Annotated in this window: 56 protein-coding genes (1 of these 56 only partly in view); 44 read left to right on the plus strand and 12 right to left on the minus strand. The window is 55.8% G+C overall.

All coding sequences use genetic code 11. From position 1 onward, the window contains the following. The first annotated feature begins 962 nt into the window (after positions 1–962). The 5 genes from CU041_RS00005 to CU041_RS00025 all read left to right on the plus strand — a co-directional run bounded on the left by CU041_RS00005 (position 963) and on the right by CU041_RS00025 (position 5,859). Positions 963–1,427, plus strand: a complete 465-nt coding sequence (locus CU041_RS00005) for a PaaI family thioesterase (RefSeq protein WP_101245233.1) — start codon at positions 963–965, stop codon at positions 1,425–1,427. Positions 1,428–1,485: 58 nt separating this feature from the next. Beyond that, complete coding sequence (locus CU041_RS00010; RefSeq protein WP_101245234.1) at positions 1,486–2,658, plus strand: isovaleryl-CoA dehydrogenase; 1,173 nt, start codon at positions 1,486–1,488, stop codon at positions 2,656–2,658. Between the two features lie 51 nt (positions 2,659–2,709). Beyond that, complete coding sequence (locus CU041_RS00015) at positions 2,710–3,897, plus strand: acetyl-CoA C-acyltransferase (protein ID WP_101245235.1); 1,188 nt, start codon at positions 2,710–2,712, stop codon at positions 3,895–3,897. A gap of 119 nt (positions 3,898–4,016) precedes the next feature. Continuing rightward, the gene (locus tag CU041_RS00020) at positions 4,017–4,637 is read left to right on the plus strand and encodes a carbonic anhydrase (RefSeq protein ID WP_101245236.1); all 621 of its coding nucleotides are present in this window, start codon (positions 4,017–4,019) and stop codon (positions 4,635–4,637) included. An 88-nt stretch (positions 4,638–4,725) separates the two neighbouring features. Further along, positions 4,726–5,859, plus strand: a complete 1,134-nt coding sequence (locus CU041_RS00025) for an acyl-CoA dehydrogenase (protein WP_101245237.1) — start codon at positions 4,726–4,728, stop codon at positions 5,857–5,859. Positions 5,860–5,865: 6 nt separating this feature from the next. Here CU041_RS00025 and CU041_RS00030 read toward each other — a convergent pair whose 3' ends face one another. From CU041_RS00030 to pspF, 4 genes are all read right to left on the minus strand, one after another. Beyond that, positions 5,866–7,026 carry a 2-methylaconitate cis-trans isomerase PrpF family protein gene (locus CU041_RS00030; RefSeq protein ID WP_101245238.1) on the minus strand — a complete coding sequence of 387 codons (1,161 nt, stop codon included), beginning with the start codon at positions 7,024–7,026 and terminating at the stop codon, positions 5,866–5,868. Further along, positions 7,023–7,499, minus strand: a complete 477-nt coding sequence (locus tag CU041_RS00035; RefSeq protein ID WP_233432955.1) for a hypothetical protein — start codon at positions 7,497–7,499, stop codon at positions 7,023–7,025. The genes CU041_RS00030 and CU041_RS00035 overlap by 4 nt, the downstream gene beginning before the upstream one ends. Before the next feature lie 146 nt (positions 7,500–7,645). After that, positions 7,646–8,413 (minus strand): outer membrane protein, encoded by a 768-nt coding sequence (locus tag CU041_RS00040; protein WP_101245240.1) that lies wholly within the window; start codon positions 8,411–8,413, stop codon positions 7,646–7,648. A gap of 118 nt (positions 8,414–8,531) precedes the next feature. Then, complete coding sequence (gene pspF / locus CU041_RS00045; protein ID WP_101245241.1) at positions 8,532–9,533, minus strand: phage shock protein operon transcriptional activator; 1,002 nt, start codon at positions 9,531–9,533, stop codon at positions 8,532–8,534. A 169-nt stretch (positions 9,534–9,702) separates the two neighbouring features. Between pspF and pspA the strand changes: the two genes are divergently transcribed. The 7 genes from pspA to CU041_RS00080 all read left to right on the plus strand — a co-directional run bounded on the left by pspA (position 9,703) and on the right by CU041_RS00080 (position 15,121). Next, entirely contained in the window at positions 9,703–10,368 is a 666-nt protein-coding gene (gene pspA, locus CU041_RS00050; protein ID WP_101245242.1) for a phage shock protein PspA, read from the plus strand. A gap of 55 nt (positions 10,369–10,423) precedes the next feature. Then, positions 10,424–10,672, plus strand: a complete 249-nt coding sequence (gene pspB, locus CU041_RS00055; RefSeq protein WP_101245243.1) for an envelope stress response membrane protein PspB — start codon at positions 10,424–10,426, stop codon at positions 10,670–10,672. Then, positions 10,669–11,253: a hypothetical protein gene (locus CU041_RS00060; RefSeq protein ID WP_101245846.1), complete on the plus strand. Its 585-nt coding sequence runs from the start codon at positions 10,669–10,671 to the stop codon at positions 11,251–11,253. Before pspB ends, CU041_RS00060 begins: the two co-directional genes overlap by 4 nt. Before the next feature lie 252 nt (positions 11,254–11,505). After that, positions 11,506–12,882 (plus strand): ATP-binding protein, encoded by a 1,377-nt coding sequence (locus tag CU041_RS00065; protein ID WP_101245244.1) that lies wholly within the window; start codon positions 11,506–11,508, stop codon positions 12,880–12,882. 45 nt (positions 12,883–12,927) lie between these two features. Further along, positions 12,928–13,518 carry an EndoU domain-containing protein gene (locus CU041_RS00070; RefSeq protein ID WP_212733746.1) on the plus strand — a complete coding sequence of 197 codons (591 nt, stop codon included), beginning with the start codon at positions 12,928–12,930 and terminating at the stop codon, positions 13,516–13,518. A 42-nt stretch (positions 13,519–13,560) separates the two neighbouring features. Further along, positions 13,561–13,902, plus strand: a complete 342-nt coding sequence (locus tag CU041_RS00075; protein WP_101245246.1) for a hypothetical protein — start codon at positions 13,561–13,563, stop codon at positions 13,900–13,902. 52 nt (positions 13,903–13,954) lie between these two features. Next, on the plus strand, positions 13,955–15,121 hold the full coding sequence (locus CU041_RS00080; protein ID WP_233432956.1) for a serine hydrolase domain-containing protein: 1,167 nt from the start codon (positions 13,955–13,957) through the stop codon (positions 15,119–15,121). A 51-nt stretch (positions 15,122–15,172) separates the two neighbouring features. Here CU041_RS00080 and CU041_RS00085 read toward each other — a convergent pair whose 3' ends face one another. After that, positions 15,173–16,216: a substrate-binding domain-containing protein gene (locus tag CU041_RS00085; RefSeq protein WP_101245247.1), complete on the minus strand. Its 1,044-nt coding sequence runs from the start codon at positions 16,214–16,216 to the stop codon at positions 15,173–15,175. 229 nt (positions 16,217–16,445) lie between these two features. Between CU041_RS00085 and CU041_RS00090 the strand changes: the two genes are divergently transcribed. The 12 genes from CU041_RS00090 to CU041_RS00145 all read left to right on the plus strand — a co-directional run bounded on the left by CU041_RS00090 (position 16,446) and on the right by CU041_RS00145 (position 27,803). Next, entirely contained in the window at positions 16,446–16,904 is a 459-nt protein-coding gene (locus CU041_RS00090; protein WP_101245248.1) for a MarR family winged helix-turn-helix transcriptional regulator, read from the plus strand. Between the two features lie 11 nt (positions 16,905–16,915). Beyond that, positions 16,916–19,012 (plus strand): FUSC family protein, encoded by a 2,097-nt coding sequence (locus tag CU041_RS00095; protein ID WP_101245249.1) that lies wholly within the window; start codon positions 16,916–16,918, stop codon positions 19,010–19,012. Continuing rightward, on the plus strand, positions 19,009–19,212 hold the full coding sequence (locus tag CU041_RS00100) for a DUF1656 domain-containing protein (protein WP_101245250.1): 204 nt from the start codon (positions 19,009–19,011) through the stop codon (positions 19,210–19,212). Before CU041_RS00095 ends, CU041_RS00100 begins: the two co-directional genes overlap by 4 nt. An 8-nt stretch (positions 19,213–19,220) precedes the next feature. Continuing rightward, positions 19,221–20,132, plus strand: a complete 912-nt coding sequence (locus CU041_RS00105; protein ID WP_101245251.1) for an efflux RND transporter periplasmic adaptor subunit — start codon at positions 19,221–19,223, stop codon at positions 20,130–20,132. Positions 20,133–20,257: 125 nt separating this feature from the next. Next, positions 20,258–21,136, plus strand: coding sequence for an HpcH/HpaI aldolase/citrate lyase family protein (locus CU041_RS00110; protein WP_101245252.1), 879 nt, complete (start codon positions 20,258–20,260; stop codon positions 21,134–21,136). A gap of 109 nt (positions 21,137–21,245) precedes the next feature. Beyond that, a complete protein-coding gene (locus tag CU041_RS00115; protein WP_101245253.1) occupies positions 21,246–22,295 on the plus strand; it encodes a MaoC family dehydratase in 1,050 nt (349 codons plus the stop codon). Positions 22,296–22,744: 449 nt separating this feature from the next. Further along, complete coding sequence (gene sdhC / locus CU041_RS00120; protein WP_101245254.1) at positions 22,745–23,125, plus strand: succinate dehydrogenase, cytochrome b556 subunit; 381 nt, start codon at positions 22,745–22,747, stop codon at positions 23,123–23,125. Between the two features lie 27 nt (positions 23,126–23,152). Beyond that, positions 23,153–23,536 (plus strand): succinate dehydrogenase, hydrophobic membrane anchor protein, encoded by a 384-nt coding sequence (gene sdhD / locus CU041_RS00125; RefSeq protein ID WP_101245255.1) that lies wholly within the window; start codon positions 23,153–23,155, stop codon positions 23,534–23,536. Between the two features lie 4 nt (positions 23,537–23,540). Then, positions 23,541–25,337: a succinate dehydrogenase flavoprotein subunit gene (gene sdhA, locus CU041_RS00130; protein WP_101245256.1), complete on the plus strand. Its 1,797-nt coding sequence runs from the start codon at positions 23,541–23,543 to the stop codon at positions 25,335–25,337. Between the two features lie 25 nt (positions 25,338–25,362). Further along, positions 25,363–26,145, plus strand: coding sequence for a succinate dehydrogenase iron-sulfur subunit (locus CU041_RS00135; protein ID WP_101245257.1), 783 nt, complete (start codon positions 25,363–25,365; stop codon positions 26,143–26,145). A gap of 162 nt (positions 26,146–26,307) precedes the next feature. Further along, positions 26,308–27,114: a tetratricopeptide repeat protein gene (locus CU041_RS00140; protein ID WP_228194685.1), complete on the plus strand. Its 807-nt coding sequence runs from the start codon at positions 26,308–26,310 to the stop codon at positions 27,112–27,114. Beyond that, the gene (locus tag CU041_RS00145) at positions 27,111–27,803 is read left to right on the plus strand and encodes an HAD family hydrolase (protein WP_101245258.1); all 693 of its coding nucleotides are present in this window, start codon (positions 27,111–27,113) and stop codon (positions 27,801–27,803) included. The genes CU041_RS00140 and CU041_RS00145 overlap by 4 nt, the downstream gene beginning before the upstream one ends. Here the strand turns inward: CU041_RS00145 and CU041_RS00150 are convergent. The 4 genes from CU041_RS00150 to puuE all read right to left on the minus strand — a co-directional run bounded on the left by CU041_RS00150 (position 27,800) and on the right by puuE (position 30,888). Beyond that, positions 27,800–28,306: an ureidoglycolate lyase gene (locus CU041_RS00150; RefSeq protein WP_101245259.1), complete on the minus strand. Its 507-nt coding sequence runs from the start codon at positions 28,304–28,306 to the stop codon at positions 27,800–27,802. The genes CU041_RS00145 and CU041_RS00150 overlap by 4 nt on opposite strands. A 30-nt stretch (positions 28,307–28,336) precedes the next feature. Then, positions 28,337–29,356, minus strand: a complete 1,020-nt coding sequence (alc, locus tag CU041_RS00155) for an allantoicase (RefSeq protein ID WP_101245260.1) — start codon at positions 29,354–29,356, stop codon at positions 28,337–28,339. A gap of 65 nt (positions 29,357–29,421) precedes the next feature. Beyond that, on the minus strand, positions 29,422–29,949 hold the full coding sequence (gene uraD, locus CU041_RS00160) for a 2-oxo-4-hydroxy-4-carboxy-5-ureidoimidazoline decarboxylase (RefSeq protein WP_101245261.1): 528 nt from the start codon (positions 29,947–29,949) through the stop codon (positions 29,422–29,424). Between the two features lie 24 nt (positions 29,950–29,973). Beyond that, on the minus strand, positions 29,974–30,888 hold the full coding sequence (gene puuE / locus CU041_RS00165) for an allantoinase PuuE (protein WP_101245262.1): 915 nt from the start codon (positions 30,886–30,888) through the stop codon (positions 29,974–29,976). A 456-nt stretch (positions 30,889–31,344) separates the two neighbouring features. Between puuE and uraH the strand changes: the two genes are divergently transcribed. The 9 genes from uraH to CU041_RS00210 all read left to right on the plus strand — a co-directional run bounded on the left by uraH (position 31,345) and on the right by CU041_RS00210 (position 42,200). Further along, positions 31,345–31,698, plus strand: coding sequence for a hydroxyisourate hydrolase (gene uraH / locus CU041_RS00170; protein ID WP_101245263.1), 354 nt, complete (start codon positions 31,345–31,347; stop codon positions 31,696–31,698). An 8-nt stretch (positions 31,699–31,706) separates the two neighbouring features. After that, entirely contained in the window at positions 31,707–33,200 is a 1,494-nt protein-coding gene (xdhA, locus tag CU041_RS00175; RefSeq protein WP_101245849.1) for a xanthine dehydrogenase small subunit, read from the plus strand. Beyond that, on the plus strand, positions 33,193–35,589 hold the full coding sequence (gene xdhB, locus CU041_RS00180; protein WP_101245264.1) for a xanthine dehydrogenase molybdopterin binding subunit: 2,397 nt from the start codon (positions 33,193–33,195) through the stop codon (positions 35,587–35,589). Before xdhA ends, xdhB begins: the two co-directional genes overlap by 8 nt. Positions 35,590–35,593: 4 nt before the next feature. Beyond that, positions 35,594–36,640, plus strand: coding sequence for a xanthine dehydrogenase accessory protein XdhC (xdhC, locus tag CU041_RS00185; RefSeq protein WP_101245265.1), 1,047 nt, complete (start codon positions 35,594–35,596; stop codon positions 36,638–36,640). Between the two features lie 109 nt (positions 36,641–36,749). Next, entirely contained in the window at positions 36,750–37,223 is a 474-nt protein-coding gene (locus CU041_RS00190) for a nucleoside deaminase (RefSeq protein ID WP_212733747.1), read from the plus strand. 87 nt (positions 37,224–37,310) lie between these two features. Further along, complete coding sequence (locus CU041_RS00195; RefSeq protein ID WP_228195137.1) at positions 37,311–38,918, plus strand: ABC transporter ATP-binding protein; 1,608 nt, start codon at positions 37,311–37,313, stop codon at positions 38,916–38,918. After that, positions 38,905–39,984, plus strand: coding sequence for an ABC transporter permease (locus CU041_RS00200; RefSeq protein ID WP_101245267.1), 1,080 nt, complete (start codon positions 38,905–38,907; stop codon positions 39,982–39,984). Before CU041_RS00195 ends, CU041_RS00200 begins: the two co-directional genes overlap by 14 nt. Beyond that, the gene (locus CU041_RS00205) at positions 39,984–40,904 is read left to right on the plus strand and encodes an ABC transporter permease (protein WP_101245268.1); all 921 of its coding nucleotides are present in this window, start codon (positions 39,984–39,986) and stop codon (positions 40,902–40,904) included. Before CU041_RS00200 ends, CU041_RS00205 begins: the two co-directional genes overlap by 1 nt. Positions 40,905–41,138: 234 nt before the next feature. Then, a complete protein-coding gene (locus CU041_RS00210) occupies positions 41,139–42,200 on the plus strand; it encodes a BMP family ABC transporter substrate-binding protein (RefSeq protein WP_101245851.1) in 1,062 nt (353 codons plus the stop codon). Positions 42,201–42,279: 79 nt separating this feature from the next. Here CU041_RS00210 and CU041_RS00215 read toward each other — a convergent pair whose 3' ends face one another. Then, a complete protein-coding gene (locus tag CU041_RS00215) occupies positions 42,280–42,642 on the minus strand; it encodes a hypothetical protein (protein WP_101245269.1) in 363 nt (120 codons plus the stop codon). Between the two features lie 113 nt (positions 42,643–42,755). Between CU041_RS00215 and CU041_RS00220 the strand changes: the two genes are divergently transcribed. After that, positions 42,756–43,928: a helix-turn-helix transcriptional regulator gene (locus tag CU041_RS00220; protein WP_170310059.1), complete on the plus strand. Its 1,173-nt coding sequence runs from the start codon at positions 42,756–42,758 to the stop codon at positions 43,926–43,928. Positions 43,929–44,043: 115 nt separating this feature from the next. Here the strand turns inward: CU041_RS00220 and CU041_RS00225 are convergent, their stop codons facing one another. Beyond that, positions 44,044–44,655: a hypothetical protein gene (locus tag CU041_RS00225; RefSeq protein WP_101245271.1), complete on the minus strand. Its 612-nt coding sequence runs from the start codon at positions 44,653–44,655 to the stop codon at positions 44,044–44,046. Positions 44,656–45,020: 365 nt separating this feature from the next. Here CU041_RS00225 and CU041_RS00230 point away from each other — a divergent pair, with 365 nt between their 5' ends. From CU041_RS00230 to CU041_RS00240, 3 genes are all read left to right on the plus strand, one after another. After that, positions 45,021–45,554 (plus strand): PAS domain-containing protein, encoded by a 534-nt coding sequence (locus tag CU041_RS00230; RefSeq protein WP_101245272.1) that lies wholly within the window; start codon positions 45,021–45,023, stop codon positions 45,552–45,554. 45 nt (positions 45,555–45,599) lie between these two features. Beyond that, positions 45,600–46,769: a methyl-accepting chemotaxis protein gene (locus CU041_RS00235; RefSeq protein WP_101245273.1), complete on the plus strand. Its 1,170-nt coding sequence runs from the start codon at positions 45,600–45,602 to the stop codon at positions 46,767–46,769. Positions 46,770–46,846: 77 nt separating this feature from the next. Further along, on the plus strand, positions 46,847–47,884 hold the full coding sequence (locus CU041_RS00240; RefSeq protein ID WP_101245274.1) for a histone deacetylase family protein: 1,038 nt from the start codon (positions 46,847–46,849) through the stop codon (positions 47,882–47,884). A 67-nt stretch (positions 47,885–47,951) separates the two neighbouring features. Here the strand turns inward: CU041_RS00240 and CU041_RS00245 are convergent, their stop codons facing one another. Beyond that, positions 47,952–48,866 (minus strand): LysR family transcriptional regulator, encoded by a 915-nt coding sequence (locus tag CU041_RS00245; protein ID WP_101245275.1) that lies wholly within the window; start codon positions 48,864–48,866, stop codon positions 47,952–47,954. Between the two features lie 304 nt (positions 48,867–49,170). Here CU041_RS00245 and CU041_RS00250 point away from each other — a divergent pair, with 304 nt between their 5' ends. The 7 genes from CU041_RS00250 to CU041_RS00280 all read left to right on the plus strand — a co-directional run. Continuing rightward, positions 49,171–50,367: a urate hydroxylase PuuD gene (locus tag CU041_RS00250; RefSeq protein WP_101245276.1), complete on the plus strand. Its 1,197-nt coding sequence runs from the start codon at positions 49,171–49,173 to the stop codon at positions 50,365–50,367. A gap of 462 nt (positions 50,368–50,829) precedes the next feature. Beyond that, positions 50,830–52,104 (plus strand): urea ABC transporter substrate-binding protein, encoded by a 1,275-nt coding sequence (gene urtA, locus CU041_RS00255; RefSeq protein WP_101245277.1) that lies wholly within the window; start codon positions 50,830–50,832, stop codon positions 52,102–52,104. Positions 52,105–52,230: 126 nt separating this feature from the next. Further along, positions 52,231–53,934 (plus strand): urea ABC transporter permease subunit UrtB, encoded by a 1,704-nt coding sequence (urtB, locus tag CU041_RS00260; RefSeq protein ID WP_101245852.1) that lies wholly within the window; start codon positions 52,231–52,233, stop codon positions 53,932–53,934. 3 nt (positions 53,935–53,937) lie between these two features. Continuing rightward, on the plus strand, positions 53,938–55,125 hold the full coding sequence (urtC, locus tag CU041_RS00265; protein WP_101245278.1) for an urea ABC transporter permease subunit UrtC: 1,188 nt from the start codon (positions 53,938–53,940) through the stop codon (positions 55,123–55,125). After that, on the plus strand, positions 55,122–55,922 hold the full coding sequence (gene urtD, locus CU041_RS00270) for an urea ABC transporter ATP-binding protein UrtD (RefSeq protein ID WP_233432957.1): 801 nt from the start codon (positions 55,122–55,124) through the stop codon (positions 55,920–55,922). Before urtC ends, urtD begins: the two co-directional genes overlap by 4 nt. 14 nt (positions 55,923–55,936) lie before the next feature. Further along, positions 55,937–56,632, plus strand: a complete 696-nt coding sequence (urtE, locus tag CU041_RS00275; RefSeq protein ID WP_101245279.1) for an urea ABC transporter ATP-binding subunit UrtE — start codon at positions 55,937–55,939, stop codon at positions 56,630–56,632. A 186-nt stretch (positions 56,633–56,818) separates the two neighbouring features. Next, positions 56,819–57,138: the 5' end (the start) of an urease accessory protein UreD gene (locus CU041_RS00280; protein ID WP_101245280.1), read on the plus strand. It continues 613 nt past the right edge of the window; the window shows 320 of its 933 coding nt (coding positions 1–320); it begins with the start codon at positions 56,819–56,821; the stop codon falls past the right edge of the window.

The raw sequence follows: 57,138 nt of genomic DNA on the forward strand, positions 1-57,138 counted from the left end.
ACGAGCCTGCGACCTCTGACCACCACGCATCTGCGGCCATCAGCCACCTGCGGTCAACGCCCTCTGAGTACCATACACCGTCGGCCAGTGCCCTCCGACCACCACACACCGGCGACCATCGCCATCCGGCCACCAAGCCACCCTCGGTCAACACATTCTGGCCTCTGATCACCGTTCAACGACCCGCGGCCTCGATCCTCTACCCGCGACCCTCGTGCCGCGGCGCAAAAGCCCGCATCACCCGCCTGCCGTCCCCAGCAGCTCTCCGATGCCCACCGCATGAGATGCAGCCCGGAGCGCCTTTCATCGGGCACCCAAACCATCCGTTTCCCCGCGCCACCCAAAACGCCTAACACCATCCAAAACCACGCGGCATCACGCGGCATCACGCGACATCACGCAACACCACGCGGCATCACGCAACATCACGCGGCACCACCCAAAGCCACCCGGCACCAGCCGTCGCCTTGCGGAAATGACGCCTCAGCAAACTGGCGCCAAATCCGTCGCCCCCAAACCCATGGCCACAAACACGCGCCCGCAAACCCATGGCCCCGCACCCACACCCACACCCACACCCACACCCACACCTACGCCGCAAGCCATTACTCCCCAAATCATTGCTCACCCAGCAATTGCTTGTCCCGGAATTGCTTGCCCGGGGAACCGTCTGTCCCACCCCGCCCGATACGACGCCTCGCGCATCAAACCGGATGCATGTTGTCACCGGGATAGCGTGATCGGGTGAGTTGGAGTTTGCGGATCGCGAAAACGGCGCGTTTTCCGGTTGATAGGGGCTCAGGAATGCTGGCAAGGGCGGGTTTTGAGATAAAGTGGTAGAGCTATGCGGATTTGATTTGACGTTAACGTTAACGTCAACTACAAGGGAGTCGCATTCTCCCGCGATACCCGCAACGGGTATCTGCCTTCTTCTCAGGACCGTGACTTCTTAGGACCGCGATATGGCACAGTTCGAACCGCAAAATCCCGATTTTGATGCTGAAGTCCGCAAACGCTTCGCACAACAGCCCTATAATCTGTCGATCGGGGCCGAAGTTGCCGATGTTAAACCGGGCCGGGTTGAAGTCATCGTGCCGTCGCGGGCTGATCTGATCCAGCATAACGGCTATTTCCATGGCGGTCTGATCGCAGGGCTTGCCGATATTGCCGGCGGTTTTGCCGGATGGAGTCTGATTGAAGCCGATCAGGGGATGCTGACGATTGAATACAAGCTCAATATCGTCGCCCCGGGGCAGGGTGATCATTTGCGTGCCGTCGGCGAGGTTGTCTCGCGCGGGCGATCGATCATCGTCACCCGCATCGATATCTTTGGTATGAGGAATAGCGAGCCGGTTCTGTGCGCGACCTCGCTTCAGACGCTCAAGGTCATGAAGCTGCCGCCGGAACTATTAGATAGCGCTGCATAATTCCATCAATTGATAAAATTTACCTAATAATCAAACCCAGTCAGGCAGGAACGTCATCATGGCATTTTTCGAATTTCCCGGATTGAAATTTGATCTTGGCGAAACCGCGGACGCGATCCGCGAAACTGTTTCATCCTTTGCCGAGGCCGAAATCGCCCCGCGCGCGGCAGAAATCGATGAAACCAACCAGTTCCCCAACGATCTGTGGCGCAAATTCGGGGATCTTGGCCTTTTGGGCATGACGGTTCCCGAAGAAGATGGCGGTACGGGTCTTGGCTATCTCGAACATGTGATCGCGATGGAAGAAATCAGCCGGGCTTCGGCTTCGGTTGCGCTTTCATATGGGGCGCATTCCAACCTGTGCGTCAACCAGATCAAACGCAACGCCAATGCTGAGCAAAAGGCAAAATACCTGCCCAAACTGATCAGCGGCGAACATATCGGGGCCCTTGCCATGAGCGAGCCGGGCGCTGGTTCGGACGTGGTATCGATGAAGCTTCGCGCCGAGAAAAAGGGCGATCGTTTCATCCTCAATGGCAACAAGATGTGGATTACCAACGGCCCGGATGCCGATACCTTGGTTGTCTATGCCAAAACCGATATGGATGCCGGACCCAAGGGCATTACGGCCTTTATCATCGAAAAAACCTTCAAGGGGTTCTCGACGGCGCAAAAGCTCGACAAACTGGGGATGCGCGGTTCGAACACCTGTGAGCTGGTATTTGAAGATTGCGAAGTGCCCGAAGAAAACATTCTGGGTCAGCTTAATGGCGGTGTCCGCGTGTTGATGAGCGGCCTTGATTACGAACGTGCGGTTCTGGCAGCTGGCCCCACCGGGATCATGCGGGCCTGCATGGATGTGGTTGTGCCCTATATCCATGAACGCAAACAGTTCGGCAAGGCGATTGGCGAATTCCAGCTGATGCAGGGTAAAATCGCCGATATGTATACGACCATGAATGCCTGCCGTGCCTATGTCTATGAGGTCGCCAAGGCGTGCGATCGCGGTGAAACATCGCGCAAGGATGCGGCCGGTGTGATCCTGTATGCCGCCGAAAAGGCCACCTGGATGGCGCTTGAAGCCATTCAGACCCTCGGTGGCAACGGCTATATTAATGAATATCCGACCGGCCGGTTGCTGCGCGATGCCAAGCTTTACGAAATCGGGGCAGGTACCAGCGAAATCCGCCGTATGCTGATTGGCCGTGAACTGTTTGGTGAAACCGCATAATTGCGGTTTCCCGTTAACTGATCACCCAGAAAGACCACAAGGACCCACATCATGACCAGTTCCGATCCGGTTGTTATCGTATCGTGCGCCCGTACCGCCATGGGCGGTTTGCAGGGCGATTTTGCCACCGTTACTGCGGCCGAGCTTGGCGGTGTTGCCATCAAGGCAGCACTTGAGCGCGGTGGTGTTTCGCCAGATGACATTGACGAAGTCATCATGGGCAATGTTCTTCCCGCCGGTCAGGGACAGGCCCCGGCGCGCCAGGCGGCCTGGAATGCCGGTATCCCGCGTTCGGCCGGGGCGACCACGATCAACAAGATGTGCGGATCAGGCATGAAAGCCGTGATGTTTGCCCATGATACGCTGGTTGCCGGCGGGGCCGATGTCATGGTGGTGGGGGGCATGGAAAGCATGACCAATGCGCCGTTTCTTCTGCCGAAAATGCGGTCTGGCAACAAATATGGTCATGATGTTGTCTATGATCACATGGCGCTTGATGGTCTTGAAGATGCCTATGACAAGGGCCGGGCCATGGGCACCTTTGCCGAGGCAACGGCGGAGAAATACGGTTTTAGCCGCGAGGCACAGGACGACTATGCCATCACGTCCCTGACCCGTGCGCAGAATGCGGCCAGCGCCGGCCATTTCAAGGATGAAATCACCCCGGTAACCTTCACCACCCGCAAGGGCGAGGTCACCATTGATGCCGATGAACAGCCGCCAAAAGCCAAACCGGAAAAAATCCCGACCCTGCGTCCGGCCTTTGCCAAGGATGGCACGGTGACCGCCGCGCATTCGGCATCGATTTCCGATGGGGCGGCTGCCCTTGTGATGATGCGTGCGTCCGAGGCCAAAAAGCGCGGGCTGACGCCGCTTGCCAAGATCGTTGGTCAGGCCACCCACGCGCAGGAACCGTGCTGGTTCACAACCGCCCCGATTGACTCGATCAAAAAGGTTCTGGCCAAGGCCGGCTGGGGCAAGGATGACGTCGATCTTTGGGAAATCAACGAGGCCTTTGCCGTTGTTGCCATGGCCGCCATGCGCGATCTTGAGCTTGATCACGGCAAGGTCAATGTCCATGGCGGTGCCTGTGCGCTGGGCCATCCGATTGGCGCAACCGGTGCGCGTTTGCTGGTGACCCTGATCCATGCGCTTAAAACCCATGGCGGGTCAAAGGGCGTGGCATCACTTTGCATCGGTGGGGGCGAGGCAACGGCGGTTGCGATCGAGCTGATCTGAACGGCGTTGTGATTTAGTTTAAACCGGTTCTAAAAAGTCTGAGATTGGGGGCTACCAACTTGCGCGAATTCACCTTATTTTGTCGCCAGACATAACGATGGAATAGAGGAATTCGCGCGATGACAAAGTCGACTGTGGATCGGATGCTTGCCGGCTTTAAAAGCTTCAAGGCGATGTATTACGAACAGCGCCCTGAACGCGTTGAAGATCTGGTGAATATGGGCCAGAAGCCCGAAGTGCTTCTGATTGCATGTTCGGACTCCCGGGTTGATCCGGCCATCCTGACCAATGCCGAACCGGGCGAAATGTTTGTTATTCGAAATGTGGCAAACCTTGTTCCGCCCTATGAGCCCGATGAAAACTATCACGGCACCTCCTCGGCGATCGAATTTGCGGTCCGCGACCTTAAGGTCAAGGATATCGTGATTCTCGGTCACTCGGCCTGTGGGGGCATGGCGGCACTGGTCGAACATGGCGAGGCCGGCAAAGTGCCGGACCGCGACTTTATCGGTGAATGGGTCAGTATTGCAAAATGCTGCCTGCATCATGGCCCTGATGTCGACAAGGTTTCGCGTCATTCAATTCGCAATTCGTTGCAAAACCTGATGTCGTTCCCGTTCATCAAGGAACGGGTCGAAGCCGGCGATCTTAACCTTCATGGTTGGTGGTACGGCATGAAAGAAGGCATCCTGTGGCGTTTCGACGCCGAACAGGACAAGTTTATCAAGGGCGAAGAATAAGCCCGGTCTGATCTGCGGGTGACCCACGGGGTCACAGCCTGTTTTGATCGCATGGCCGGTGCGTCGCCCAACCGGGAGGGGCACCGCCATGCGGTTGGAAGAACATCAGATCATGGTGCGCGATACCGCGCGCGAGTTCGCCGAAAATGAACTCAAACCCAATGCTGCAAAATGGGATACCCATCACACTTTCCCGGCCGAGGCGATAGCCGGTCTGGGCGAGTTGGGCTTTCTTGGCATGCTGGTGCCCGACGAATATGGCGGGGCGGGCATGGATCATGTCGCATATGCGCTGGCGCTCGAAGAAATTGCTGCGGGTGACGGGGCAACATCGACCATCATGTCGGTGCATAATTCGGTCGGCTGCATGCCGATCCTGAAATTCGGCACCGAAGAACAGAAACAGAAATTCCTGGTCCCGATGGCGCAGGGCGAAAAGATCGGTGCATTCTGCCTGACCGAGCCACAGGCCGGGTCCGATGCCAGCGCGCTTAAAACCCGTGCGGTGCGCGATGGCGATCACTGGATCATCAACGGGGCAAAGCAATTTATTACATCCGGCTCCGAAGGTGACATTGCCATCGTCTTTGCGGTAACCGACCCGGCCGCAGGTAAACGCGGCATTTCAGCCTTTATCGTGCCGACCGATACACCGGGCTATGTGGTGTCGCGGGTTGAGGAAAAGCTGGGTCAGAATGCATCCGATACCTGCCAGATCACCTTTGTCGAATGCCGGGTGCCCGATGAAAATATGCTGGGCGAGGAAGGACAGGGTTATAAAATCGCACTGGCCAATCTGGAAGGCGGGCGCATCGGCATTGCCGCCCAGTCGGTTGGCATGGCACGTGCGGCATTTGAAGCGGCACGTGATTACGCCAATGAGCGCGAAACATTCGGCAAAAAGATCATTGAACATCAGGCCGTGGCCTTCCGCCTTGCCGATATGGCGACCAAGATTGATGCCGCACGGCTTCTGGTTCATCGTGCGGCCGAACTGCGCGATGATCACAAACCCTGTTTGACCGAGGCCTGCATGGCCAAGATGTTCGCATCCGAAATTGCCGAGGAAGTTTGTTCAGCCGCGATCCAGATTCATGGCGGATATGGCTATCTTAAAGACTTCCCGGTCGAGCGCATCTATCGCGATGTCCGGGTCTGCCAGATTTACGAAGGCACATCCGATATCCAGCGCATGGTGATTGCACGATCACTGGCCGACTAGGGGCGATCAGGCGTCACCGGAAATCCGGTGACGCGGCACCATCACTTCACCCTGCATCAGGCGACGGGCGGATCGGAAGACGGTGACGGAATTGACCGTAAAGTCATCGGCCGTGGTGCCGGTGATATCGGCATCAAGCACCAGTGTGCCCGACGGGTGCGCAATGGTCAGCGGCTGATCGGTGACGCTGTTGTGACGTGCTATTTGATGGGCGACCGATCCGGTTAGTCGCATGGTTGCGGCCAGACACATGCCGCCGGTGATCGGGCTTGATGCGTGGGCCTGTCCGGTTGAAATCATCCGCACGACAATATTGATGTTAGCGCTATCATCGTTGGTTGGCGGCGACACGATGGCGATTTGTGGCAGGTTGCGCACGCTGGTTTGGGCTTCTTCACGGCTACAAATCCCCATGCGGACGGCGGCGGAAATGCGAAGGGTCTCGATACGGTCAAGCAATCCGTCAGATGCGGTAATCCCGGCCGGGCTTTCGCGACCTGTCAGACCCAGATCGGATGCGCGCACGCAGGCAATCGGGTTGCTGACATCAATCAGGGATACTTCAATCGCGCCAAATCCGTCGGTTTCCAGAAGCTCCGATGCCTTGCCGGTCGGCAGTGTCTTGCCGGTGCTGGAACCGCCCGGTTCAAGGAAGGAAAGCGCGATCGGCGCATGGGTGCCGCCGACCCCATCAAGGGCGAAATCGCCATCGACCATCGGCAAGCCATCCTGAAGCGCAAAGGTTGCGACGATAATCTTGCCGGTATTGGTGTTGTGGATGCGCACAATGGCCTGATCACCCGTGGTTTTGACCAGACCTTCCTCAACCGCATAGGGGCCGACAGCCGAGGAGATATTGCCGCAATTGCCCTTGTAGCTGATCACCGGTGCATCGATCGAAACCTGCCCGAATGTGTAATCAATATCGGCATCATCGCGCGATGATTTGGCGATGATGGCGATTTTTGACGTCGACGATGTTCCGGCCCCCATGCCATCGAGCTGGCGCTTGTTGGGATCGGGGCTGCCCATGGCTGCCAGAATCATGGAATCGCGCGTCGGTCCGGCTTCCGGCAGGTCTTCGGCCCGGAAAAACAGTGCCCGGCTTGTCCCGCCGCGCATGAAAACGGCACGGAGCGGGATTTGCGGCGAACTGGGTGTTTTCATTTTGGGGCGCTCCGCAGGGAAGTGTTTGGTGGTGGCGCAAAACGATCAAGAAATCGTTCAGCACGGGGTAGGGCGTCGTGAAGGAACTGTTTTGGTTCGCGTAACCATAGGCCATCGATTTGCCGAGATTTTTCTTCAGAAATCAGTACGTCGCGCGGGATTGGCTTAATCTCTGCGTCCCAGCCAACGAAACATTGCCGAGCACGGCGAAAGTAATGATCAATGAAAGTTTGTCGGTGACTGTAGCCATGATAATCAAAAATCCGGTCATTCCAGGCAATAGCGATGTGATTTCCTGCAAAGCCACTGCGCGGGTGAAGCCATAAAGGCGTCATGTCTTCTGTGCCGTAGCGCATGAGAAATGCATGGGCGAGGATGTGGCAAGCACCACAGGCAAAGAACACGCGATCGGGCAACTCCCAGCGCATCGCCGGATCACTCTTTCGGTAACCCGGTGTTCTTGGCTGATACATAGCTCTCCATCCTGTCGCTGGTAGGCGGGGCGTATTTGGCAATCAATATACGAAAGACAAAGCAAAACACCCCGAACCGCGAGAATATCGTGGTCCGGGGTTTCTGCATAGATCAGGTGATTTCAGGATGTCGTCGTTTGGCGTGATCAGAACTGATATTGCAGGCCCAGCATGACTTCGTGCGCATGCAGATCATAGCGTAGTTCCTGCGTTAGTCTGCCGTTTGGGACGGAGCCTGATGTAAAATGTTTGCTGGCGCGCGCTTCGCCCATATTGATATAGCGATAGGAAAAATCGATCTTCCAGTGATCGGTTAGCGCGTAATTGAGGCCAGCGCCTGCTTGCCAGGCGACATCATCATGTTGCGCCCCATCAATTGTATTAGTGGTGCCCCCAATACCCGTCGATTTCGTGCTGTTGTGGGCCCAGCCAATGCCAGCCTGGATGTAGGGCGAAAAGGCCCCGGTATTGATGCCATAAGCTGCAAGCGGATCGATAAATCCAGTCAACATGGTTGTGACATTAGACGTGTTGTGGCGACCTCCGGTAGCCTGGCGCGTTGAACCGGTGTTGTTGTTGAAGGTGAAAGAATCCATATTTGCCATGTTATCGCGATATGAAATCGTCAGATCGGTTCGAAGGTAATTGTTGAGCTTCAATCCGGCGCCAGCTTGATATCGCGTGCCTGTATGTGGGTCGGTGTCCCATGTATCGCGGATCGAATCAGTCGAATCAGCATCATCATCAATCGTGCTTGAATAGCCCAGATCGGCGCGGAGGTAAGGGGTAAGCAGCCATTCTTCGGCGGTTGCTGTTGTGGTTAGTGCGAAAACGCCAAGTGTCGCGAAAACAGGAATCCGAGCAGCTTTCCGACCGGGTTTGTGTGTTTTCGGCAACTGCAAAAACGGCAACATCAAACAAATCTCATATAAGTAGTTGAATTATTTGATATAATTAAACCTATAAGTGTTTTGCTGTGCAATAAAAATCCGAAATTGTCCGATAGCGGTGGAATTGCACAGATTGTGGTGCTTAGCCGCGAGGGGAAAGCCCGTGTTTTTCCAGAAGCCTGCGGAACTGATGGTAATTCAGATTGAGCAGCTTTGCGGCTTCGGTCTGGTTGTTGGCGGTTTGGGCGAGGGCCTGTTCGAGCAGTCTGATCTCGAAGTCTGCGACCTGTGATTTGAAATCAATCGCTTCGTGTATGCTGGGGGTGACCGGTGGGCTTACCTGTTTTTCAGGGGCGCGCGCGGTTTCAGACCAGATGTCCTCAAACGGATCGAGTTTGATGGTGGCAAGCGGTGCGTCTTCATCATCGGCAAGATAGATGCTGCGTTCAACCGCATTGCGTAATTCGCGGATATTGCCTGGCCAGTCATGGTGCAAAAGCTGATGGGTGGCATGGGCGGAAAAGCCCGCAAAAACCGTGCGGCCAAGGCGCTTGGTCATATCAAGCGCGAACTGTTCGGCCAGCAAAAGGATATCATCAGACCTTTGACGGAGTGGTGGTACAGCGATGACGTCAAAGGCGAGGCGATCCAGAAGATCGGCGCGGAACTTCCCGGTTTTGGCCAGGTCGCGCAGGTTTTCATTTGTCACACCAATGATGCGGGTATCAACATCAATGGTGTCCGACCCGCCAACGCGTTCGATTTCACCATATTCGACAACCCGCAGAAGCTTTTCCTGAACCACGGGGCTGGCGGTGGCGATTTCATCAAGAATGATGGTGCCGCCATGGGCACGTTCAAACCGCCCGATATGACGTTTGGTCGCCCCGGTAAAGGCGCCGGCTTCGTGGCCGAACAGTTCGGTATCAAGCAGGGTTTCCGATAGGGCCGCACAATTGACCTTGACCAACGGACCACCCCAGCGGCGTGAGAGGTAATGCAGGCGGGCGGCAATCAGTTCCTTGCCCGATCCGCGTTCGCCAATGACAAGGCACGGCCGATCAATCGGCGCCAGACGCGAAACATGTTCGAGGGCGGCCAGAAATACGGGATCTTCGCCCAATATCGGTTGCAAGCTATCCATTTCGCGAAAAACGTTATCGGAAAACGACAATAATGTCGCGATAAATGTAATGTCCAGAGGTGGGGAATCTGTAAGTCATTGATTTTATTCATTTCCAAAACTGGCACGGCATTTGATATAGAGAATGCAGAAGTTTTACCGTCCCCCGATGAAGTAAGGAGATCAGACAATGGGCGTGTTTTCGCGTTTGTCCGATATCGTAAATGCCAACATCAACGCGCTTCTGGATCGTGCCGAAGATCCGGAAAAAATGGTGCGCCTGATGATCCAGGAAATGGAAGATACGCTGGTTGAAGTCCGGTCCGCTGCCGTCAAGGCGATTGCCGATAAAAAGGAAGTCGAGCGCAAGCTTAAAAAACTGCATGACGGTCAGCTTGAATGGGAAACCAAAGCCGAGTTTGCTGTTTCCAAGGGCCGCGATGATCTGGCCAAGGGGGCGCTAATGGCGCGCCGCCGTCTGGCCGATCAGAGCGTTGTGCTTGAGCGCGAACTTGAAGTGATCGAGGAAACCCTTGGCAAATTTGACGAGGATCTCAACAAGTTGCAGAACAAGCTCAATGAAGCAAAAGGCAAGCAGCGTGCGGTGGAAATCCGTATGCAGACCGCTGAAAAGCGTGTCAAAATGAAAGAAAAGCTTCATTCCGGTCAGATTGACGAAGCGCTTTTGCGTTATGAGCAGATGGAACGCCGGATTGACGAGCTTGAAGCAAATGCGGACTCCTGGGACCTTGGTCGCGGGCAGAGCCTTGAAGAGCAGTTCGAGGATCTTGAAGCCGAGCTCGGGATCGAAGATGATCTCAAAGAGCTTAAGGCGCGCGTAAAGAAAGATAAATAATCATTGGTTTGTGTGTTTCGGCACGTAGGCCAGCACAAGGAAGAAGCTGTCAGATATGTGGGCGATTGCCGTACCCTTGATTGTATTCGTTGCCGTTGTTGGCCCGGTCTGGGTGGTGTTTCATTACATCACCGTCTGGAAACGGATGAAGGCAGAGCAACGCGCACAGAACCCCGAACAAACCGCCCGTGAACAGGAAATGGTGGCGGGGCTCAAAAAGCGGGCAGCGAAGCTTGAATCCCGTGTCGAAACACTTGAACGCCTGTTAGATGCCGAGGTTGCCGAATGGAGGAACAGGATATGACTGCCCAGCAAGCTGCTGCCGGAAACGGATTTGGGCGCGGTCACACGAAAAACGCGCGTCACGGATGCCGGTTTGCCAATCACAGTCACGATGGCAAGAAATGCCACGGGGTGATCGGGCGGACCACGCGGGGAATTTCCCAGGCCTTTGGCATTCCGCGCAAAGGGGTTCTGGTTGCTTTCATTCTGATCCTGATTTTCAGTTTCCCGGTCGGGGTGATGTTGTTTGGTCTTGCATGGGCCTATGTGCATCATCCGGAATGGTTTGACGGATTGCGTGGCAAGTTGCGCGGATCATCGCGCCGTGCCCAGGCCAAAGCCCAGGCCCAGGCCCGTGCGGCCAAAACCGATGACACGCATGACAACCCGACCGTGGGTGTCGATTACGAAGAAAGCTGGATGGAAGAACTGCGCGAGCAGTTTGACGATCTGGAACGCCGCACCGGATCGATGGAAAGCTTTGTGGCGTCCGGCGATTATCAGGTCGCATCCGAACTTGAGAAAATGAAAAAAGACGACGCATCGCAAGCCGCCAAAAAGGACTGTGATGATGCCAATAAACCCGAAGAACCAAAGGCATAAGTCTTTGGCCTGACGGTCCAGAAGATTGACGGCGGTTTCAGCTTTCCCCAATCCCCCCTCGCGTTTTAACGCAATGAGGTCGCCGTCAAACATAAAACCGGATCACATATGTGATCCGGTTTTTCTTTTTGTTCGCAGTTCCTTGCGGAAAAATTCCCAAATAGCGTTTATCACTATACCTAATTTAAAGGTTTTACCGGCAAAGTCGGCGAAAAGGCCCATATATGGGATGCTGCTTTTGGGGAATTATGCATGGCGACCATGATTGAACATCCCGGCGAACAGGATTTCCTGCACCGGTTGCTGTTGGATAATCCGTGGTGGGACGGGGTCACCGATGATGTGGTGCAGGGATTGCCCCAGCGCGCCTTTTTCAAGCGGTTCTGGTCGGCCATTGAAAAGCATGACGGGCAAAAGGCCGTGGTCCTGACCGGCCCGCGCGGGGTTGGCAAAACCGTGATGTTGCGCCAGGCGGTGGCCGAACTTTTGAATGCCGACACGCCAAGACGCCATGTTTGCTATATCTCGCTGGAACATCCGCTGTTTCTGGAAATTGATCTGCCGCGTTTGCCAAAATTACTGCGATCGATGCGCGGTATTTCGGCTGATCATCCGTTATGGCTTTTTATCGACGAGGTTTCCTATCAGCGTGATTGGGAGGACCGGCTTGCACGGTTGATCGTTGCCGATCCGATGCTGCGCGTGGTGGCGGTTAGTGCGCTCGCACCCGGTGCCGACAGTGCCGGGCATATTCAAAGCCTGTTTTTACCCCCCTTCAGCTTTGCCGAATATCTTGAGCAAAAGGGCATTGCCCCAAGTGACGTTTTGCCCGAAACGCCAAATGTCGGGCGTTATACCGCCGATGTGCCGGACGGTCTGGTGGCGCTTAATGATCTGTTTGAAGATTACATCAATGAAGGCGGCTTCCACGATGCCAATGGCGAAGCCGGGGCCATTCACCGATCCCTTCATTCCGATCTGCCGGGGCTGCACGGGATTTCAAGCCCGTCGGACTTGCATCGGTTGTTTGCGCTTCTGGCATATAATACTGGGTCGGAATTCTCGATTGAGACATTGGCGCGCGAACTTGATATCGCCAAAAACACGCTGCGCCGGTATCTGGAATATCTTGAAAGTGCCTGGCTTGTGCGCCGTCTGGAACGTGTTGATCAGGATGCCAAGCCGTTCCAGCGTGCGGTGGCGTTCAAGGTTCATCTGATCCATCCGGGATTGCGCAGTGGTCTGATTGGCGGGCGGGCATCTGATAGTGCGACGATCACGCGACTGGCCGAAACCGCGATCCAGACCCAGTTTCTGACATCGAGTGTCGGGATGGAAAGCCTGTATTATGCGCGCTGGGGCCATTACGAGGTGCCGTTTGTGTTCCTTGATCGTCGGTCGGGCACGCCGTTATTTGCCTATCACTGTCTGTGGCGCGATGAGGCGATCCGCAAGCCCAAGGAAATCCGGGCACTGGTCAATTTCCGGGGCAGTCATGCCTTGCCACTGGGGGCGTTTGTTCTGACCAAGGCGCAATGGCATGGCGGCAAACTGGGTGGTGTGCCGATGCGGTTTGAGCCAGCCAGTGTGCTGGCACTGCGGATCGGGCTTGAATTTTCACAGCTTTAACCTTGCCGATCAGGAGGCGTTCCGTTGGGCATGTTCGGGTCTCGGATGATGGTACGGGTCTCAATGATCTCGCAGATTTTGCAGGTCGGGGCGGTATCGTGCGTTCTGATGCTGTCGGGGATTGCTCGGGCTGATCAGATTTGCCCGGCCAAACCGCATTGGAGCGATACCGAGCCCGCGATCAATCTGGCGCATGTGTTTTGTGGCGAAGTGAAATCCAATGGCCGTGCCGCCGGGTTTCATGCCCGGCCGGACGGGATTAATCCGGGATCGGTCAGATCGGTCGACATCACCCAGCCCGCCAATGCGAACGGGGTGTATGCCGGCATGGTGACTTTCGCCAATCCCCATACCAAGTCGGGCGGATCGGGTGGGCGTGATCCGGTGAAGTTTTCAAGCATCTTTCCCGACAGCTGTGACGATGATCAGATCGTGGCATCGATCCTTTATGCCTATGAAAATCGTACGGACTGTCCGGCGGGATCGCCTGGTTGGTGGCAATGCGGACTGAACCGGCCGATGGAGGCCGCGTCATCTGCCGGGCTTTGTGTGGGTGATGATCCCGACGGGGTTTTCATGATCGCGATCGGGTTGCTGCGTGACGGGCGGATCAACACCGCCTTTCCGCTGCGCTAGGTTCAGGATCAGGGGCAGGATCAGGATCAGGGGGATCGGGTGATGAGCGCAGACAGGACGGGTGACCTTAAGGTTCCCGATTGGCCGGGGCGGCGGGCGGATGATCCGGGCCATGACCGGATTGCCGCGATGCTGGTTCTTGATATTGGCAATGCACCGCAATGGGCAGGCCGGGTCGCGCGCGAGATCGAGGATGTTGTTACAGGGACATCAAGTGGTTGGGAAATGGTAATGAATGCCCATATCCTTACTGTGGGCAAAGACAAATCAGGCATATCATCAGCCGATGACGCGATGGGGGATGATCCGGTCGAGGTTGCGACCGCGGACCTGATGGCGGCATTGGCAGCCTGGATTGAGCGGATTGAACAGGGCGCATCGTAAAATGGCGTGTTTGTCAGGTCGGATCGGACCGGAAAAGGAATGCGGGCGGCAGATGGGGCTGTTTTTCACAAAGGCACAAGGCGGTATCGGGCGACTGGCAACGCGGATCTGTGTTGTCGGGCTGATGGCTGTGATGGTGGTTGGCGCGGGCATCGGGACGGCCAGCGCCCAGGGGAATGGCAAGGATCCGGGCGATCCGCTTGAGATCTTTTTGCATCAATATCTTGAACATGCGGGGCTTCCGGGCGGGGTGATCGGCATCGGATATGGCACGGGACAGGTGCGCTATGCCGCCAGCGGATATGCAACGGTTGGTCCCGATGTCGGCATGACGGCAGATCGGCAGTTTTATATCGGGTCGCTGACCAAAATGATGACGGCGGTTGTGACCCTGCAACTGGCATCGGAAAAACGGATCAATCTGTCCGATCCGATTGCCAAATATCTGCCCGAAGAATTCGAAGGCCGAATTGCCAATGCCCGAAATGCGACCATTCGTGACCTTTTGCGCAACAGTTCAGGTATTCCCGATTATCTTGACGGGGAATTCTTTTTCCAGCTTGTCGGGCGTGATCCGCAGCATGGCTGGCGAAATGTCGAGTTGCTGCCATTGATTGCCGATCGGGACGCCTATTTCGAAGCGGGGAAAAGCTATGCCCCGTCAAACAGCAATTTCATCCTGCTCGGCGTGATGATCGAAGCGGTCGAAGGCGATCATATCGAAAAGGTATTTAACCGCCGCATTTTCGAACCGGCCGAAATGGCCAATACATCCTTTGGCCGCTATCCGCGACCGGATCTTTTGGCCCATGGCTTTGATGATGCGGACGGGGACGGGCAGCTTGAAGATGTCACGGATTTCGATGTCGGCGATCAGCTGGCCGATGGCGGTGTGATTTCAACGGCCGAGGATATGGTAAAGTTCGCCCGTGCCCTGTTTGTTGACGGGGTGTTGCTGGGTCCCAATGCGATCAAGCGTGCGACTTCTGATGCGGCCTTTGCCGGTGAAGGGTCTTATGGTTATGGGCTTATGATCGGGTCAAGTGACTGGGGGCCGGTTTGGGGGCATGACGGGATCTATTTCGGCTATTCCGCCGAATTTTCATGGTTCCCCGATCAGGATACGGTGGTGGTGTTTCTGGCAAATGGCCGCGCCCTTAACGAGGTCCCCAATGTCACGGGGATGCTGATGACCGGGATATTTGGCAAGCCGCAATAGCGATATGTGCGAAATGTGCGAAGGCCATTGCGGTGCCGATCAAATGGATGGTCACATTGGTGGTTGGCTTTCCGGATCAAGAAGCGCGCTGCTTTGGCGGACCTGAAGGGCGGGTTCTTCGGCAATCACGACATTCTGCCCCAGTGCATAATTGCGCAATTGGCGATAAACCAGTTCCCCGATCCGATAAAAATCAATGGCGACATAGCCGTCAATGGTGCCATTGGCAGTCAATTCTTCCTGTTCGTCGGTCGGGCTGCCGGTTGCCATGAACAGTTTGGGTGCGCGCGGGCCCGATGCGGTGATGATTTTGCTCAGCCGTTTGGTGTCGCCGAGAAGCCAGTCACCGACCGGCACAATGAAATCAAGTGTCGGGTTCTGAATTGCCTGGGACAATTGTGCAAGGCCGAGTTCCTCGTCACCGCGATTGAAAAGCGGACAGCGTTCATCTTCGCGCCAGCCATTTTCCCCCTTAAGGGCTGCTGGCGGATGAAGGGGGGCTGGCATGTCATCGGGAACCGGAAGTGTCCCGCGCAAGGTATGGCGAATGCCGGCAATCCGTTCATTGAGATTGGGGTCAAAGCGGCCGCCGCTGATGATGCAGATCCGTGCGCCATCAGGGCGGACAGATTTAAGCAATTCGGCAAGCCGGGTGCCGATTTCAAAATTGTCGGGCCCGATATAGGTCCGGCGCAAATGGCGGTCCGGATTTTCAAGATCGGAATCAAACGTGATGACGGGGATTTTGTTGGCGTGTGCTTTTGGCAGGCCGTCCTGGGCGATGAAGGATGAATTGGTTACCGAAATCGCAATACCGTCGACATTCATGTCGATGGCCTTGTGAATGGCATCGCGCTGTCCGCGGAAATAGCCGATCTGTGTGTCGCCCATATGCAGGCATTCATCACCGTTGCGCAGGGCCGCATCATGGCAGCCGCGCCAGGCGGTGATAAAATTGACATCTTCGATATCCTTGGAAATCAGGCTGAATTTAAGGGGTCTGGCCGATGTCATCTGTGCGTACAGGCACAGCATGAACAGGGTCAGGATCGCGGCTTTCATTCCAGATCGCGTGATGGGTAGTGATGCGAACATTTTGGCTCCGGTGATGGAGCCAGGCTTTTCTCCCACCCGGTGTTTTTACCGGCTTTTTCTGATGATACGGGCATGCGGCGATGCCGGATCGTTTCTGCGCTTATATGTGGTGACGGGGGATCTGTTTGACCACCATTAGTGGTTGCTAAATTTCATTATGCATTCGGCGCATGACTGATAGAATGATAATAGTTAGAATCCTAACTAATTTTCTGGTATCATCAGGGTCATGGAAAACATTGACCTTGAAACCCCTTATTTGACCCTTGGCAGTGCGTTGATGCGCGTCGCCCGCTGCTGGCAGCGCGAAGTCAATCGCACCCTTGCCGCGCATGGTCTTTCACAAACCATGGTGATGCCGTTGATTGTTTTGCATCGCAGCCGCGGTGCGGTCCGGCAAGGCGTGATTGCCGACGAAATCGGTGTTGAAGGCCCGTCACTTGTGCGGGTCATCGATCAGCTTGAACGGGACGGATTGATTTCGCGGGTCTGTGACCCGACGGACCGCCGGGCCAAGATGGTGGCGCTTACCGATGCGGGCAAAGACAAGGCATCCGAGATCGAGGTGTTGCTGGGTGCGTTGCGCGGGGAAATTACGGCCGATATTCCATCCGAAAAACTCAACATTACCCTTGAAGTCATGCGCGCCCTGCTTGACCAGTTGGCGCAGCGTGACAAGGCCGAGTAGGAGGATGTGGCATGTTAAGCACAATCCTTTCATTGCGCCCCAAAGCGACCGACTGGCTGTTTTCCGTTAAAACATTTGCCGCATCGATCCTGGCACTTTTCATTGCGCTTGCATTTGATCTGGACCGCCCGGTCTGGGCAATGGCGACGGTATATATCGTCGCCCACCCGTTATCGGGTGTTCTGGCATCAAAGGCGGTTTATCGCGTTCTTGGCACCATTCTGGGCGGGGTGGCTGCGGTCATTTTTGTGCCCAATCTTGTCAGTGCGCCGGTTTTGCTGTCGCTGGTGCTGGCGATCTGGGTGGGGGGATGTTTGTTCCTGTCGCGCCTTGATCGTACGCCGCGCAGTTATCTTTTCATGTTGGCGGGCTATACAGCCGCCATTGTCGGGTTTCCGTGCGTTGGCGATCCGACCGCGGTTTTCACGACCGCGATTGCACGTTGCCAGGAAATCAGTCTTGGCATTATCTGTGCGACGCTGGTCAGCCATATCGTTTTTCCCCGTCATATCGGTCCGGTGATTGCCGCACGTATTGATGGCTGGATGGGTGATGTCGCCAAGCTGGCCGATCAAAGCTTTGATCCCGATACCGATGCGGACAGCCTGCATAATGAACGCGCGCGCATTGCGGCTGATCTTGGGGAATTGCACGGGCTTGCCTTGCATCTGGGATATGAAAAATCCGGTTTTGCCGGGCGGACCCGACAGTTGCATGCCCTGCAAAGCGTGGTCGCGGCTTTGCTTCCGGTTTTGTATGGCATTCACGACCGGCTGATTGCGATCAAGGGCGAACTTGGCACCCTGCCAGATGATGTGACCGCCATCCTTGAAAATATCACGGCCCACATCAAGGCCCCCAGCCACGATCAGGGGCGGTTAGGTGCACTTCATCACGATATTGATGTCTTTGCCGCGCGGGTTGCACAGGAGCGCGACTGGGCAGGGCTGCTTCAGATCAATCTGGCCAACCGGTTGCACCGTTTCCTTGATTTCCATGATGATTGCCGCACCCTTTGGGACGGTATCCGTGCTGGCGAGGTGCCGACAGATGTTCTTGATCGCTGGCAGGAAGGGGCCAGGGCATCGGCCCTGCACCGCGATTATGGTGCCGCCTTTCGCAGCGGGCTGACCGCATTGATTGCCACAGTCATCGTGTGCGGTTTCTGGATCGCATCAGGTTGGCCAAGCGGATCGACAGCAGCGATGATGGCCGCCGTCGGGGCGAGCATCATGTCGTTTCTGGATAACCCGGTCCCGGCCCTTAAGGGGTTCATTCGCTATACCGCGCTGTCGGTGGCGGTGGTGCTGGTTTACAGTCTGGCAATCCTGCCCGGGATTGACGGGTTTGCGTTGCTGGTCATGGCCTTTGCGCCTTATTTCATCTTGCTTGGTGTGTTGATGGCAACGCCGCAGACCTATGGGTTTGGACTGGCGATGCTGGTCAATGTGGTGATGATCCTGAATGTTGATACGGCCTATAGCAGCAATGTGTCTGCCTTGCTGGGCGGGGGGATTGCGTCACTGGCGGGGTTTGGTGTGGCAGCGATTGTCACGGCCTTTGTCCGGGTGGTGCCCGTCGACAGCTTTATCCGCGGACTGGTGCAGGCCAACTGGCGTGACATTGCCGGGATCGCGCGGGGCACGTTGAACATTGCCCGTATGGTGATGATCCGTCGGCTTCTGGACCGTCAGGGATTGATTTTGCCACGCCTTGCCATGGCGACACGTCATCGTGAAACCCTGATCCGGGTGATGCCCGAAGTTTCGATTGCGGCAAGTTTGTATGACCTGCGCCGGATCAGGCTGTTTGTTGATCGCGATATCAGCGCGCGTATCGATGTTCTGTTGCGCAATATCGCCCGGCATTTCGAAGCCCGCCTTGATGATTTTGACCGTGCCCCGGATCCCAAAATCCTGGCCGAGGTCGATAACATCCTTGGACTGGTTACCGTCATGCAGGATGACGAGCAGCGGCAAAAACTTCTGATCCCGCTTGTGGCATTGCGCCGGACACTTTCGAAAACCGATGCGCCGAAACTTGATCGCGCCGCAGGGAATGCGACCCGCCCGATGCCCGTGTCCCCCGAAATCGGAGAAATCGCATGATTGCGCCAACTCTTAATATCTATGGCCTGTTTGTTCCGGCATTGCTTGGACTGGCACTGGCAGCATGGGCATGTCTTTCGCTTGCCCGTATCGGTCTGATGCGGATCGGTTTTTACAAAATAACTGTTCATCCCGCCCTGACCGATCTTGCGCTTTATGTGCTGATCCTGACCGGACTTTCGGCGCTGTTCATTCAATAGGTGATGAAATGAAAACCGCTTTGACCAAAAGCCTGCGTATCGGATTTACGCTTTTACTTGTTGTCGCCGCCATTGCCGGTGGTGTGCATCTTTATGATTATTACATGAACGAACCCTGGACCCGTGATGGCCGGATCAGTGCCGATGTGGTGTCGATTGCGCCCGACATCGCGGGGCTCGTGGCCGAGGTAAAGGTCACCGACAACCAGCCGGTCAAGGCAGGGGACGTTTTGTTCACCATTGATGGCGCGCGCTATCAGGTGGCCGTCGATCAGGCGCGTGCAAAACTTGAAAGTGCCAAGGCCGCCCGTGATCAGGCCGCACGCGAGGTCAATCGTTATGGCGGGCTTGATAGTGCCGTGGTGTCAGCCCAGAAAAAGGAACAGGTCAAAACCGGCCTTGCAACCGCTCAGGCCGCCCTTGATCTGGCTAAGGCCGATCTTGATCTGGCGGAATTGAATCTGTCGCGCACCCGCGTTGTGGCGCCGGTGGATGGTGTGGTTACCAACTTTTCGCTGCGTCCGGGCAATTATGTTGGTGCCGGAACCGCGATTGCCGCCCTTGTCGACAGCAGTTCGTTCTATGTCGCTGGCTATTTCGAAGAAAACAAATTGCCGCGCATTGCGATTGGCGATCGCGTCAAGATCAGCCTGATGGGTGAAGACCGCCCGATTGACGGCCATGTCGCAAGCATCGCAAGCGGCATTCAGGATAGCGAACGGTCAGGCAGTTCTGCCGGTCTGGCACAGGTCAAACCGACCTTCAGCTGGGTCCGGCTGGCCCAGCGCGTTCCGGTTCGCGTTGCCCTTGATCACGTGCCCGAAGGTGTGAAGCTGGTCGCCGGGCGGAGTGCGGTCGTTACCATCGAACAGGAAAGTGCCCCGTCGGATGGCGGGCTGAACATCAGCAGGCTGTTCTGATCCTGTGTGGTGATTTTGGTATGATGCAGTGCAAAAAGTGACTTGCAGTGCAAAACAAGTTTGGGTAATTTTCGTAAAAATTAACGTCAAATATTGAACGAAAATTATCAAACGGGAGAAACCTGATGGCTGCTGCCCCACGTCCGCGCCGCTCTGTGCTTTATATGCCGGGATCGAATGCCCGTGCACTGGAAAAAGGCAGGAGCCTTCCGGCCGATGGCCTTATTCTTGATCTTGAGGATGCGGTTGCCCCGGATGCCAAGGATACCGCGCGCGACCAGATCGTCGCCGCCCTTGCCGAGGGCGGATATGGCAAACGTGAAATCCAGATCAGAACCAACGGCCTGAATACCCCGTGGGGCTATGCCGATATTGTTGCGGCGTCAAAGACGTCTGCCGATGCGATCCTGCTGCCCAAGGTCGAAAGTGCCGATACGGTCCGTCAGGTCGCCAATATCATGGAGGCCGAGGGGGCCCATGCCGGCATGACCATCTGGTGCATGATGGAAACGCCGCTTGCGATGCTGAATGCCAAGGAAATAGCCGGTGCGCACCCGCGACTGGGCGGCTTTGTCATGGGGACGTCGGATCTGGCCAAGGATCTGAACTGTGCCCATACGCCGGACCGTTTGCCAATGATCACAAGTCTTGGCCTTTGCCTGCTGGCCGCGCGGGCCTATGGGTTGGCGATCCTGGATGGTGTGCATCTTGATCTGGGCGATGATGACGGGTTTGCGGCATCCTGCAAGCAGGGGCGCGAGCTTGGCTTTGATGGCAAGACGCTTATTCATCCCAAAACCATTGCGGCGGCCAATGTGGCCTTTGCCCCGGCCCAAAGCGAAATTGACTGGGCGCGGAAAATCATTGCCGCCCACCAAGAAGCCGTAGCCGCGGGCAAGGGGGTTGTCGTGGTGGATGGCAAGCTGATTGAAAACCTGCATGTGGTGTCGGCCACGAAGCTGGTGGCAATGGCCGATCTGATTTCCGAAATGGATGCGAGCTGAAATCGGGCCGAAACGGTCCGCGTCCGATCCCCAAAACAGGCATGAAAAGGCCGTCCGGGATCATTGCGGAACGTATTTGCAGGAACTTTGCCATTCAGGGAGGCTAGAAATGTCAAAGACCAATCCGGGTAATTATTTTGAGGATTTCCAGATCGGACAGGAAATCCGCCACGCCACACCGCGCACGATTACCTGTGGTGATGTCGCCCTTTATACCGGGCTTTACGGGCCGCGCTTTGCGGTTCAGTCATCGGACGAATTTGCCCGTTCTATCGGGTTCCAGTCGGCCCCGGTCGATGATCTTTTGGCCTTTCACATGGTGTTTGGCAAAACCGTACCGGATGTGTCGCTTAATGCGGTGGCCAATCTTGGCTATGCGGGCGGGGTGTTCGGGGTGCCGGTTTATCCGGGGGATACGGTCAGTTCGGTCTCAACCGTGATCGGCTTGAAGGAAAATTCAAACGGCAAGACCGGTGTGGTTTATGTCAATTCCGTCGGACGCAATCAGCGCGGCGAGATGGTTCTCGATTACAATCGCTGGGTCATGGTGCGCAAGCGCGATGAAAATGCCCCGGCCCCTGCAACCGTTTTGCCCGAATTGCCCGGGATGGTCGCACCCGAGGCGTTTCAGATCCCTGTCGGTCTTGCGATGACATCCTATGAAACGCAGCTGGCCGGATCGCCACATCGCTGGGATGACTATTATGTCGGCGAGAAGATCGATCATGTTAATGGCATGACGCTTGAAGAATCCGAACATCAGATTGCGACGCGACTCTATCAAAACACTGCCAAGGTCCATTTCGATCAGGTGGCGGCCAATGAAGGCCGGTTTGGCAAACGCCTGATTTATGGCGGACATATCATTTCACTGGCGCGCGCACTTTCATTCAACGGGCTTGGCAATGCATTCCGGATTGCCGCGATCAATGCCGGGGCCCATGCCAACCCGGCCTTTGCCGGGGATACGGTATTTGCCTGGTCCGAGGTGCTTGGAAAATTCGAGCTGCCGGGCAGGCGGGATCTGGGGGCGTTGCGTCTGCGTCTTGTTGCGGTGCGCAACCGTCAGGCCAGTGATTTCCCGCTGCGTAGCGAGGATGGCAAATATCATCCCGATGTGTTGCTTGATTTCGATTACACGGTGCTGATGCCGCGGTGATCCTTGTGCGGGCCCCTGTTCCGACTGTGTGTTGGTCCGGGGCTGTGGTCGGCTTTCCTTAACCGTTCTTTTGTGATGTCGGGGGTAATTTGACGCGGTCTGGCGTTCTGATCTTGATCAGGCGTTATCGCATCCACATGTGTTTGCAATAAATTCGGCCTGAACCAGGGGCAGTTTCCTTGCGTAAGAAGGTCTAATTGTGCAATTGCTAAATCCACGTTACGTCGTATGCGCGTCAAATGGATGACCCTGTGTTGTTCATTGAACCCTTCCCGCGGGGGTGTTTACGGCGTCTGAGAGGTCAACCTACGTAGTTAAACGGAGGCAGTTGAGGCGTTTTTGTCCTGAATTCTTTGGATTTAGAAGGGGTTCAGATTGACTCAAACCCGCTGCATGGGTAAATAAACCCTGCTTTCCCGCCAGCTACTTTGAGAAGAGGCAATTCCGCTATGAGCAAAGCCAATCGGCCGCTGTCTCCGCACTTGCAGGTGTACCGGCTTCCGATGACGGCAAAGATGTCCATCTCCTTCCGCGCGATGGGTGTCGGCCTTGCCATTGGTTTCGTATTTTTGGCGTCCTGGCTGATTGGTGCCGGCGCTGGTCGTGACGCCTTTAACGGCTATCACGCATTTTTCACCTCGTGGTTTGGTCTGCTGCTGCTGTTCGGTTGGACGGCGGCGTTTTATTACCACGCTTGCAACGGTATCCGTCACCTGATCTGGGATACCGGTCGCGGCCTGACGAATGAGGGTGCTGCCAAAGGCAACCCGATCGTCCTTGGCGCGGCAGTTGTGCTGACCATTATCACCTGGATCATCGGTCTGGCCTAAGGCCGGGCAAGAGGGGACAAACTTGTCATGAAGATGCAATCCGATCTAGGCCGTGTCCGCGGTCTCGGTTCTGCCAAAAGTGGCTCTTCGCACTGGTGGACCCAGCGCGTTACGGCTGCTGCGAACCTTCCGCTCGGCATCTGGTTCATTCTTTCGATTCTTGCAGGGCACACGGCCGATTACGATGCCGTTCACGCCTGGTTGAGCTCGTACTTCCACTCGACCATGATGATCCTTCTGATCATCAGCGTTGCTGTGCATTTCACGCACGGCCTGCAGGTCGTGATCGAAGATTATGTGCATAACCGTAAAGCAGAAGTGATTTCGCTGATGCTGATCAAAGCTGTTGCGGCGTTCCTGTCGGTTGCAGCCATCGTATCAGTCCTGCGTATCGTTTTTGCCGGAGCCTGAGCCAATGACTGAATCATATAAAATTATCGACCATAACTACGACGTCGTTGTTATGGGTGCGGGCGGCGCTGGTCTTCGCGCGACGCTGGGCACGGTTGAAGCCGGCCTGAAAACCGCATGTATCACCAAGGTCTTCCCGACCCGTTCGCACACCGTTGCTGCCCAGGGCGGTATCGGTGCATCGCTTGGCAACATGTCCGAGGATCACTGGCAGTGGCATATGTATGACACCGTCAAGGGTTCCGACTGGCTTGGTGACCAGGACGCGATCGAATATATGTGCCGTAACGCCGTTCCGGCGGTTCATGAACTTGAACATTACGGCATGCCGTTCTCGCGGACCGAAGATGGCAAAATCTATCAGCGTCCGTTCGGTGGTCACACCCGCGACCACGGCAAGGCGCCGGTTGAACGTGCCTGTGCTGCGGCTGACCGTACCGGTCACGCCATGCTGCATACCCTTTATCAGCAGTGCCTGAAGCACAAAGCCGAATTCTTTGTCGAATATATCGCCCTTGATCTGATCATGGATGACGATGGTTCGTGCAAAGGTCTGGTTGCCTGGGATCTTGATACCGGTGAACTGCACCGTTTCAACGCCAAGATGGTCATTCTGGCATCTGGCGGTTATGGCCGTGCATTCTTCAGCTGCACCTCGGCCCATACCTGTACCGGTGACGGTCATGGCATGGTGGCCCGTGCGGGTCTTGGTCTTCAGGACATGGAATTCGTTCAGTTCCACCCGACCGGCATTTACGGTTCGGGCTGCCTGATCACCGAAGGTGCCCGTGGCGAAGGTGGTTACCTGACCAACTCCGAAGGCGAACGTTTCATGGAACGTTATGCGCCGACCGTTAAGGACCTTGCATCGCGTGACGTTGTGTCGCGCGGCATGGCACAGGAAATCCGTGATGGTCGCGGTGTTGGCGAACATGGCGAATATATCCACCTGCATCTTGAACATCTTGGTTCGGAAGTACTGTGGGAACGTCTGCCGGGTATTACCGAAACCGCAAAAATCTTTGCCGGTGTTGATGCGACCAAGGAGCCGATCCCGGTTCTTCCGACGGTCCATTACAACATGGGCGGTATTCCGACCAACTATAAGGGCGAAGTTCTGCGTCCGACCGCTGATGATCCGAACGCAATCGTTCCGGGACTGATGGCGGCGGGTGAAGCAGCTTGCGTGTCGGTCCACGGTGCAAACCGTCTGGGTACGAACTCGCTGCTCGACCTTGTTGTGTTTGGCCGTGCATGTGGTCTTCATGCCGCCGAAGTGGTCGACAGCAAAGCATCGTTCAAGGAACTCAAAACCAACGATGGCGACGAAGCGATTGCACGTTTCGACCGTCTGCGCTGGGCAAAGGGTTCGCGTCCGACTGCGGATATCCGTCTGGAAATGCAGCGCGTCATGCAGGGCAACTGCGGCGTGTTCCGGACCTCGGAAATCCTCAAGGAAGGCGTTGGCAAATTGGCTGAAACCGCAAAGACGCTTCCCGACGTCGGCGTTTCGGATCGCTCCCTCATCTGGAACTCGGACCTGGTCGAAACTCTCGAGCTTGAGAACCTCATGACCTGTGCCGCAGCAACCATGAATTCGGCAGAAGCGCGTCATGAATCGCGTGGTGCACATGCCCACGAAGATTATCCGAAGCGTGATGACGAAGTCTGGATGAAGCACACGATCGCCAAGGTCGACACCGAGAAGGGCTATGGCGTTGATCTGACCTATCGTCCGGTCAATACCTTCACCCTGACCGACGAAGTGTCGTATATCGAGCCGAAAGAGCGCGTCTATTAAGGCGCGGCAAGAGAGGATTTGAGAGATGGTAGAATTCAATCTTCCCGCCAATTCGGTCGTGAAAGAGGGCAAGTCGTTCTCTGCTCCGGCTGACGCGAAGAATGTCCGTTCGTTCAAGATCTATCGTTATGATCCCGATAGCGGCGATAACCCGCGTACGGATACCTACGATATCGATCTCGACAAATGTGGTCCGATGGTTCTGGACGCGCTGATCAAGATCAAGAACGAGATCGACGCGACCCTGACTTTCCGCCGTTCATGCCGCGAAGGCATTTGCGGTTCGTGCGCGATGAATATCGATGGCCGTAACACGCTTGCGTGCTTGAAGCCGATCGAAGACATCAAGGGCGAAGTCAAAATCTATCCGCTGCCGCATATGCCGGTGGTCAAGGATCTGGTGCCTGATCTGTCGCAGCCTTATGCACAGCTTGCTTCGATCGAGCCGTGGCTTAAAGCTGACAGCCCGACCCCGCCGGATGGCGAACGTCTTCAGTCGCGTGAAGAACGTGCGAAGCTCGATGGTCTTTGGGAATGCATTCTGTGCTTCTCCTGCTCGACCGCGTGCCCGTCCTACTGGTGGAACTCCGACCGTTACCTCGGCCCGGCTGTTCTGCTTCAGGCATATCGCTGGTTGGCAGACTCGCGTGACGAATATACCGGTGAACGTCTCGATGCACTCGAAGATCCGTTCCGCCTGTATCGTTGCCACACGATCATGAACTGCACCAACACCTGCCCGAAAGGCCTGAACCCGGCGCTTGCGATCACCGAAATCAAAAAGATGATCGCAGAACGCCGCGCCTAAGCCGCAGGCTGTGTTGCCCTGATATTGGCGTTTTACGCCAGCATGTTAAAGCCGCCGGAGATCACGGATCCCGGCGGCTTTTTCGTCTGTGATCAGGATGTTAACCCTGCAATTACGCAATTGGGTTATGATGCTTCCGGCTCTTTTGCTCGAACATGGGGAATGACCGTCTTGTTTATGCGCCGCCAGTTTGAATTTGCACCTTTGCGTTCCGTTATCGGGCTTGGAATGGTTTTGGCCGTTGCGGCCTGCGGGGATACCAGTCCGAACTGGGAGCCGCAGGATATGTTTGCTGCCCCCACCGAGGCCAAGCTTGATGACCGTTACCGGGCGATGATCGATTTCAAGGCGATGGCGCGCGACGAGACGGGCAAGGAATATGCCGCCGGTCCGAAGGCCACCGTCATGGGCGCCGTCGAAGAGGCCGTTGCCATGTGCAGCCAGGCCAATGCACAAGGCTGCAAGGCGGTGCGGGTCGGGCTGACATGGGTCGATGGTCTTGACCAGGCTGCCATTGAAAGTGTGATCAAATCCTATGGCGATACCATGACGGCCGAGGCCTATCAGGCGGCTGGTCAGGGCAATATGGGGGCCGCGAACTGGCTTGCCTATCACTATGCGGTGCGCGGCGAAAACCTTGATGAGGCGGAAAGACTTTCGAAACAGGCGCTTGCGGTGGCGCCCGATGACCCCGGGGCACTTGATACCTATGGGCTGATCCTGTACCGCCAGGGGCGCTATGCCGAGGCCGAGGAAGTTTTCATTCGGGTCAACAAGGCGATGCCGACCGCAGAACATATCGCCCATTTTGCCGACAATGCCCTGGCGATGGGGAAAACCGATATGGCGCGCGCGGCCTATCAGCGTGCATTGCAGGCCGGGGCGGGCCCGGTTCTGTCGCAAACCATCCAGAAGCGCCTTCTGGCGCTTGATCTTAATAGCGGTGGCAATATCCAGCCGGCGCAATGACCCGGCATATCATCTTTGATTGCGACGGTGTCCTGATTGACAGCGAGATTCTGTCTTTTGCGGTCGATGAAAGGATGCTGCCCGAATATAGCATTACCCTGGGGGCCGCAGAACTTGCACGCACATTCGGTGGTGTTGCCTATCGCGAGATGGTGGCCGAGCTGAATGCGCGATTTGGCACCGATATTGACCCGGCTGCCTATCAGCAACAGTGCGAGGCCGAGCTGGCGCGCCTGTTTGCAACCGATCTGCGGGCCATTGCCGGGATGGCTGAGCTTCTTGGGGGCCTGACCGTACCTTTTGCGCTGGCTTCGGGGAGTGACTTGGCGCGCCTTGATCAGTGTCTTTCGATAACCGGACTGTCAGAATTCTTTGAAGGACGCATTTTTTCAGCCCAACAAGTGACACGGGGCAAGCCTGCGCCGGATGTTTTCCTGCTTGCTGCGAAAACATGCGGATGGGAGCCGGAAAGCTGCCTTGTGATCGAAGACAGCCCGTCCGGAGTGATCGCAGCCGGTGCGGCGGGGATGCGGTGTGTCGGATTTCTTGGTGGGGCACATCGCAATGCCGGGGACGAAGGTATTTTGCGCGATGCCGGGGCGGAATATGTTGCAGGAAGCAGCGCGGATTTGCACCGCTACCTGCGTGAGTTGGGTCTGATCAGCCGGAATGGCGATGGTAGGGGTTAAGCCCAGTCCAGTGTGATGACCTCGCCATCGACCAGGGGCAGGTCAACTTCATTAAGGTTGTTGCCCGGACCGGAGCGATCCACGATCAGAAAATCGCTGTCTTCTTCAAGTACCAGAAGCGGGTGATGCCAGACATTCTTGGCATAGGTCACCCCCTGTGTTCCGTCCGAAAGGAAGGCGCGCAGGTTTTCCGGGGCCGGATCATCCGTACCTGATGCCACGACGATCAGGAATTTCTGCCCCGACAGCGGCATGAAGGCCTGTGAACCCAGCGGATGACGTTCCATCATCGTGATTTCAATCGGTTTTGGCCGCGGTGTGCCGCGAAAGATGCTGATGATCGGGGCCCCGCCTTCGTCGGCGACATCAACGCGCGAGATGTCGTGAAACCGGGTGGTGGTGCCCTGATTGATCTTGTAGCTGTCGCGCGCGGTGGCAATCGAAATGACTTCGCCAAACGGGGCGAACGCGTCTTGGGTCAGGTGTTCGACCGGAAGCTTCATACCTGCACAATCCTTTTGGTTGGTGGCGGTTTATCTGGTGGCCGGTTTGCCAAGGATGCGCAGACGGCTGATGCCGCCATCCGGGATCGAATTAACCCGCAAATGGGTGACCGGTCCATTGACGGTCAGGGCCGATGCGTCGAATTCGTGGATGTGATCAGCCTGCATTTTGCTTTCGGGCAGGACGGTTGACCAGAACATCGAACGCGCACGCAGCGACTTGTCCTTTTCACCGTCCACATAGGCCCCCTGGATCGAGACGCGGTCCGGGTAGTTGCCCTTGAAGTGGCAGGTATCAACGATGATTTTTTCGATCTCGCCGGGGTGGCCAAGTTCGACGATCAGCCATTCATTACCCGGTTCGCGGCGACGACGGGTTTCCCAGCCATCCCCCATATTGACCCCGCGGCCCGGTGCCAGAATGGCGTTCGGGTTGCCGTAATGGGCATCGGACCAGCCAACAACCACGCCGCCATTGATCATGGCGGCAAGATCGACCTGTTCACCCTTGGCCGCCATTTCCGTCCAGTCACGGTTCGGACGACCATAGACACGCAGGCGGGCAACACCGCCGTCAGGGTAAATATGCAGGCGAACGTGGGTATAAATGGCGTCCGATGTCACGTCGGCAAAGTGATGGGCACTGGCACCAAGGCCCATGGGGGCAACGATTTCATCCCATTTGGCATCATCGGCCGGATCGCCATTCGGGCAATAGCAGCCTTCAAGCGAAGCGGCTGGCGGGAAGTTGCCGGTAAAGTGGCTGGTGTCGATATCAACACCGTAAATCCGCCCCGACGTCGCCAGGCGGACGACGCAGTAATCATGGCCTTCGACCCGTTTGCGGCGGCTTTCCCAGCCATCCATCCATTTGCCATGATCGTCATAGCGATCCGGATAGAACACGGCGTCACCGGTTTGCAGCATCCGCTGTTTGTCGGCAAAGAAATCATCTGTCGCAAAAATGGCCTCTGCGCCAAGACGTTCATCGGCAAGGTTGACAAACTTCCGGGTAAATTCCGGTGCGTCGTGATTTTCCTGATGGCTCATGGTCGTAAAATCCTGAAATGGTCGTTTATTGTTCGGTGATCAATCCGGCTTGTCGGAAGTCCGGTTTACAGCGCTTCCAGCCGCAATTTCGCAATGCGATGGACCTGATTGATCGCCTCGTTAAATTCGGTTTCGACGTCGTTTTTCACCCGCCGTTCAAAGGCGGCAAGAATATCGGTGCGATGGAACCCCTTGACCGCAAAGATAAACGGAAAACCGAACTTCTGTTTGTAAAGGTCATTGAGTTCGGTAAAGCGGGCCAGTTCATCGGCGCTGCATTGATCAAGACCCGCCCCCATCTGTTCGTTCTGGGACGAGGTCGTCAGATCGGCAAGGGCCAGTTTCCCGGCAAGGTCGGGATGGGCGCGCAAAAGTGCCAGCTTGTCGGCATCAACCGCCCCGTTGACAATGGCCGCCATCGCATCGGCCAAGGCCGCCGGCGTGTTATGGGCATCGGTGATGCCGCGATCATAAAGTTGTTCGGCGATCCAGGGCGAATGTTCGTAAACCCCGCCATAAAGCGAGACAAAGGCGCTTTTGGCCAATGTGCTGGGCGGGCGGGTTTCAAACAGGGATTTGGTGGTTTCTGTCATGATATTGGTGTTCCTGCGTCGGTCTCAGCCAGCGAACGGATGATGTTCGCGCCAGTGGCGGGCGATATCGATCCGGCGGGCAAACCAGACGTCATCGTGGCTTTGGACATAATCGACGAAACGTTTCAGCGCGGCAAAGCGGCCCGGACGCCCGACCAGTCGGCAATGCAGACCAAGTGACAGCATGCGCGGGGTATGTGCGCCTTCCTCGTAAAGGGTGTCGAAGCTGTCCTTGAGATACTGGAAATACTGTTCGCCGGAATTGAAACCCTGAAGGGCGGCAAAGCGCATGTCGTTGGCATCAAGGGTATAAGGCACGATCAGATGCGGCTTTTCCGTCTGGGTGCTCCAGAACGGAAGTTCGTCACTATAGTCATCAGCGTCATAGAGGAAGCCGCCTTCCTCATTGACCAGGCGGCGGGTATTGGGGCTGGTGCGGCCGGTGTACCAGCCAAGCGGACGTTCGCCGGTGACGTCCTTGATGATATCAATCGCCTTGTGAAGATGTTCGCGTTCGATATCTTCGGGCACATACTGATAGTCAATCCAGCGATAGCCGTGCGAGCAAATCTCGTGTCCATCCTTCATCGCGACTTCGCCAACTTTTGGATGGCGGGCAAGGGCCATGGCGACGGCAAAGATGGTGATCGGGATCTGGCGTTCGCGAAACAGGTTCAGGATGCGCCACACACCAACGCGCGAGCCGTATTCGTAAATCGACTCCATGCTCATATGACGCACACCTTCGCGCATGTCGGCACCGACGATTTCAGACAGGAACGCCTCGGACGCGCGGTCGCCATGCAGGATGCAGTTTTCACCGCCTTCTTCGTAATTCAGGACAAACTGAACAGCCACGCGTGCGCCATTGGGCCAATTGGCCTTGGGCGGGTTTTCGCCATATCCGATCAAGTCGCGCGCATATGTCTGGTCGTTCATCTGGGCCTTCTCCTGAATTCTAATCGGTCCTGTGCCTAACGCCCGGCTTTGTTGTGGGGACCGTTTGGTGTAGCATCTTTGTGGTTACAATTAACCATAGGTCGCGGTGCAGCAAGGGATAAACCCGTGCCTGCCGGACCTGATAAGTGCCGCACTATCAAGACGGTTTTGATAATGTTCCTGGACGGAAGGTAAGTCGGGCCACGTTTTACACGGTCTTCCAAGGCTTTTTGCCACGGTTGCATGTTATAGTGCCTTAAACTGATACATTCGTTTTTCAAAGAATTATTGATATAGTTTCACTTTATCCCCTCTTTCCCGAGGGCAGGCGGAATGCGACCCTTTTGAAGCGCTATAAAGTTCGACACAAAACCAAAGGGCCCGCCCCAAAAAGAATGTCGAACACGGGAGAAGCGACCGACCACAAAAGTAAGAATAAGAGAGAGGAGGCCCGGCATGGGACGACTGACTACCCATGTACTGGATACGGCAAAAGGCTGCCCGGCTGCTGGAATCCGCATTGAGCTGCACCGCTATGGCAATGGTCATGATGATCTGGTTGCCGAGGCCGTGACCAATGCCGATGGCCGCACCGATGCGCCGATGCTTGAAGGTGCCTCTTTCAAACCCGGTGAATATCAGCTGGTCTTCCATGCCGGGGCGTATTTTGATGCGTGCGGGGAAAATCTTCCCGATCCCAAATTCCTTGATCAGGTTGTCATCCGGTTCGGTATTTCTGACGGGCAGGCGCATTATCATGTGCCGCTGTTGCTGTCGCCGTTCGGCTATTCCACCTATCGCGGAAGCTGAGGTTGATCATGGCGCACGCGACCGGTTCTTTCCGTTCTGATATCCGTTTTCTTTTGGGCAATGAAGAACGCAGCCTGTGTGATGTTGATCCGCAGATGACGGTTCTTGAATATCTGCGTCTGTCCGAACGCAAATCCGGCACCAAGGAAGGCTGTGCCGAAGGCGATTGCGGTGCCTGCACCGTCGTTCTGGGGGAGCCGGATGGCAAGGGCGGCATGGCGTATCGCACGGTCAATGCCTGTATCCAGTTTGTGCCGACCCTTGATGGCAAGCAGCTTTTGACGGTCGAGCATCTTAAATCAAGCGACGGCACCCTTCATCCCGTACAGCAGGCGATGGTCGATACCCATGGATCGCAATGCGGGTTCTGCACGCCGGGCTTTGTCATGAGCCTTTATCAGCTGTGGCTTGATGGTGGCGAAGATGACCGCGGTGCGATCAATGATGCGCTGGCGGGGAACCTTTGCCGGTGCACAGGCTATGGCCCGATCATCGAGGCCGCCCGCAAGGCTGGCGGGGTTGCTGCCAACGACGCGGCAGAGCAAAAGCGTCGTTCGGATATTGCGGCCCGTCTGAGTGCGATGGTTGATGGTGCGGGTACGCTTGCGCTTGAACATCCCGCAGGGCGCTATTACGCGCCGCAAACATCTGATGAACTTGCCGCACTTCTGGTCCAGCATCCCGATGCCACGGTTCTGGCCGGCGGGACGGATGTCGGACTTTGGGTGACCAAGATGCTCAAACGTCTGGACCCGATTATTTATATTGGCGATGTCGCAGACCTGAAATCGGTCAGTGAAACCGAAGATGCCCTGATTATCGGGGCTGGTGTGACCTATAGCCGCGCCCATGATGCGCTTGGCCGGGTTGCTGCTGATGTCGGGGAGTTGGTACGCCGGATCGGTTCGCGGCAAATTCGCAATGCCGGAACCGTGGGGGGCAATATTGCCAATGGATCGCCAATTGGTGACACACCACCGGCCCTGATTGCGCTGGGGGCCAAGATTGTTTTGCGCATGGGTGATGTAAGACGCGAAGTCGCCCTTGAAGATTTCTTTGTTACCTATGGCAAACAGGACCGTCATCCGGGCGAGTTTGTGCAAAGCGTGATCGTGCCCAAACCGGCCAAAGGTGTGGTGTTCAAGGCCTACAAGATTTCCAAACGGTTTGATCAGGACATTACCGCGGTGCTTGGCGCCTTTGCGATCAAGGTCGTTGACGGCAAGGTCGCGGAATTCCGTGCGGCGTTTGGGGGCATGGCCGGCACCCCGATGCGGGCAGCCAAATGCGAAGCGGCCATGATCGGCAAGGACTGGAATGAAGCCAGCCTGAATGCGGCCCAACTGGAGCTGGCCAAGGATTTCGCACCGATGACCGATATGCGGGCATCAAAGGAATACCGCGTGCTGGTGGCCCAGAACCTTTTGACCAAGCTGTTTATCGAAACCAACGCACCCGAAATTGCCACCCGCCTTGTCGGCAAGGAGGCAGCCCATGTCTGATCAGATCAGCCAAACCGAAACCGATGAAGTGATCGCCCCGACTGCCGGTCTTTCGGGCGGGGTGCGGTCCAGTTCCAAACATGATAGCGGCCCGAAACATGTGGCGGGCGAAGCGGTCTATATCGATGACATTATCGAACCTTATGGCACGCTTCATCTGGCCCCCGGCGCGGCAAACATCGCGCATGGCAAGATCAGGAAGATGGATCTGTCCAAGGTCCGGTCCGCCCCCGGTGTGGTTTGCGTTCTGACCGCGGATGATGTGCCCGGTATGAATGACGTGTCACCCGCCCACACCCATGATGATCCGGTTTTGCCCGATGGTATCGTGCAGTTCTATGGGCAGCCGGTATTTTGCGTCGCGGCCGAAACCCGCGCACAGGCCCGCGCGGCCGCCAAGCTTGCTGAAATCGAATATGAAGAACTGCCCGCGGTTCTGTCGATTGAAGATGCACTGGAAAAGCAGCAATTCGTCGCCCCGCCACATGTGATGAAACAGGGCGATGCCAAATCGGCCTTGGCCAAGGCCAAAAATCGTCGTGCCGGGCGAATGGAAATTGGCGGGCAGGATCACTTTTACCTCGAAGGTCAGATCACCTTTGCCATCCCGCAGGAGGATGGTGATGTTCTTTTGCATTGTTCGACCCAGCATCCATCCGAGGTCCAGCATAATATCGCCAATGTCCTTGGCCGTCCGGCAAATGCGGTGACGGTCGAGGTCCGCCGTATGGGCGGCGGTTTTGGCGGCAAGGAAACGCAGGCATCACAATGGGCGGCACTGGCGGCCATTGTGGCGGTGAAAACCGGACGTCCGGCCAAATTCCGTCTGGACCGTGATGATGACATGGTCATGACCGGCAAGCGTCATGACTTTATCGTTGATTACGATGTCGGCTTTGATGATGACGGGCGGATTTGCGGCCTTGATCTTCAATACGCGGCCAATTGCGGGTTTTCCGCCGATTTATCTGCCGCAATTGCCGACCGCGCGATGTTCCATACCGACAATGCCTATTACCTTGGCGATGTCGAAATCAGATCATATCGCTGCAAAACCAACCTTGTGTCCAATACCGCATTCCGCGGGTTTGGCGGGCCGCAGGGGATGGTGGCAATCGAGCGCATCATTGATGAAATCGCCATGACCATCGGGCGCGATCCGATGGATGTGCGCATTGCCAACTATTACGGCACCAAGGATCGCAATACGACGCCATATCATATGGTGGTCGAAGACAATGTTCTGCCGGAACTGACCGACGATATCCTGAAAGCCAGTGACTATCGCAAGCGCCGCGCCGAGATCGAAGCATTCAATGCCGAAAGCCCGGTTCTAAAAAAGGGCCTGTCCCTGACGCCGGTGAAGTTCGGCATTTCCTTTACCACCACCTTCCTTAACCAGGCGGGTGCGCTGATCCATATTTATCAGGATGGATCAGTGCATCTGAACCATGGTGGCACGGAAATGGGGCAGGGGCTTTTCATCAAGGTGGCCCAGGTCGTTGCCGAAGAATTCCAGATCGATCTGGATCAGATCAAGATCACTGCAACCAATACCGGCAAGGTTCCCAATACATCGGCCACCGCGGCATCAAGCGGGGCGGATATGAACGGCATGGCTGCGCGTGATGCGGCGATGACGATCAAGAACCGCCTGATTGCCTTTGCGGCGGAAAAATACGGTGTTGCGGAAAGTGCCGTGCGCTTTGTACCGGGCAAGATCATTGTCGGGGATGTGGCGGAGCTTGCCTTTGCCGATCTGATCAAGCAGGCCTATCTGGCGCGTGTGTCACTGTCGGCGACCGGCTATTACGCGACGCCGAAAATCCATTATGACCGCGAAACCGCGTCGGGTCGGCCGTTCTATTACTTTGCCTATGGCATGGCCTGTTCCGAAGTTCTGATTGATACCCTGACCGGTGAATACAAGGTGACGCGGGTCGATATCATCCATGATGTCGGGCGGTCGCTTAATCCGGCGATTGACCGTGGTCAGATCGAAGGCGGTTTCATTCAGGGCATGGGATGGCTGACTTCCGAAGAATTGTGGTGGGATGACAAGGGCAACCTGCGGACTCACGCGCCATCGACCTATAAAATCCCGGCCTGTTCGGATCGTCCGGAAGATTTCCGGATGGAATTGTGGTCGTCCGGTCGAAACGTGGAAAAAACCATTCATCGGTCCAAGGCCGTGGGCGAGCCGCCCTTGATGTTGGCAATTTCGGTGCACCGTGCGATTGCCGATGCGGTGGCATCGGTTGCCGATCACAAGGTGGTGCCAAACCTTGATACCCCGGCAACGCCCGAGGCGGTTCTTTATGCGGTGGCCGATGTTGCCAAACGCATGATCGAACAGGCCGGGCAGCCGGTTTCGGCCGCAGGGGAATGAAACCATGACCCTGTCACTGCGTGATCATATCAGTGTTCTGTCCGGATCCGATGCGGTGGTGCTGGTGTCGGTGGCGGCGATCAAGGGATCGACCCCGCGCGAGGTCGGGGCATTCATGCTGATTACGTCTGGCAAAATAGCGGGCACGATTGGCGGCGGTAATCTTGAACATCAGGTGACCTTGCAGGTGCGCAGCATGCTGGAAAGCGATGTTGCGAACATGCCTGTTGCCCGGATCAAACGCTTTCCGCTGGGGCCGGGTTTGGGCCAGTGTTGCGGCGGTTCTGTCGAAGTTGGTTTCCATCTGTTAAGCGATGGCGATCGCGCCGATCTGAGAACAGTCTTGGCCGATATTGTTGCGTGCCCTGTTTCACAATCCGGACGCTGGGTGATGTTGCCGGTCGATGGCGGTCAGGGCCGCACCGAGTTGGTGGGGGCGGACACGACGAATGCCACGATGCTGGCATCCGGATTTGGCACAGCACGCGGCGGGATCATGGCGATCAATGGTCTGGATATGCTGTGTTTGCGCCTTGATGAAGCGCTGACACCGATGTGGATTTTCGGGGCCGGCCATGTTGGCAAGGCAATCGTACAAGCCATGGCACCCCTGCCGTTTGATGTGCATCTGGTCGATTCGCGTGATGCGTATCTTGATCTTCCAGAAAGCGAAAAACTTCATATCATTCAAAGTGATAGACCAGAGCTGGAGGTGTCTGACATCGCGTCTGGTGCCCATGTTTTGATCCTGACCCATAACCATGCGCTGGATTTTGACATTTGCCGGGCCGCGATCATGCGTGATGACCTTGGTTTTGTCGGCATGATTGGCAGCCAAACCAAACGGGCACGTTTCATTCGACGGCTTTCAGATCGGGGGTTGGGGGCGGCTGAGATCAGCCGTTTGACATGCCCGATTGGGATTCAAGGCATTACCGGAAAACAGCCGGTGGTGATTGCGGCATCGGTTGCCGCGCAATTGTTGTCCGTGCGCGAGGCACAGATGGCACAAAATCAGACGACCAAAACCGCATCAGACGGGGTTGGCTGATTATAAAGCCTTCATTGAAGGACTTTTTAATGATAAAGGGCCGCGAAATGACGGCCCAGTCAGGTGATCTGGGGACCAGATCAGGGGTTTCGTAAAGGAGATTTTGGCTGTGTGTGACGCCAAAGGCCATATGCGCCACGCCGTGGGTTTGTCGCGGCAAAAAATGGAAGAGGGATGCGGTGGTCCGTTCGGCGCAATCATTGTTCGCAATGGCGAAGTGATTGCAGAAGGGTGGAACAATGTGACCTCCAACAATGATCCGACTGCCCATGCAGAGGTCAGCGCCATTCGTGCGGCCTGTGCCAAGCTGGGGACTTTCAATCTGTCGGGTTGTGAAATCTATACCAGTTGCGAACCCTGCCCGATGTGTCTGTCGGCGATCTATTGGGCCCGTCTTGACAAGATCTATTATGCCAATGGCCGCGAGGATGCTGCTGCCATCGGTTTTGATGATCAGTTCCTGTATGATGAAGTGGCAAAGCCGATCCATGATCGTTCCTTGCCGATTGTCCATGTCGATTTGCCCGAAGCGCGCGAAGTATTTGCCGCGTGGGATGCCAAAACCGACAAGATCGAATATTGAGACCGTTTGATTGCAAACCGTTATGCGGTAAAACCGCCGGGGCCTTGTAAATCATATCGCTAAATAGGGGTGGCAACAGTGACGTCAATGACCGGTGATGCCGGGGCAGAAGCAATGAAGGGGAATGCACCTGCGCAGTTGGAAGTGCGCGGCGTGACCAAGGCCTTTCCGGGCTGTCTGGCCAATGACGATATCAGTTTCCGTATCGAGCCTGGCGAAATCCATGCGCTGCTCGGGGAAAACGGCGCAGGCAAAAGTACGCTTGTGAAGATCATTTATGGTGTGCTTCAGGCCGATCAGGGCGACCTGATCTGGGAAGGCAAACCGGTAACCATCCATAGCCCGCATGACGCGCGCGAAATGGGTGTTGGTCTGGTGTTCCAGCATTTCTCGCTGTTTGAAACCATGACGGTTCTGGAAAATATCGCGCTTGCCATGAATGATGTGCGCGATATGGCTGTCTTGCGCCAGAAAGTGATCGAAGTCGAAAAGACCTATGGCCTGCCGCTTGATCCGGATCGCCATGTCTATACGCTTTCGGTTGGCGAACGTCAGCGCATCGAGATTGTGCGGTGCCTGTTGCAGAACCCCAAGCTGCTTATTCTTGATGAGCCGACCTCGGTCCTGACACCGCAAGAAGTCGAAAAGCTGTTTGAAACCCTGCGCCGTCTGGCCGATGAAGGTTGTGCAATCCTTTATATCAGCCACAAGCTGCACGAGGTCAAAGCACTGTGTCAGCGCGCGACCGTCCTGCGCGGTGGCAAGGTGGTTGGCGGCTGTGACCCGCGCGAGGAAACCGCAAAATCCATGGCCGAAATGATGATCGGCCAGAAACTGACCGCGCCGGATCGGGGCAAGCAGCGTGAATTTGGCGATGTGCGCCTTGACGTTACCGACCTGTCGCTGATCAGTGACGAGCAGTTTGGCACCCACCTTAAGAACATCAATCTCAAGGTCCGCGGTGGCGAGATCATGGGCGTTGCCGGGGTTGCCGGGAACGGTCAGAACGAGCTGTTCCAGGCGCTTGCCGGCGAGACCGAGCATGAAGCAGCCCCCGACAGCATCAAGATTGATGGCAAATCGGTGGCCCATTTCGGCCCGCGTCGCCGTCGTCGTCTCGGGGCTGCCTTTGTGCCCGAAGAACGCAACGGCCATGGTGCTGTGCCCGATATGAGCCTGTCGGAAAACGGGTTCCTGACGGCGTTTCGGCGCATGGCGCTTGCCGCGCGCGGTTTGATCCGCGAAGTCCCGACAAGGTCCTTTGCCGATAACATCATCAAGACATTTGATGTGCGCACCACCGGGGCAGGGGCAGAGGCCGGATCGCTTTCGGGCGGCAACCTTCAGAAATTCATCGTCGGGCGTGAAATCCTTCAGGATCCGGGTGTTCTGGTGATTTCGCAACCGACCTGGGGTGTGGATGCCGGTGCCGCCAGTGCCATTCATCAGGCTCTGCTTGATCTGGCGGCCAAGGGCACGGCGGTTCTGGTGATTTCACAGGACCTGGACGAGATTTTTGCCATTTGTGATTCGGTTGTGGTGATGTCGGAAGGCAAAATGTCCAAACCGCGTCCGATGGCCGATGTCAGTATTGAAGAGATCGGTTTGTTGATGGGGGGCCTTCATGATCTTGAAGGCAACGCGACCCCGGCGAACGACATGGAAGAAACAGGAGGTCGCGTTGGTCAGGCTTGAACCCCGTCGCCAGCATTCCCAGGCGATGGTTTATCTGTCGCCGGTTCTGGCAATTTTCATGACGCTGGTGGTCGGCGGGATCATCTTTGCCTTTATGGGCAAGAACCCGTTTGATGCGCTTTATACCTTCTTCATTCTGCCGATCAATAACAGCTATGGCATTTCCGAGCTGTTTGTGAAGGCCACCCCGCTTGTCATCATTGCGGTCGGTCTTGCCATGGGGTTCCGGGCCAATGTCTGGAATATCGGGGCCGAAGGCCAGCTGACCATGGGGGCGATTTTCGGCGGTGGTCTGGCGCTTTATTTCCATGACAGCGAAAGCGCACTTTTGCTGCCGGCGATGTTTGTTCTGGGCGCGATTGGCGGGGCGTTCTGGGCATCGATCCCGGCATTGCTGCGCACCAAATTCAATGCCAATGAAATTCTGACCAGTTTGATGCTGACCTATGTGGCAACACTGTTCTTAAGCTTCCTGGTGCATGGTCCGTGGCGTAACCCCGAAGGGTTCAACTTCCCGGAATCGCGTCCGTTCCCGGATGCCGGATTGCTTCCGATCATTTATGACGGCACGCGTGTGCACCTTGGCACGGCCATTGCCGTCTTTGTGGTGATTGCCGGTTGGTTGTTGCTGTCAAAATCCGTGATCGGTTTCCAGTTGCGCGTGGTCGGCAAGGCCCCGCAGGCCGCCCGCCATGTCGGTTTCCGTCAGAAACGCATGGTGTGGTTTACCCTGCTTCTGGGCGGTGCGCTTGCCGGTCTTGCCGGTCTGTTCGAAGTATCGGGTCCGATCGGCCAGTTGCAGCCGCAAATATCGCCCGGTTACGGCTTTACCGCGATTATTGTGGCCTTCCTTGGGCGCTTGCATCCGGTCGGCATTTTGTTTGGCGGTCTGATCATGGCGCTGACCTATCTGGGGGGCGAGCTTGCCCAGATCACGCTTGGTCTGCCCAATGCGGTGACGGGACTGTTTCAGGGGATCTTGCTGTTCTTCCTGCTGGCCTGTGACGTTCTGACCAAATATCGCATTCGTTTCGGTTCAATCGCGGCCAAAGGGAGAACCGCATAATGGAATGGCTTGTACCCTTTATCCTGACCGTGATTACCGCATCGACGCCGCTTTTGCTGGCGGCATCGGGCGAGCTGGTGACCGAGAAGTCCGGGGTTCTGAACCTTGGTGTCGAAGGCATGATGCTGGTTGGTGCGATTGCCGGTTTTGCGGTGACCGCATCAAGTGGATCGGCCATTCTTGGCATTCTGGCCGCGGTTGTGGCAGGCGTTCTGATGTCGCTGATCTTTGCGTTTCTGACCCTGAGCCTGATGGCCAATCAGGTGGCGACAGGCTTGGCGCTGACCATTTTCGGGATCGGGTTTTCGGCCCTTGTCGGTTCGAAGTTTGTCGGCTTTGCGATTGATCCGCTGCCGGCCCTTTCGATCCCGGGCATCAGTGCCATTCCGGTGATTGGTCCGATTTTGTTCGGGCAGGATTTCCTGGTTTATCTTTCGATTGCTGTTGTGATCGGGGTTGGCTGGTTCCTGGCAAAATCGCGGGCGGGTCTTGTGCTTAAGGCAGTTGGGGATTCGCATCATTCAGCCCATGCCATCGGCTATTCCGTGATCAAGATCCGCTATCTTGCCACCATGTTTGGCGGGGCGATGGCCGGTCTTGGCGGGGCGTATCTTTCACTGTCCTATACGCCGATGTGGGCGGAAAACATGACTGCTGGTCGTGGCTGGATTGCGCTGGCGCTGGTGGTGTTTGCAACCTGGCGTCCGGGCCGTTTGCTGGCGGGGGCATATATGTTCGGCCTGATTTCGGTCATGCAGCTTCATGCCCAAGGGGCCGGCATTCATGTGCCGAGCCAGTTCATGTCGATGCTGCCGTATCTGGCGACCGTGATTGTGCTGGTGATTATTTCCAGCGACCGTGCGAAAATCAGACTGAATGCGCCTGCCTGTATTGGTCAGGCGTTCCGGCCGGCCCAATAAGGGCCGGTCTGCTTGCGGGACCGGAACGCGTCAAATGACGTTCCGGCCTGTCGGGAGGAAAAGCTCATACCGGACCAAAACTCACACAAGCTGATCGGGGGATTTGGCGACAAGTGTGATCGGTTTGACTGAGTCTTGGTTTCGGTGTGAACGTGTCATTGATTGCTTAGTGGATTGTGTTTAAATCCTGATCTGCTGATTAACAGGGAGACCTAACGAATGAATGCAAGTTTCATGAAGCGCACGATTGCCGCTGTTGCAGCCGTTGGTGCGCTTGCAACCGGCATGGGTGCAGCCCAGGCTGAAGACGTCAAAGTCGGTTTTGTTTATGTTGGTCCGATTGGTGACCATGGCTGGTCCTATCGCCATGACATCGGTCGTCAGGCCATCGAAGCTGAACTCGGTGCAGAGACCAGCTATGTCGAAAGCGTTCCGGAAGGTGCGGACGCCGAACGTGTGATCCGTCAGATGGCCCAGACCGGCCACAACCTGATCTTCACCACCTCGTTCGGTTACATGAACCCGACCGAAAAAGTTGCCAAGCAGTTCCCGAACGTGAAGTTCGAACATGCGACCGGCTACAAGCGCGCCGACAACCTGTCGACCTATGCTGCACGTTTCTATGAAGGCCGTTATGTTGCTGGTGTGATCGCCGGTAAAATGACCAAGTCGAACATCGTTGGTTATGTCGGCTCCTTCCCGATTCCGGAAGTTGTGCGTGGCATCAACTCTTTCATGATGGGCGCATGGTCGGTCAACCCGGACGTCAAAGTGAAAATTGTCTGGGCAAACACCTGGTATGATCCGGGCAAGGAAGGCGATGCTGCCAAGGCGCTGATTGACCAGGGTGCAGACATCATGGTTCAGCACACCGACAGCCCGGCACCGCTTCAGGTTGCTGAAAACCGCGGCGTACTTGGTTTCGGTCAGGCTTCTGACATGATCAAGTTCGCACCGAAGGCACAGCTGACCGCGATTGTTGATAACTGGGACAGCTACTATGTCGCACGTGCCAAAGCCGTTGCTGATGGCACCTGGGAGTCGATGGACACCTGGGGCGGTATCAATACCGGCATGGTCGAACTGGCACCCTACACCAACATGCCTGACGATGTGAAAGCACTGGCAGAAGAAACTGCTGCCAAAATCGCATCGGGCGAATTCCACCCGTTCACCGGCCCGATCTATGACCAGGCTGGCGAGCTGCGTGTGAAAGAAGGCGAAGTTGCTGATGACGGCATGCTGCTTGGCATGGACTGGTACATCAAGGGCATTGATGCCGAACTGCCGAAATAAGTCAGGTTTCCAATCCATGCGGATTGGCTAAATGACGAAGCCCCGTGCATTGATTTGCGCGGGGCTTTTTTTATCGGGTCTATGGTTTGGTGCGCGCGGGACGTGCCGGTGTGTCATCGGACTTTTCATAAGCGACCATTTCGGTGTGCGGATGCATCAGCGCATAGAGTGCCGCGCGCAATCCCCGAAGCTTGACCTTATGTTCGCGCGCCTTGCCCGCCCAGCGTTCGCGAAACAGGTCCATGTCATCACGGCGCGAAAAATAGATCACCATATCGACAAACGGTGCCGCTTGGTCCGAGCGCGGCAGCTCGATGTTGCGAATTCCCATCGTCCACATGTCACTGCGCACATTCAGATCAAGCCAGTCCAGCACCGCCTGGGCAGAATGTTTTTCGTGTATCACCACGCGATATGGAAAATTTCGCAGGTCTTTCGTCATCTTGTTTTCCCTTGCGGGCCCGCGCCCGATGATCTGGGTGGTTCAGTACTTCTTGATATATAGTGTTTTTCCGTGTTTGACTAAAAAGATAGTTGAATATGGATAATGGCTTTATGTGGTCTGCGAAAGAACTGGACGAATATAACAAGTTCATTCCGCAATTGTATGAGGCAGCAATTTCGCCCGAACTGTGGTGTGAGAGGCTGGATTGTCTTGCCGGGATGTTGCAGACGCAAAATGCCATCATCATGCATATCGAAAACATTCGCCCCGAAATCTCCGAATATTCATTTCATGCCAACAGTTGGGTACCGGGCGAAGCAATTGCCGAATATCTCAGCCTTGGTCTGAACCAGAATGACGGGTCAGCCTATTTCCATCAGCAGGACCTGTATGATTTTTCCGTCGGTGACGAAGTCCGCCACAGCAATGGCGACACGACACCGTCACGGTTTTATCCGTGGCTTGAAAAAACCACCGGCTGTAATCAGGCGGCGGGGATGTGTGTTTCCAAGGATGCGGCGGGTTACGATATCCTGACGGTCCATTACCGCGATGACGGGCTGTTCGAACCGACCGCGGCATCGGACAAATTGCGGTTTATCGGTCCCCATCTGACCAAGGTTCTGGAAATGAACCGGCCGGTTCATCTGTTGCGTCACCGGTATGGGGCGTTTCTTGATGTGCTTGACCGGTTGCGGATCGGGGTTGCGATCCTTAATGCCAATGGTGAAATCGTCATCATCAACGAAGAATTTACCCGCATTCTTGACAGCAAGGATGCATTGACCGTCGGGGCGGGACAAAAATTGACCGCCCGTGATGATCAGGATGCCCGGGGTCTTTCCCAGGCGGTGCAAAAGCTTGGCCGTATGGCGTTTATTGAAAAGTCATCGGAAAACCTGCGCCTGAACAGCCGGATCAATGAAAGCAGTGCCTATCTGCTTGATCTTGCGCCGTTGCGCGAAAAGCACGGAACTTTTGGCGGGCAGTTTACCGGGGTGCTGGCAACGGTCGTCGATCCGTTCTGGTACACCGATATCAATACCGACCTTTTGAACCGGCATTTTGCCCTGACCCGGACCGAAACCGACGTTTTTGACGCGGTGTTGCGCGGGCTTAGCAACAGCGAAATCGCCGATCATCTGGGCAAGGGGCCGGAAACCGTCAAATCCCAGCTTGCCAGTGTCTATCGCAAGACCGGGGTCAAGGACCGCCTGGAACTGGTGCGTCTGGCCGTTCAAATGATCATTCCGCTTCGCGAAGACCAGATCATTTCAGGGTAACCGGCCTTTGATGTCAGACGGGTGGGGGCCTGATTTCCGGTCAAACCGGAAACCAGACCCGAATGGCGCCCCGTTGCAGACAAGGCCCCATTCACATTTCATTTCATTGCGTCGATCAGCCGGCCTTTTGGCCAAGATCGATTTCGCGCTGGTCAACAAGACCACGCTTTTTATGCACCTTGGTGTATTTGACCGGCCATTTGTGGCTTTGCGAATAGAACCAGGTCCGGGTGTTCGAGCCGTCCTTGCAGACAACCTCATAGGTCGGAATGGTGCCGGTGCCGATGGTGACCATCGCGGTGCCGATCACGCTGCAATCGCGCTTAAAGGACCAGGAATCCGCCCCGTCAGTGCCTTCGCCGGCATAGGAGACGGTGTTTCCGACCTTAAGCGGCCAGATTTCACCGGTCTGCGTTAAGGTCTGTGTCCCGGTCGACCCATCGCAATTTTCCCATTTGACGTCCGGCGACAGGAAGCCTTCGCCGTCATAGCTGCAACCAGCGCCCGGGCCTTCGGTTACCTCAAAGCTGTAAACACCATCCCCCTTGGCGGTGACGGTCGCAATTTCATGGTCGCCATTGCGGTAATAGGCATAGCTGTCACCGACGGCCAGTTCCGGCTTGGGAAGCGACAGCAGATTGACATTGGTGTTGCGGACAACATTGTCCGTGGTCTGGCATGCTGCCAAACCGGCAAGCAGCGCGCATGAAACGACGAGCTTCTTCATCTGGTTCTCCTGATATGCTGAACCCGGCAGTCATTGATGAAAGTTTGTAGGGGCCGGGATGCTTGTCAGGGGATTGAAGGTCAATTTCAGGGGCTGTGCATCCCCCGGTCGGGGGATCAGCAAAAACACCCGATGGGCAGATTGGAAATATTGCAAATTTTACAAATATTTCGCCCGTGAATACGGGGGTAAAATGGTCGGTGCGATTAGAAGAATTCTAAAAATTATCATTGTAAATCAGCTATGAAGCATATGAAAAATTTACATTTTTCCTTCGCGGAACTATGGTTACGTGATAATCGAAATGTCAAACTTGCCTGCATGTCATAATTGTAGGGCGGGATCAGAAAAGACGGGGTATCAAGGTGAGCGAAAAGCGTCCGGGCGTCCAGCCATCCGGCAAGGAACGCCATTTCAAGCCAGAAGAGCTGATTGTTAGCAAGACCGACCTTAAGGGTCATATTACCTATGCTAACGAAGTGTTTTTGCGTTTGTCGGATTACACCGAGAAGGAAGTTCTTGGTAAACCGCATTCCCTGATCCGTCATCCGGACATGCCGCGCTGTGTTTTCAAGCTGCTGTGGGATCAGATCAGTTCGGGCAAGGAGATCTTTGCCTATGTGCTGAACATGGGAAAGAAGGGCGACCATTACTGGGTTTATGCCCATGTGACGCCGACCTTTGATGCCCAGCACAAGGTGATCGGATATCATTCGAACCGGCGTGTCGCAGATCCCGAAATTCTGAAAACCAAGATCATTCCGCTTTATGCGGAGCTTCGTAAAATCGAAGAAAGTACAAGCAACCGGAAGGACGGCATGAATGCCGCATCTGATGCGCTTGCCAAAAAATTGTCAGATGCCGGCATGGCATATGACCAGTTCATCCAAAGTCTCTAGGGTCAGGACCCTGGGTACTCCTAAATCGAAGGTTCGAGGTTCGCAATGGCGATATTTGGTGGTTCGAAAACAGGAATCAAAAAGGCGCTGGACGTGGTTCTGGCTGCGGCAGAAGGTGATTACGAAGCCCGTATCACCAATGTCGACAGTCATCCCGACATGCGCGACCTGTTTATTGCGATCAACCGTCTGATCGATCGAAATGACGCGTTCTTGCGCGAAAGTGCGGCATCGATGGGGGCGGTTTCCGAAAACCGTTATTATCGCCGTATCGTCGAAACCGGGCTGGTCGGGGAATATCTGTCTTCGGCCAAGCGCATCAATGCGGCAACGGCTGCGATCGAACAGAAACTGTCGGGCTTTGCCGAAATTCTTGATGAATTCAAAAGCGGATCGTTCGAAGCGGTTGATGATATTGCCCATGCGGCATCGGCACTGGCCGAAGCATCGGGCGAAGCCAACACCATCGCCCATGAAACCAGTTCCCGCTCGACCAATGTGGCTGCTGCTGCGCGGCAGACCGCAAGCAACGTGACCGAAGTTTCCGCGGCCTCCGAAGAACTCAGTCAGTCGATCCGCGAAGTTTCCGAACAGGCGCGTGAATCCGTTCAGATTGCCAATCGCGCCAACGGCCTTGCCCAGGAAACCGACGGTCGCATTGGCGAACTTGAAGCCGCAGCCGGGGAAATTGTCGAAGTTGTCAGCTTCATCCGTGATATCGCCGCCCAGACCAACCTTCTGGCACTCAACGCGACCATCGAGGCTGCGCGTGCTGGCGAAGCAGGCAAAGGCTTTGCCGTGGTTGCCAACGAGGTCAAGGGCCTTGCCAACCAGACCAGCAAGGCAACCGAAAGCATCGAGGAAAAGGTTCAGGACATCCAGAATGCAATCGGTCAGTCGGTTGCAGCAATCCGCGAGATTGCCGGTGTGATTGATGATCTTGCCGCGCGGTCCGATACGATTTCGGGCAATGTTGAAACGCAGGCCAATCTGTCATCGAACATCACGCGCAATGTCGAACAGGCATCAAGCGGCGCACAGGAAGTGACCGATAACATCACGGTTGTTTCCGACATGGCCGGACGTACCGGCGAGGCCGCAGATACCACACGTGAAATGGCAGACCGTCTGGCAGAGCAGTCGGAAAATCTGCGCAAGCATCTGGGCGGGTTCCTCGATACCATCGAAAAGCTGCTTTATACCGCCAAGAAATAGCCGCTTTCACCGTGCAACACATAGACAGGGTGTCAGTGTGACACCCTGTTGTTATCTTGAAACAAGGAAACGGGGCGATGCGCGTCTTTTTCAATTCCCGCCACGATGCCCATGATGGTGCGGGCGAAATGCATCATGGACGCATGGTGCCCTGTTTTGAAAATGCCCGCCGCATTCCGATCATTCGTGATGCGGTGGCCCATGCGGTCAAGGCGCAACTGGTTGATCCGGCCGATCACGGGATGGACCCGATCCGCGCCATTCACGATCCCGACTATCTTGATTTCATCGAAAATGCCTGGTCGGAATGGACCAGGGCCGGCAAGACCGGCGATGCCTTTCCCTATGTCTGGCCGACAGCCGGTTTTTCGGGCGGCAATCCAAAGCATATCAGTGCGCGTCTGGGACAGTTCGCCATTTCAAGCGATACCCCGATTACGCAAGGCACCTGGAAAGCGGCCTATTGGGGGGCGCAGACCGTAACATCGGCCGCCGATGCCACCTGGAATGATGGCGAGGCATCCTTTGCCCTGACCCGTCCGCCGGGGCATCATGCCCATGGCAACCGTTACGGCGGATATTGCTTCCTGAACAATTCGGCGATTGCTGCCCAGCAGATGATCACCAAGGGCGCGAAAAAGGTCGCGATCCTGGATATCGATTACCATCATGGCAACGGCACGCAGGATATTTTCTATGAGCGTGGTGATGTTCTGACCATCTCGATCCATGCGGACCCGACCCATCAGTTCCCGTTCTTTATGGGCTATGCCAACGAAACCGGACGCAATGACGGGGCAGGTGCCAACCTGAATATCCCGCTTGCCGGGGGAAGCGATTTCGGGGCGTGGGGACAGGGCTTTGCCAAGGCGATGCAAAAGCTTGTCACCTGGCAACCCGATGCGCTGGTGATCGCGCTTGGCGTTGACGCGCATGAGGCCGAACCGATCTGTGATTTCAAACTTCAGACCGATGATTTCAACCGGATCGGCCAGATGATCGGGCGGTTGGGCCTTAAGACCGTGTTTGTCATGGAAGGCGGCTATGCCCATGATGTGATCGGGCTGAATGTCGCCGCAGTACTTTCGGGATATCTGGATCAGGCGAAGCGCTGATTTTTGGGATGTCATTTGAATACCAAAACGCCCTGTGCAGTTCGCCAGGGCGTTTTGTTTTGGTGACCTAGCGTTCCCAGGGTGGGGTGCCGCCAAATTCGGATACCAGAAAATCGACAAAGGCCCGTACACGGGTCGGAAGGTAGCGGTTTTCCGGATATAGCGTATAGACCGCATGTGACGGTGGTTGGTAGTCGGGCAATACGACCTTGAGTTTGCCATCACGGATATATTCGCCGACTTCCCAGTTCGATTTCAGTGAAATACCATGCCCGTCAAGACACCAGCGGGTCAGCACTTCGCCGTTATCTGAATCCATTGATCCCGATACGGCCAGTGTGACCGGTGCATCATCACTATTGGGGCCGGTCAGGGTCCATTGATATTGCCGCGATCCCGGAAAACGCAGCAGCAGACAATTGTGGTTCATCAGGTCGGCGGGTATTTGCGGCGTGCCGTGCTTTGCCAGATAATCGGGGCTTGCGACCAGCATGCGCTTGTTGGCGGCAAGTTTGCGGACGATCAGGGAGCTTTCCTTAAGCTCGGCAATGCGGATGGCAAGATCGACCTTATCCTGCAACAGATCGAGAAGCCGGTCGGACAGGTGCAGCCGGATCTGCACATCCGGGTTCATTTCAACGAATTTCGGAATGATCGGGGCGATATATTTATTGCCAAACGCCACCGGGCAGGTCAGCGTTACCGGACCGCGTGTGGTGTTTTTTTGATTGGCGATGGCGTTTTCGGCTTCCTGCATTTCGCTAAGGATACGCAGGCAATGGCGGTAATAAACATCGCCCTCGGTCGTCAGGTTGACCCGGCGCGTGGTGCGATTGAGAAGCCGCACACCAAGACGTTCTTCAAGGCGCGCAATCCGGTTCGAGACGACGGCTGCGGAATGACGCAACTCGCGACCGGCAGCAGACAGGTTTCCCAGTTCGGCAACACGGACAAAAATCTGGATGTCCTCAAAATCGGACATGACGCGGGAGGCTCCTGATATGACGTTGTTTTGGCGTTTATTATCGTTTGATATTCTATTCTAGGGTCGAAACCCATGGCCGCACTGTGCCATTTTAAAGAATAGTTTGAAAGTCATTTCGATTACGCTCGATCCCTTAATAATAGAGGCGACCGCATGCCTATGTTAGGAGAATGTAAGAGATTATTTTGAATGATTCCGGATTGTATGGGGAAATTGCAGCCGGAATCATAACTGTCAGAGGGGCGGCCCGGGCGCGGATCTTGATCATCCGCAGGCGGGCGAGACGGAGGTTTCAGACACCGTGGATATTCTGTTTCAGGACTGGATCAATCTGATCCTGCGCTGGGCGCATCTGATTACGGGCATCGCCTGGATCGGGTCTTCGTTCTATTTCGTGTGGCTGGATCTGAGTTTGCGCAAACGTCCGGGCATGGATGAAGGCGTCTATGGCGAAGCCTGGATGGTCCATGGTGGCGGGTTCTATCACGTCAATAAATGGATGGTCGCACCAAGTTCGATGCCGCCGGAACTGCACTGGTTCAAATATGAAGCCTATTTCACCTGGCTGACCGGTTTTGCGCTTTTGGTGACCATGTATTACTGGAGCGCTGAAAGCTATCTGATTGATCCGGGCGTTCTGGCGCTGACCAAGATGGATGCGATCCTGATCGGGCTTGGCAGCCTGTTTGCCGGCTGGGTGATCTATGACATCATCTGCAAAAGTTCGATCGGCAAGCGCACCGATACGCTGGCGATTGCGCTGTTTATCCTGATCATGGTGGCGAGCTATCTGTTCACCCATGTCTTTAGCGGGCGTGGCGCGTTTATTCATGTCGGTGCGATGATCGGCACGATCATGGCAGCCAACGTGTTTCGCATCATCATCCCGAACCAGAAAAAGGTTGTCGCCAGCCTGATGGCCGGTGAAAAACCTGATCCCAAGCTGGGGCTTCAGGCCAAGCAGCGTTCAACGCACAATAACTATCTGACGCTGCCGGTGTTACTGATGATGATCAGTAACCATTATTCGATGCTGTTTTCCCATGATCAGTCGTGGCTGATCGTTGGTCTGATCCTGATCATCGGTGGTCTGGTGCGCCATTTCTTCAATACCCGCAATGCCGGTGGGACGGGCAAGGCAATTGTCTGGCAACTGCCCGCTGCTGGTGTCGGCATGGCGATTTTGGCGATGTTTGCGTCCTATGACCCCAATGCGGTCAAACTGGCAGACGAGGATATCATCACGGCCGATCATGCCCTGGCGATTGTGCAAACCCGTTGCAGCACCTGTCATTCCGCCAATCCGCGCGATGAAGGCTTTGACGAGGCCCCGGCAGGGGTAATGTTTGATGATCTGGCCCAGATCGAAGCCAATGCCCAGCGTGTTCTGGCACAAGCTGTGATCGGGCGGGCCATGCCGCTTGGCAATATCACCGAAATGACCGACGAGGAACGCGCCCAGCTCGGCCAGTGGATCCGTGCGGGCATGCCGGAATAGGCCGGGGTCCCACCCGTTTGTTGATCAGCAGAAAGGCGATCGCGTTTGGTGGTCGCCTTTTTTGTGTTTTTGGGCAGGCGGATCGAGGGGCTAGCCCCCTGAAATGACGCCCCACCGGGGACCGGCGGGGCGGGAAGCTGCCCGCAAGGTGGTAGATTGTGGTGCAATAACCGCAATGAAGGCGAGGTCAGATCGTGGTCTGACCCGAAACTTCCACCCTTCAAATAAGCGGCGAAGAATGTGGCGTCAATGTGATTAAAAAGTAATCATTTTTTAATCTGTGATTGAAAAATAACCATCAAAAATGCGGATGGCGCAAATATTATCCTTAAATCGGGTGTAAAATAGTCGCATATTGCGTGGGAATCCCTCGATTCTTGATTTTATTCTACTGCCAAAAGAATCTGGCACGGTTTTAGCAAGTATCACTGCGGTGCAATAAACTCGCAGTGGAGGCTATAAATGAATAAGAAGCTTCAGGCGCTTGTCGGCGCTGGGGCCATGGCATGGTCGGCAATGGCCATGTCAGCCGCACAGGCAGCAGATACCATCAAGGTCGGTGTGCTGCACTCTCTTTCGGGTACGATGGCGATTTCTGAAACCACGCTTAAGGACACCGTCCTGATGCTGGTGGACGATCTGAACAAGAATGGCGGTTTGCTTGGCAAACAGGTCGAAGCTGTGGTCGTTGACCCGGCATCGGACTGGCCGCTTTTCGCCGAAAAAGCACGTGAACTGATCGAAAAAGATCAGGTTTCGGTTGTTTTCGGTTGCTGGACCTCGGTTTCGCGCAAATCGGTTCTGCCGGTATTTGAAGAACTTAACAGCATGCTGTTCTATCCGGTTCAGTATGAAGGCGAGGAAAGCTCGCGCAATGTGTTCTATACCGGTGCCGCGCCGAACCAGCAGGCCATTCCGGCTGTTGATTACCTGATGAGCGAAGATGGCGGTTCTGCAGAACGTATCGTTCTTCTGGGGACGGACTATGTCTATCCGCGTACCACCAACAAAATCCTGCGTTCCTACCTGAACGGCAAGGGGATCTCCGATGAAGACATCATGGAGAACTATACCCCGTTCGGTCATTCCGACTGGCAGTCGATTGTTGCGGATGTGAAGGCATTTGCATCGGCCGGCAAGAAAACCGCCGTGGTTTCGACCATCAATGGTGACGCGAACGTTCCGTTCTACAAGGAACTGGCAAACCAGGGCATCAAGGCCGAAGACATTCCGGTTGTTGCGTTCTCGGTCGGTGAAGAAGAGCTGGCCGGTATCGATACCGCGCCGCTGGTTGGTCATCTGGCTGCCTGGAACTATTTCCAGTCGGTTGAATCTGATGCCAATACTGCCTTCATCGAAAAGTGGCATGCCTTCATCGGTGATGAAAGCCGTGTGACCAACGACCCGATGGAAGCAACCTATATCGGCTTTAACATGTGGAAACAGGCTGTCGAACAGGCTGGCACCACCGATGTCGATGCGGTTCGCCAGGCAATGTATGGCCAGAAAGTTGCCAACCTGACCGGTGGCACGGCTGTCATGAACACCAACCACCACCTGTCCAAGCCGGTTCTGATCGGTGAAGTCCAGGATGATGGCCAGTTCGACATTGTTTGGGAAACCGAAGGCACCGTCGTTGGCGATGCATGGTCGGACTTCCTGCCCGAAAGCGCAAAGCTGACCGCCGACTGGACCTATCCGTGGGTCTGCGGCAACTGTGAAAAACCGATGTACTAATTGGTTTTGGGATGGGCCGGTCGTGAACGCGCGACCGGCCCGTTCTGTATCGGGGCGGGATCAGATCCCGGATCCTGATGATTTCTTTTCTTGATTTTCCAGTTTGAATTCAAAGGTTTGGTGATCATGCGCAATGACATTTTATCAGTGCTGCGCCGTTCTCCGTTTTCAATGTGCAAGATGCATGAAATTGCCACCCGTGTGATGGGGGCGCTGGGATTTGTTGTGGTGTTGGCGGCTTTTGTTCCCGATACCGCACAGGCCTTTAGCGACGAAGAACTTCGTAATATTGCCGAACAGCTTGACGATAAAAGTGCGACCAAAAAGGTTGCGGTGATCGAAGAAATGGCGGCCGATGGTGATCCGCGTGTTGCCCCGATCTTAAAAGCGATGCTTGACGGTGATCTTTATGTGCGTGACAGCGACGAGCATGTCGTGATCGCCACCAAAAAGGGCAAGGTTTACACCCATATCGACATTGTCAGCGGCGAAGTTGCCGGTGAAAGCAGTTCCAAGGAGCTGTCGAAGATAAAGATCAACAACCGTTTGCGCGGGGCGCTGCGCGATGCGTTGGCGACACTGAACCTGTTCAGTCCGGACTTGGCCGTGCGCAGTGCGGCGGTCGAACAGATCATGGATGCCCGTGATCCGGCGATGTTGCCATTGCTGTTGCGGGCAATTGATCGCGAAGAGGATGAAACCCTTTTGGCCCGCATGCAACTGGCCGAAGCAACCATGGCGCTGGCGGCTGGTGAAACCACAGATGAACGTCTGGCCGCGATTGCCGTTCTGGCCAGTGAGACCACCCCGCAAATTCGTGCGGTGCTGTCGCAATTTGTTTCCAGTGCCGAGGCCGAAGGATATCAGCCCGAAGTTGTCGCCGCCGCCAAAGACGCGCTTGCCTCGGTCGAACGGCGCCTGTCGACATGGCAGACGGTTGGTGATGTTTATCGCGGTATCAGTCTTGGCTCGGTCCTGTTGCTGGCGGCAGTCGGTCTTGCCATCACATTCGGTGTGATGGGGGTGATCAATATGGCGCATGGCGAGATGATCATGATTGGTGCCTATACCACCTTTGTGGTGCAGCAGGCGCTGGCGCCGTTTTTGTCATCGGGATCGGCTTGGTCACTTGCCATTTCTGTTCCGGCGGCATTTCTTGTGGCCGGGGCGGTCGGGGTTGTCATTGAACGGTGCGTGATCCGGTTCCTTTATGGCCGTCCGCTTGAAACCCTGCTGGCGACATGGGGGGTAAGCCTTGTGCTTCAGCAGGCCATCCGGTCGATTTTCGGTGCAACCAACCAGCAGGTTACTGCTCCCGATTTCATGAGTGGCGCGATTGAATTTTCGACCGGTCTTGTCCTGACCTATAACCGTCTTTGGATCATCCTGTTCAGCGTGATTGTGGTGGCCGGGATTGCCGCGGTTCTGCGTTACACGGCCTTTGGGCTTCAGATGCGCGCGGTAACGCAAAACCGCCGCATGGCCGGATCGGTTGGCATTCGCACCGGTTACGTCGATGCCCTGACATTCGGACTTGGTTCGGGGATTGCCGGGATTGCCGGCGTGGCACTGAGCCAGATTTCAAACGTCAGCCCGAACCTTGGTCAGACCTATATCATCGACAGTTTCATGGTGGTGGTGTTTGGCGGGGTTGGAAACCTGTGGGGGACGGTTCTGGGCGCCTTCAGCCTTGGCATCGTCAACAAGTTCCTTGAGCCGATGGCAGGGGCGGTTCTGGCCAAGATCTTTGTCCTGATCGCGCTGATCCTGTTTATCCAGAAACGACCCAAGGGCCTGTTTGCCCTTAAAGGTCGCGCGGTGGAGGCCTGATCCATGACCGATTATCGTCAAAAATACAAAATGACGCCGGTTGTTGGCTGGCTCCTTAATGACCGGGGCGGGATGACGCTTCTGGCGATCCTGATTGCGGCAGCGATTCTGGTGCCTGTTGGCAATCTGCTGGTTCCCGAAAGTTCGGCCTTTCATGTGCCGACCTGGATGGTCAGCCTTCTGGGTAAGTATCTTTGCTATGCGCTTTTGGCGTTAAGTGTCGATCTGATCTGGGGATTCTGTGGCATTTTGTCGTTGGGGCATGGTGCGTTCTTTGCGTTGGGCGGCTATGCCATGGGCATGTATCTGATGCGTCAGATCGGTGATCGCGGGGTTTATGGCGATCCGATCCTGCCGGATTTCATGGTGTTCCTGAACTGGAAGGAACTGCCATGGTACTGGTACGGCTTTGACATGTTCTGGTTTGCCATTGTCATGGCGATGTTTGTACCGGGGCTTTTGGCCTTTGTGTTCGGGTTCCTTGCCTTCCGGTCGCGTGTGACGGGTGTTTATCTTTCGATCATTACGCAGGCCATGACCTATGCGTTGTTGCTGGCATTTTTCCGCAACGATATGGGCTTTGGCGGCAATAACGGCCTGACGGATTTCAAGGATTTGCTGGGCTTCTCGTTGCAATCCGATGGCACGCGTGCCGGGTTGTTTGTGGCGTCCTGTGTGTTCCTTGGTTTGTGCTATATCGTCGCGCGCGGCATTACCCAGTCACGCCTGGGCAAGGTTCTGATTGCCATTCGCGATGCCGAAAGCCGGGTGCGTTTCACCGGTTACCGGGTGGAATATTACAAGCTGTTTGTCTTTACCGTTTCTGCCGTCATGGCGGGGATTGCCGGCGCACTTTATGTGCCGCAGGTCGGGATCATCAATCCGGGCGAATTTGCCCCGGCGCTTTCGATTGAAATCGTCATCTGGGTCGCAGTCGGCGGGCGCGGGACGCTTTATGGGGCGGTGCTTGGCGCGTTTATTGTCAACTATGCCAAGACCTTCTTTACCGGGGTGATGCCGGATTTCTGGCTGTTCTTCCTGGGCGGGCTTTTCATTGCCGTGACGCTGTTCCTGCCAAAAGGGGTGATTGGTGCGGTTCCGGCATTTGGTGCGGCAGATCGCCAGTCATTGTTCACGACATGGCGCAAACGTGTTGCCGAACGCCGCGCAAATGAAGGAGGCAAGGCATGAGCGAAGCTGCTGTCATAGAAACAGGTGCCTCGGACGAGCCACAGGTCAAATCGGCGCGGGCGGAAACCATTTTGTATGTTGACGGGGTTTCGGTCACCTTTGACGGGTTCCGGGCACTCAATAATCTGTCCTTTTATGTCGAGCCGGGCGAACTTCGCGCCATCATTGGTCCGAACGGCGCGGGCAAGACCACGATGATGGATATCATCACCGGCAAGACGCGCCCTGATACCGGCGATGTCTTGTTCAAAAGCGAAATCGACCTGACCAAAATGGACGAGGCCGAAATTGCCAATCTTGGCATCGGGCGCAAGTTCCAGAAGCCGACCGTGTTTGAAAGCCACACGGTTTTTGACAACCTTCTTCTGGCCTGTTCGGGCGGGCGCGGGGTGTTTCAGGCACTGTTCCATCGCCTGAGCGATGCCGAAAAGATCAGGATCGAAAAGACCCTGATCACCATCATGCTTGAGGACAAGCGCGATGAAATGGCCGCCAACCTGTCGCATGGTCAGAAACAGTGGCTCGAAATCGGGATGCTGTTGATGCAGGAACCCGAATTGCTTCTGGTCGATGAGCCGGTGGCCGGGATGACCGATTCCGAGACCGAGGAAACCGCCAAGCTTTTGCGGTCGATTGCCAAGGATCGTTCGGTTGTGGTGGTCGAACATGACATGGAATTTGTCCGTGACCTTGATTGCAAGGTGACCGTTCTGCACGAAGGATCGGTTCTGGCCGAAGGCCGACTTGACCATGTGCAAAAAGACCCGCGGGTCATTGAAGTCTATCTGGGCCGCTAGGGAGGTGCTGGAACATGCTTGATGTCAGCAATATTGATCTGTTTTACGGCGCGTCCCATGCCTTGCGCAAAGTGTCGCTGAATGCCCAGACCGGCAAGGTAACCGCGGTTTTGGGGCGGAACGGGGTTGGTAAAACATCCCTGATGCGTGCTGTCGTCGGCCAGCACCCGATAACCGAGGGCAACATCAAATGGGAAGGCAAGGATATCTCGCGCGATCCGTCCTGGCGCCGGTCGGCCAACGGGATTGCCATTGTGCCCCAAGGGCGCGAGATTTTCCCGCTTCTGACCGTGAAGGAAAATCTGGAAACCGGGTTTGCCGCCCTTCCGCGTGCCTTGCGTCACATTCCCGACGAGATTTTCGAACTATTCCCGGTTTTGCGCGACATGCTGGGGCGTCGTGGTGGCGACCTTTCGGGCGGGCAGCAGCAACAGCTTGCCATCGGGCGTGCGCTTGTGACCCGTCCAAGGTTGCTGGTGCTTGATGAACCGACCGAAGGTATTCAGCCATCAATCATCAAGGATATTCAGCGCGTCATCAAACAGTTGGCGGATCGTGGCGACATGGCGATCCTGCTGGTTGAGCAATATTTCGAATTTGCCCATGAACTGGCCGACGAGATTGTCGTGCTGGAACGTGGCGAGGTTGTTTTGTCCGGGGCGAAGGAAACGCTCGATCGGGAAAAAGTGCGCGCCTATCTGACTGTTTGATCAGCATTTGCCAAAAAATTGCGCAACTTTCACGTGATTGATCAGACCATTGCCCGCCCGATCCCCGGCAAAACCGGGGTCTGGCGGGGATCGGGCGGTTGGCCCGCATCTTGCTGTTACGCCCCTTGGAATTGCCGGAAAACGGTATCAGGTTCATCAAACGAACCGCAATGATCAGGTGGCTTTGTGCAGCTTAGCAAACTCGAAACCCCGATATCTGCGTCCCCGAATGCAGATACAGCAACGAACGGAACGCCCGCGCGCATCATTACCGATGGCCGTGCTGAGGTAACGTTCCGTCAGGGTTCCGGGCCTGCCCATCAGGGCGGGCATGCGGCACTTGATCATCTTTATTACCGTGATCCGATGAAAATCCTGTTCCCGCGTCCGGTGGCCGGGGATTTGACGACGGCGGTTCTGGTGACGACATCGGGCGGGATGGTTGGCGGCGACAAGCTTGCCTTTGCCGGTAAGGTCGAGGCGGGTGCATCCGCCCTTTTCACCGC

The organism is Thalassospira povalilytica (assembly GCF_002844235.1).
GTDB lineage: Bacteria > Pseudomonadota > Alphaproteobacteria > Rhodospirillales > Thalassospiraceae > Thalassospira > Thalassospira povalilytica.

Excerpts from the sequence above, each read along its gene's own strand:
- CU041_RS00005 (WP_101245233.1), top strand. The coding sequence starts at position 963 with ATGGCACAGTTCGAACCGCAAAATCCCGATTTTGATGCTGAAGTCCGC.
- CU041_RS00010 (WP_101245234.1), top strand. The coding sequence starts at position 1,486 with ATGGCATTTTTCGAATTTCCCGGATTGAAATTTGATCTTGGCGAAACC.
- CU041_RS00015 (WP_101245235.1), top strand. The coding sequence starts at position 2,710 with ATGACCAGTTCCGATCCGGTTGTTATCGTATCGTGCGCCCGTACCGCC.
- CU041_RS00020 (WP_101245236.1), top strand. The coding sequence starts at position 4,017 with ATGACAAAGTCGACTGTGGATCGGATGCTTGCCGGCTTTAAAAGCTTC.
- CU041_RS00025 (WP_101245237.1), top strand. The coding sequence starts at position 4,726 with ATGCGGTTGGAAGAACATCAGATCATGGTGCGCGATACCGCGCGCGAG.
- CU041_RS00030 (WP_101245238.1), bottom strand. The coding sequence starts at position 7,026 with ATGAAAACACCCAGTTCGCCGCAAATCCCGCTCCGTGCCGTTTTCATG.
- CU041_RS00035 (WP_233432955.1), bottom strand. The coding sequence starts at position 7,499 with ATGTATCAGCCAAGAACACCGGGTTACCGAAAGAGTGATCCGGCGATG.
- CU041_RS00040 (WP_101245240.1), bottom strand. The coding sequence starts at position 8,413 with ATGTTGCCGTTTTTGCAGTTGCCGAAAACACACAAACCCGGTCGGAAA.
- pspF (WP_101245241.1), bottom strand. The coding sequence starts at position 9,533 with ATGGATAGCTTGCAACCGATATTGGGCGAAGATCCCGTATTTCTGGCC.
- pspA (WP_101245242.1), top strand. The coding sequence starts at position 9,703 with ATGGGCGTGTTTTCGCGTTTGTCCGATATCGTAAATGCCAACATCAAC.
- pspB (WP_101245243.1), top strand. The coding sequence starts at position 10,424 with ATGTGGGCGATTGCCGTACCCTTGATTGTATTCGTTGCCGTTGTTGGC.
- CU041_RS00060 (WP_101245846.1), top strand. The coding sequence starts at position 10,669 with ATGACTGCCCAGCAAGCTGCTGCCGGAAACGGATTTGGGCGCGGTCAC.
- CU041_RS00065 (WP_101245244.1), top strand. The coding sequence starts at position 11,506 with ATGGCGACCATGATTGAACATCCCGGCGAACAGGATTTCCTGCACCGG.
- CU041_RS00070 (WP_212733746.1), top strand. The coding sequence starts at position 12,928 with ATGATGGTACGGGTCTCAATGATCTCGCAGATTTTGCAGGTCGGGGCG.
- CU041_RS00075 (WP_101245246.1), top strand. The coding sequence starts at position 13,561 with ATGAGCGCAGACAGGACGGGTGACCTTAAGGTTCCCGATTGGCCGGGG.
- CU041_RS00080 (WP_233432956.1), top strand. The coding sequence starts at position 13,955 with ATGGGGCTGTTTTTCACAAAGGCACAAGGCGGTATCGGGCGACTGGCA.
- CU041_RS00085 (WP_101245247.1), bottom strand. The coding sequence starts at position 16,216 with ATGTTCGCATCACTACCCATCACGCGATCTGGAATGAAAGCCGCGATC.
- CU041_RS00090 (WP_101245248.1), top strand. The coding sequence starts at position 16,446 with ATGGAAAACATTGACCTTGAAACCCCTTATTTGACCCTTGGCAGTGCG.
- CU041_RS00095 (WP_101245249.1), top strand. The coding sequence starts at position 16,916 with ATGTTAAGCACAATCCTTTCATTGCGCCCCAAAGCGACCGACTGGCTG.
- CU041_RS00100 (WP_101245250.1), top strand. The coding sequence starts at position 19,009 with ATGATTGCGCCAACTCTTAATATCTATGGCCTGTTTGTTCCGGCATTG.
- CU041_RS00105 (WP_101245251.1), top strand. The coding sequence starts at position 19,221 with ATGAAAACCGCTTTGACCAAAAGCCTGCGTATCGGATTTACGCTTTTA.
- CU041_RS00110 (WP_101245252.1), top strand. The coding sequence starts at position 20,258 with ATGGCTGCTGCCCCACGTCCGCGCCGCTCTGTGCTTTATATGCCGGGA.
- CU041_RS00115 (WP_101245253.1), top strand. The coding sequence starts at position 21,246 with ATGTCAAAGACCAATCCGGGTAATTATTTTGAGGATTTCCAGATCGGA.
- sdhC (WP_101245254.1), top strand. The coding sequence starts at position 22,745 with ATGAGCAAAGCCAATCGGCCGCTGTCTCCGCACTTGCAGGTGTACCGG.
- sdhD (WP_101245255.1), top strand. The coding sequence starts at position 23,153 with ATGAAGATGCAATCCGATCTAGGCCGTGTCCGCGGTCTCGGTTCTGCC.
- sdhA (WP_101245256.1), top strand. The coding sequence starts at position 23,541 with ATGACTGAATCATATAAAATTATCGACCATAACTACGACGTCGTTGTT.
- CU041_RS00135 (WP_101245257.1), top strand. The coding sequence starts at position 25,363 with ATGGTAGAATTCAATCTTCCCGCCAATTCGGTCGTGAAAGAGGGCAAG.
- CU041_RS00140 (WP_228194685.1), top strand. The coding sequence starts at position 26,308 with ATGACCGTCTTGTTTATGCGCCGCCAGTTTGAATTTGCACCTTTGCGT.
- CU041_RS00145 (WP_101245258.1), top strand. The coding sequence starts at position 27,111 with ATGACCCGGCATATCATCTTTGATTGCGACGGTGTCCTGATTGACAGC.
- CU041_RS00150 (WP_101245259.1), bottom strand. The coding sequence starts at position 28,306 with ATGAAGCTTCCGGTCGAACACCTGACCCAAGACGCGTTCGCCCCGTTT.
- alc (WP_101245260.1), bottom strand. The coding sequence starts at position 29,356 with ATGAGCCATCAGGAAAATCACGACGCACCGGAATTTACCCGGAAGTTT.
- uraD (WP_101245261.1), bottom strand. The coding sequence starts at position 29,949 with ATGACAGAAACCACCAAATCCCTGTTTGAAACCCGCCCGCCCAGCACA.
- puuE (WP_101245262.1), bottom strand. The coding sequence starts at position 30,888 with ATGAACGACCAGACATATGCGCGCGACTTGATCGGATATGGCGAAAAC.
- uraH (WP_101245263.1), top strand. The coding sequence starts at position 31,345 with ATGGGACGACTGACTACCCATGTACTGGATACGGCAAAAGGCTGCCCG.
- xdhA (WP_101245849.1), top strand. The coding sequence starts at position 31,707 with ATGGCGCACGCGACCGGTTCTTTCCGTTCTGATATCCGTTTTCTTTTG.
- xdhB (WP_101245264.1), top strand. The coding sequence starts at position 33,193 with ATGTCTGATCAGATCAGCCAAACCGAAACCGATGAAGTGATCGCCCCG.
- xdhC (WP_101245265.1), top strand. The coding sequence starts at position 35,594 with ATGACCCTGTCACTGCGTGATCATATCAGTGTTCTGTCCGGATCCGAT.
- CU041_RS00195 (WP_228195137.1), top strand. The coding sequence starts at position 37,311 with ATGACCGGTGATGCCGGGGCAGAAGCAATGAAGGGGAATGCACCTGCG.
- CU041_RS00205 (WP_101245268.1), top strand. The coding sequence starts at position 39,984 with ATGGAATGGCTTGTACCCTTTATCCTGACCGTGATTACCGCATCGACG.
- CU041_RS00210 (WP_101245851.1), top strand. The coding sequence starts at position 41,139 with ATGAAGCGCACGATTGCCGCTGTTGCAGCCGTTGGTGCGCTTGCAACC.
- CU041_RS00215 (WP_101245269.1), bottom strand. The coding sequence starts at position 42,642 with ATGACGAAAGACCTGCGAAATTTTCCATATCGCGTGGTGATACACGAA.
- CU041_RS00220 (WP_170310059.1), top strand. The coding sequence starts at position 42,756 with ATGTGGTCTGCGAAAGAACTGGACGAATATAACAAGTTCATTCCGCAA.
- CU041_RS00225 (WP_101245271.1), bottom strand. The coding sequence starts at position 44,655 with ATGAAGAAGCTCGTCGTTTCATGCGCGCTGCTTGCCGGTTTGGCAGCA.
- CU041_RS00235 (WP_101245273.1), top strand. The coding sequence starts at position 45,600 with ATGGCGATATTTGGTGGTTCGAAAACAGGAATCAAAAAGGCGCTGGAC.
- CU041_RS00240 (WP_101245274.1), top strand. The coding sequence starts at position 46,847 with ATGCGCGTCTTTTTCAATTCCCGCCACGATGCCCATGATGGTGCGGGC.
- CU041_RS00245 (WP_101245275.1), bottom strand. The coding sequence starts at position 48,866 with ATGTCCGATTTTGAGGACATCCAGATTTTTGTCCGTGTTGCCGAACTG.
- urtA (WP_101245277.1), top strand. The coding sequence starts at position 50,830 with ATGAATAAGAAGCTTCAGGCGCTTGTCGGCGCTGGGGCCATGGCATGG.
- urtB (WP_101245852.1), top strand. The coding sequence starts at position 52,231 with ATGCGCAATGACATTTTATCAGTGCTGCGCCGTTCTCCGTTTTCAATG.
- urtC (WP_101245278.1), top strand. The coding sequence starts at position 53,938 with ATGACCGATTATCGTCAAAAATACAAAATGACGCCGGTTGTTGGCTGG.
- urtD (WP_233432957.1), top strand. The coding sequence starts at position 55,122 with ATGAGCGAAGCTGCTGTCATAGAAACAGGTGCCTCGGACGAGCCACAG.
- urtE (WP_101245279.1), top strand. The coding sequence starts at position 55,937 with ATGCTTGATGTCAGCAATATTGATCTGTTTTACGGCGCGTCCCATGCC.